The 57,671-nt window shown below is 53.9% G+C and carries 36 protein-coding genes, 3 tRNA genes and 1 pseudogene (1 of these 40 running past the window's edge); 17 read left to right on the top strand and 23 right to left on the bottom strand.

Annotated elements, in window-relative coordinates; all coding sequences use genetic code 11:
- On the bottom strand, positions 1-987 hold the 5' portion of the coding sequence (gene hemE, locus IEW09_RS18395) for a uroporphyrinogen decarboxylase (RefSeq protein ID WP_188555726.1). 123 nt of this gene lie to the left of the window's left edge; 987 of the gene's 1,110 nt are visible here — the first part of the coding sequence; the start codon lies at positions 985-987; the stop codon falls past the left edge of the window.
- 86 nt (positions 988-1,073) lie between these two features.
- Entirely contained in the window at positions 1,074-1,319 is a 246-nt protein-coding gene (gene purS, locus IEW09_RS18390; protein ID WP_188555725.1) for a phosphoribosylformylglycinamidine synthase subunit PurS, read from the bottom strand.
- Between the two features lie 122 nt (positions 1,320-1,441).
- Between purS and IEW09_RS18385 the strand changes: the two genes are divergently transcribed.
- Complete coding sequence (locus tag IEW09_RS18385) at positions 1,442-1,999, top strand: inorganic diphosphatase (protein WP_188555724.1); 558 nt, start codon at positions 1,442-1,444, stop codon at positions 1,997-1,999.
- A 193-nt stretch (positions 2,000-2,192) separates the two neighbouring features.
- On the opposite strand, the gene IEW09_RS18380 is transcribed toward IEW09_RS18385, so the two are convergent.
- From IEW09_RS18380 to IEW09_RS18360, 5 genes are all read right to left on the bottom strand, one after another.
- Positions 2,193-2,268, bottom strand: a tRNA-Arg gene (locus IEW09_RS18380).
- 51 nt (positions 2,269-2,319) lie between these two features.
- Positions 2,320-2,940, bottom strand: coding sequence for a hypothetical protein (locus tag IEW09_RS18375; RefSeq protein ID WP_188555723.1), 621 nt, complete (start codon positions 2,938-2,940; stop codon positions 2,320-2,322).
- A 42-nt stretch (positions 2,941-2,982) separates the two neighbouring features.
- Positions 2,983-4,020 (bottom strand): YheT family hydrolase, encoded by a 1,038-nt coding sequence (locus tag IEW09_RS18370; RefSeq protein ID WP_188555722.1) that lies wholly within the window; start codon positions 4,018-4,020, stop codon positions 2,983-2,985.
- A complete protein-coding gene (locus IEW09_RS18365; protein WP_188555721.1) occupies positions 4,020-4,784 on the bottom strand; it encodes a DUF72 domain-containing protein in 765 nt (254 codons plus the stop codon). Before IEW09_RS18365 ends, IEW09_RS18370 begins: the two co-directional genes overlap by 1 nt.
- Before the next feature lie 56 nt (positions 4,785-4,840).
- Positions 4,841-4,915 (bottom strand) — tRNA-His (locus IEW09_RS18360).
- A gap of 40 nt (positions 4,916-4,955) precedes the next feature.
- Here IEW09_RS18360 and IEW09_RS18355 point away from each other — a divergent pair.
- A complete protein-coding gene (locus IEW09_RS18355; RefSeq protein ID WP_188555720.1) occupies positions 4,956-5,492 on the top strand; it encodes a DUF4112 domain-containing protein in 537 nt (178 codons plus the stop codon).
- A gap of 39 nt (positions 5,493-5,531) precedes the next feature.
- A tRNA-Pro gene (locus IEW09_RS18350) sits at positions 5,532-5,608 on the top strand.
- 683 nt (positions 5,609-6,291) lie between these two features.
- Here IEW09_RS18350 and IEW09_RS18345 read toward each other — a convergent pair.
- Both IEW09_RS18345 and IEW09_RS18340 read right to left on the bottom strand, forming a co-directional pair.
- Entirely contained in the window at positions 6,292-8,913 is a 2,622-nt protein-coding gene (locus IEW09_RS18345) for an ABC transporter permease (protein ID WP_188555719.1), read from the bottom strand.
- A 29-nt stretch (positions 8,914-8,942) separates the two neighbouring features.
- Positions 8,943-9,287 carry a PadR family transcriptional regulator gene (locus IEW09_RS18340; protein WP_188555718.1) on the bottom strand — a complete coding sequence of 115 codons (345 nt, stop codon included), beginning with the start codon at positions 9,285-9,287 and terminating at the stop codon, positions 8,943-8,945.
- A 238-nt stretch (positions 9,288-9,525) separates the two neighbouring features.
- On the opposite strand from IEW09_RS18340, the gene IEW09_RS18335 reads away from it, so the two are divergent.
- Together IEW09_RS18335 and IEW09_RS18330 are read left to right on the top strand one after the other, a co-directional pair.
- Positions 9,526-9,861 carry a PadR family transcriptional regulator gene (locus tag IEW09_RS18335; RefSeq protein WP_188555717.1) on the top strand — a complete coding sequence of 112 codons (336 nt, stop codon included), beginning with the start codon at positions 9,526-9,528 and terminating at the stop codon, positions 9,859-9,861.
- Positions 9,862-9,867: 6 nt separating this feature from the next.
- Complete coding sequence (locus IEW09_RS18330) at positions 9,868-12,555, top strand: ABC transporter permease (RefSeq protein WP_188555716.1); 2,688 nt, start codon at positions 9,868-9,870, stop codon at positions 12,553-12,555.
- An 85-nt stretch (positions 12,556-12,640) separates the two neighbouring features.
- On the opposite strand, the gene IEW09_RS18945 is transcribed toward IEW09_RS18330, so the two are convergent.
- On the bottom strand, positions 12,641-12,943 hold the full coding sequence (locus IEW09_RS18945; protein ID WP_505661221.1) for a hypothetical protein: 303 nt from the start codon (positions 12,941-12,943) through the stop codon (positions 12,641-12,643).
- 290 nt (positions 12,944-13,233) lie between these two features.
- Between IEW09_RS18945 and IEW09_RS18315 the strand changes: the two genes are divergently transcribed.
- From IEW09_RS18315 to IEW09_RS18835, 10 genes and pseudogenes are all read left to right on the top strand, one after another.
- Positions 13,234-13,578, top strand: a complete 345-nt coding sequence (locus IEW09_RS18315) for a PadR family transcriptional regulator (protein ID WP_188555714.1) — start codon at positions 13,234-13,236, stop codon at positions 13,576-13,578.
- 8 nt (positions 13,579-13,586) lie between these two features.
- Positions 13,587-16,223 carry an ABC transporter permease gene (locus tag IEW09_RS18310; RefSeq protein ID WP_188555713.1) on the top strand — a complete coding sequence of 879 codons (2,637 nt, stop codon included), beginning with the start codon at positions 13,587-13,589 and terminating at the stop codon, positions 16,221-16,223.
- A 47-nt stretch (positions 16,224-16,270) separates the two neighbouring features.
- Positions 16,271-18,952: an ABC transporter permease gene (locus IEW09_RS18305; protein WP_229739438.1), complete on the top strand. Its 2,682-nt coding sequence runs from the start codon at positions 16,271-16,273 to the stop codon at positions 18,950-18,952.
- A 9-nt stretch (positions 18,953-18,961) separates the two neighbouring features.
- The gene (locus tag IEW09_RS18300; protein WP_188555712.1) at positions 18,962-21,637 is read left to right on the top strand and encodes an ABC transporter permease; all 2,676 of its coding nucleotides are present in this window, start codon (positions 18,962-18,964) and stop codon (positions 21,635-21,637) included.
- 10 nt (positions 21,638-21,647) lie between these two features.
- Positions 21,648-24,290, top strand: coding sequence for an ABC transporter permease (locus tag IEW09_RS18295; protein WP_188555711.1), 2,643 nt, complete (start codon positions 21,648-21,650; stop codon positions 24,288-24,290).
- Between the two features lie 10 nt (positions 24,291-24,300).
- Positions 24,301-26,880, top strand: coding sequence for an ABC transporter permease (locus tag IEW09_RS18290; protein WP_188555710.1), 2,580 nt, complete (start codon positions 24,301-24,303; stop codon positions 26,878-26,880).
- A 45-nt stretch (positions 26,881-26,925) separates the two neighbouring features.
- Positions 26,926-27,108, top strand: coding sequence for a permease prefix domain 1-containing protein (locus tag IEW09_RS18285; protein WP_188555709.1), 183 nt, complete (start codon positions 26,926-26,928; stop codon positions 27,106-27,108).
- A 54-nt stretch (positions 27,109-27,162) separates the two neighbouring features.
- The gene (locus IEW09_RS18280) at positions 27,163-27,978 is read left to right on the top strand and encodes an ABC transporter permease (protein ID WP_188555708.1); all 816 of its coding nucleotides are present in this window, start codon (positions 27,163-27,165) and stop codon (positions 27,976-27,978) included.
- A gap of 60 nt (positions 27,979-28,038) precedes the next feature.
- A pseudogene (locus IEW09_RS18840) lies at positions 28,039-29,073 on the top strand (FtsX-like permease family protein); the annotation flags it as partial.
- 18 nt (positions 29,074-29,091) lie between these two features.
- The gene (locus IEW09_RS18835; protein ID WP_308420570.1) at positions 29,092-29,622 is read left to right on the top strand and encodes an FtsX-like permease family protein; all 531 of its coding nucleotides are present in this window, start codon (positions 29,092-29,094) and stop codon (positions 29,620-29,622) included.
- A gap of 206 nt (positions 29,623-29,828) precedes the next feature.
- Here the strand turns inward: IEW09_RS18835 and IEW09_RS18270 are convergent, their stop codons facing one another.
- The 4 genes from IEW09_RS18270 to IEW09_RS18255 all read right to left on the bottom strand — a co-directional run bounded on the left by IEW09_RS18270 (position 29,829) and on the right by IEW09_RS18255 (position 32,819).
- Positions 29,829-30,116 (bottom strand): HU family DNA-binding protein, encoded by a 288-nt coding sequence (locus IEW09_RS18270; protein ID WP_263369212.1) that lies wholly within the window; start codon positions 30,114-30,116, stop codon positions 29,829-29,831.
- A 264-nt stretch (positions 30,117-30,380) separates the two neighbouring features.
- On the bottom strand, positions 30,381-30,725 hold the full coding sequence (locus IEW09_RS18265; RefSeq protein WP_188555706.1) for a hypothetical protein: 345 nt from the start codon (positions 30,723-30,725) through the stop codon (positions 30,381-30,383).
- A gap of 284 nt (positions 30,726-31,009) precedes the next feature.
- Entirely contained in the window at positions 31,010-31,732 is a 723-nt protein-coding gene (locus IEW09_RS18260; RefSeq protein ID WP_188555705.1) for a siderophore-interacting protein, read from the bottom strand.
- A 34-nt stretch (positions 31,733-31,766) separates the two neighbouring features.
- Complete coding sequence (locus IEW09_RS18255; RefSeq protein ID WP_229739437.1) at positions 31,767-32,819, bottom strand: FTR1 family iron permease; 1,053 nt, start codon at positions 32,817-32,819, stop codon at positions 31,767-31,769.
- A gap of 532 nt (positions 32,820-33,351) precedes the next feature.
- On the opposite strand from IEW09_RS18255, the gene IEW09_RS18250 reads away from it, so the two are divergent.
- Positions 33,352-33,540 carry a hypothetical protein gene (locus tag IEW09_RS18250; protein WP_188555704.1) on the top strand — a complete coding sequence of 63 codons (189 nt, stop codon included), beginning with the start codon at positions 33,352-33,354 and terminating at the stop codon, positions 33,538-33,540.
- Between the two features lie 436 nt (positions 33,541-33,976).
- Entirely contained in the window at positions 33,977-34,303 is a 327-nt protein-coding gene (locus IEW09_RS18245) for a hypothetical protein (RefSeq protein WP_188555703.1), read from the top strand.
- A gap of 219 nt (positions 34,304-34,522) precedes the next feature.
- On the opposite strand, the gene IEW09_RS18240 is transcribed toward IEW09_RS18245, so the two are convergent.
- The 9 genes from IEW09_RS18240 to IEW09_RS18200 form a co-directional block, all read right to left on the bottom strand.
- Positions 34,523-35,245, bottom strand: coding sequence for a glycosyltransferase family protein (locus IEW09_RS18240; RefSeq protein WP_188555702.1), 723 nt, complete (start codon positions 35,243-35,245; stop codon positions 34,523-34,525).
- Positions 35,246-35,759: 514 nt separating this feature from the next.
- Entirely contained in the window at positions 35,760-36,794 is a 1,035-nt protein-coding gene (locus tag IEW09_RS18235; protein ID WP_188555701.1) for a glycosyltransferase, read from the bottom strand.
- Between the two features lie 471 nt (positions 36,795-37,265).
- Complete coding sequence (locus IEW09_RS18230) at positions 37,266-38,078, bottom strand: class I SAM-dependent methyltransferase (protein ID WP_188555700.1); 813 nt, start codon at positions 38,076-38,078, stop codon at positions 37,266-37,268.
- Positions 38,079-38,685: 607 nt separating this feature from the next.
- Entirely contained in the window at positions 38,686-39,624 is a 939-nt protein-coding gene (locus tag IEW09_RS18225) for a TauD/TfdA family dioxygenase (protein ID WP_188555699.1), read from the bottom strand.
- A 273-nt stretch (positions 39,625-39,897) separates the two neighbouring features.
- Positions 39,898-41,361, bottom strand: a complete 1,464-nt coding sequence (locus tag IEW09_RS18220) for a glycosyltransferase family 4 protein (protein ID WP_188555698.1) — start codon at positions 41,359-41,361, stop codon at positions 39,898-39,900.
- A 543-nt stretch (positions 41,362-41,904) separates the two neighbouring features.
- Positions 41,905-42,855, bottom strand: coding sequence for a TauD/TfdA family dioxygenase (locus tag IEW09_RS18215; RefSeq protein WP_188555697.1), 951 nt, complete (start codon positions 42,853-42,855; stop codon positions 41,905-41,907).
- Positions 42,856-43,057: 202 nt separating this feature from the next.
- Positions 43,058-44,683: a cyclic peptide export ABC transporter gene (locus IEW09_RS18210; protein WP_188555696.1), complete on the bottom strand. Its 1,626-nt coding sequence runs from the start codon at positions 44,681-44,683 to the stop codon at positions 43,058-43,060.
- A gap of 194 nt (positions 44,684-44,877) precedes the next feature.
- The gene (locus IEW09_RS18915) at positions 44,878-45,693 is read right to left on the bottom strand and encodes a thioesterase domain-containing protein (RefSeq protein ID WP_188555695.1); all 816 of its coding nucleotides are present in this window, start codon (positions 45,691-45,693) and stop codon (positions 44,878-44,880) included.
- 156 nt (positions 45,694-45,849) lie between these two features.
- Positions 45,850-57,663: a non-ribosomal peptide synthetase gene (locus tag IEW09_RS18200; RefSeq protein WP_268235741.1), complete on the bottom strand. Its 11,814-nt coding sequence runs from the start codon at positions 57,661-57,663 to the stop codon at positions 45,850-45,852.
- Between the last annotated feature and the right edge of the window lie 8 nt (positions 57,664-57,671).

Below are 57,671 nucleotides of genomic sequence, written 5' to 3'. Positions count from 1 at the left end.
CACCTCGCGGACGCGATCTTTCAGTACATCTTTAGGAGCAAACAGAGTGATGGGATCTAGGTTTCCCTGCACACCATGGCTGTTGCCAACGGCCTTCCAGCCCTGGTCGAGCGGAATGCGCCAGTCGAGCCCGATGACGTCGGCTCCGGTCTCGGCCATGGACGGCAGCAGAGAAGCTGTGTCTACGCCGAAGTAGATGACGGGAACGCCGAGAGACTGGATTCGCCGAACAAGTTCTGTAGCGGCGGGGAGACAGTAGCGCCGATAATCGGTTACGCTCAGTGCGCCAACCCAGCTATCGAAGATCTGGATGACGTCGGCTCCGGCTTCTATTTGTTGCTGCGCAAAACCGACCAGCACCGTTACCAGCTTTTCCATCAACATGGGCCATGCGACGTTATCGCTGTACATCAATTTTTTGGTCTCGATGTAGTTTCGCGACGATCCGCCTTCGATCATGTAGCTTGCGAGAGTGAAGGGCGCGCCGCAGAATCCGATGATGCCAAGCTGGTCGCCATCCGCTCGCGGTGCGGAGAAGTGAGCGGCAACCTTTTCAATGGCTTGCGCTACGTAGCTTAGTTCGTCGATGCGATCGGTGCGGAGAGCACGTACCTGCTCGACTGTGCGCACAGGCACATGTACCACTGGGCCTTCGCCGGCGAGAAACTCGAAGTCGAGTCCCATCGGCGTAAACGGCAGCAGGAGATCGGCAAAGATAATTGCCGCATCCACGCCGAGCCGTTCAGCGGCGGTGATAGTCACCTCAGAGGCAATCTCAGGGGTTCGGCAGATATCGAGCAGCGAGTGGTGCTTGCGGACGGCCATGTATTCGGGCATGTATCGCCCTGCCTGACGCAGAAGCCAGATGGGGGTGCGGTCTACGGGCTGGCGAAGGCAGGCACGGACAAATCTGCTTCCGGTAGACTGAAGCGCTGTGGCGGATTCCAGGGACGCAGGACTCGACGCGGGACTCAAAGGGTTCTCCATTGCTACGCTCTTGAGCCTAGCACCAGCCGCTTGCCGCTTCCAGCGACGGCGATTAATTTTGACCGAAAACTGTGAGAACGCAGTGTTTAGGGTTCCAGCCGGAAGGTAAACTCTTCGATTACCGGATTGGTGAGCACCTCGCGAGCGATCCGTTCTACCTCGGCCTTCGCCGCGTTCTGGTCCAATCCATCTTCCAAGGTCAGCAGGAAATACTTACCCTGCCGCACGTCGGCAATGCCGCGATATTCCATTCGCCGCAGTGCATCCGCGACTGTCTGCCCCTGGGCATCCAGCACCGTTCGTTTCAGCGTGACATAGACATGAGCCTTCATTCTGCTTGATTATAGACAAGGTGACGCTTTCCTTCCTAAAACAGAGAGGAAACCGTTTCCTTGGCAGCTATCGCACGTTAGACGCTGCAAAATTTCGCACATGAGAAGAGATCCCAGACTTTATGCCGAACTATCTTGAGCTACCCATCGGAGAAAAAGCCCCCGAGGTAATCAACGCCGTCATCGAGATCCCCTTCGAAGGCATCAACAAATACGAGTACGACAAAAAGCTGCACGTCTTCCGGCTGGATCGCAACCTCTACTCCCCCGTTCACTATCCTGGTGATTACGGTTTTATTCCGAGCACGCTTGCGGCCGATGGCGATCCGCTGGACGTTCTGGTGCTCGTCGATACGCCCAGCTTTTCCGGCTGTATCCAGGAGGTCCGCCCCATTGGGGTGCTGGAGATGCTCGACCAGGGGGTGGCCGACGAGAAGGTCCTTTGCGTGGGTAAGAATAATCCGCGTTATCAGGACGTGTGGAACTACTCGGAGATCTACCCGCACATGCTCAAGGAGATCACGCACTTCTTTGCCATCTACAAAGATCTTGAAGGCAAGCGTGTCGAGGTGAAGGGCTGGCGCGATGCTTCGTTTGCACGCGACAAGGTGATCGAAGCGCAGCAGGCCTTTATCGATAACAAGACGAAGGGGCAGGCAGAGGTTGCTGCTAAGAAGTAGTTGAGATGCTGGAGCTTTTTTCGGCCAGCCAAAGATAAATACAGGGGTCTCTCCACTTCGCTACGCTTCGGTCGAGATGACGTGTTTCTGTGTTTTTTACAAAGACAAAATGTGATGGGCCGCGGAACTTCCAACTTCCGCGGCCCATCACATTTTGTCGGCATTGGGCCGGCACAAGGACGAACATGGAGGGTGGTGAGCGAGGCAGGGCTCGAACCTGCAACCGTCAGCTTAGAAGGCTGATGCTCTATCCATTGAGCTACTCGCCCCGATGCATCCTGATTCGATTGTAGCGGGTAGGACGATCAACAGGAAAAAACTTAGGCGAAGGAGAGATCTTTGCTACGGACCAGGCCCACGACCGCATCGAGCGCGCTGGCCCAGTTCTCTTCGGCGGATTGCGGATCGTGGCCAAGCGACTTGATGTAGAGGCTGAGGGCGAAACCTTCCTGCGGGCCGGTGAGGTCGACGAGTGCGGGGCGCAGAACGCAGTCGAGCATGGCATAGGGGTGGCTGAGCGGTGCTGCGTGTCGGGTGAGGCGGTGCAGAAGCTGCTCGTGCTGGTGAAACGAGGTGAAGATGGAGCGCTCGCGCCATAGGATGTCGATATAGCTGACGAAGCCGTGGGAGGCGTCGTTGGCCGCGTCCTCGAAGATGTCGAGGTTGAGGCGAAGGGTCTCAAGCTCGTCTGCGTCCTGCTTTGGGCGGAGCGGCCATGCATCGCATTTGGCCGTGAATACTGGAGAACGAAGAGCGTTGAGGGAGCGAAGAGCGTGCATGAGTGGGGGATACAACTCGGCTTCGGGGATATGGTCGAGGTCGTAGGGATTTTCGCGCAAGTCGATGAAACGACGGTCGCCGGTGGGGTCTGAGGGGTCAGACCAGGGAATGACGAGGACGGGATCGTCTGCGGAGGCTTCTACGGACCATTCGGCGAGCATCAATAACTATCTTAGCGGGAGTCTTAGGCTGGCAGAGAATGGTTATGCGTTGGCAAGGATGAAGCGCAGCAGCGTGTGCTCTGCCCAGTAGCCATCGTAGCCGGTGGTTGGATCGGGCTGGGCGAGGAAGGCGCAGTGGCCACCCTGAGCTGTCTCGAGGAAGGTGATGTTCGGATTCGCCACAATCTTGTCGCGGGTATCGGGCGCGATCCGAATGAAGGGATCATCGAGAGAGTTGAGGATGAGCGTGGGTACGGTGATTTGATCGATGACGCGAGCGGCGGCTACGCGATGGTAATAGTCGTCGGCGTTGGCGAAACCGGCGTAGAGAGAGATGATGTGTTCGTCAAAGTCGCGAAGTGAGCTAACGCCGGTGGCGCGATTGGGATCGAATGCGCGAGGGAAGAGCGACGCCTTGCGGCGAAAGCGGCGCAGCATGGCGCGTACGAACTTCTTTTCGTAGACGCGATTTTGCCAGAGGTGAAGAGCCGCCGAAGAGGGCGCGAGGTCGATGACCGGCGAGACGCCGATGACTGCATGAAGCTCGGGCGGCGGGTTTTTACCGAGCTCTCCTGCAAGCTTGAGCACAAGGTTGCCACCCATGGAGTACCCGATGAGCGTGATGGATTGAAGATGGTGCAGCTCGACGAAGAAGCGCATGACCGCGTCGACATCGCCCGAGAGCCCGGAGTGGTAGAGCGTCGGCGCCAGCGCTTCGGTGCCGCCGCAATTACGCATGTTCATACGGACGACGTTGCAGCCGGCATGCCAGAGCTTATTGGCGTTGCCGATCACATACTGCGAATTGGATGAGCCTTCGAGGCCATGCACGATGATGGCGGTTGGCCGCGTGGCACGGACATCTTCAGGCTGCCAGTGGCAGTGGCAGAGCACCTGGCTCGAGATCTGGTAGTCCGTGGCGGGAGAGACCTCGACGAGCTGAGCCTCGGGTGCAGGAAGGCTGTTGGCGCGAGGAAGATAGTTGCCGAAGATGGTCTGCAGGTGGCCGTTGCGCAGGTAGCGTCGTGGCTGAAAATCGGCTGTTAGAACGGTATCGGTTGCGAACGTTGTTGTTGACATCAATGCTTGTCCTCGAGGGCCATGGTGCGATCGAGGAAAGCTTTGGCGTTGAGCGCGCCGGTGGGTTCGTCCTCGTGCTTGAAGTAGGCGTAGACATCGCGCTGTTCTGCGAGTGCGGTGAAACGTTTGGCGAAGGAATCGAGTTCCGCAGAAGAATAAGCTCCGCTGCGGCGCAGACGGAAGCAGGTGAATGCGGCCGCGGTATGCACCTCGGGGGTAATAAGATCGTCGCTTTCGGCGATGCAGAGCGCGGCCTCATGCTGCCGTAAAACCCTGTAAATCTCTTCGCTGAACCAGGATTCGTGGCGAAACTCAAACGCAATGCGGGGTGCGTTCCTGGCTGCTTGCAGGGTAGGGGTTGAGAGAAATGTTGTGAGCAGGCCGGCATCGGCTTTAAAGTTAGGAGGAAGTTGAAAGAGCAGAAGACCCAGCTTGCCGACTTGGCGGACCGGTTCGAGCGCGGCAAGAAATTGAACTACGTCGGCATCGCAATCGCGAAGTCTCCTGAAATGGGTGATGCGCTGCGGCGCTTTGAAGCTGAAGCGGAAGTGCGATGGCGTGGAGGCAAGCCAGCCTTCCAGAATTTTTTCAGTGGGCAGAGCGCGGAAGGTGTAATTGACCTCGACAGAGGTAAGTTGCGAGGCGTAGAACTCGAGAAACTTCTTTGTGGGAGTTTTAGGAGGGTAGAACTCGGGTTTCCAGGTCGGATAAGCCCAGCCGGAGGTCCCGGCGTAGATTCGAGTTGAGGCTTGTGCGGAGACCACGTCGGACCGAGAGCTCGAAGGTATCTATAACTGGACTTCGATGAGGGGAAAGATTTTGGGGCGGCTAGTGGGGTTCGAACCCACGACATCCGCTGCCACAGAGCGGCGTTCTGCCACTGAACTATAGCCGCCGTATACTGAGAATTATAGCACCGCGACCGTGGGAGTGCGATGGAATTTACAGCAAAGCCCGAGGTTCTGCCGCCACGCCTGAAACGCGGTGGAAAATTATTCGATGACGAAAATCTGGATATGCTGTCGCATATTCTGGATGATTTCCTGAAGATTCCCGGCACCTCAATCCGTTTCGGTCTCGATGGCATCGTTGGCGTGATCCCGGGAATCGGCGATGTGATTGGCGGAATTGCTTCGTGCATCATCATCGTTGCCGCCTGGATGCGCGGTGTTTCGTATGTGACGCTGGCGCGCATGGTGGCCAATGTAGGGATCGAAGTTGTGGTGGGATCGGTGCCGGTTGTGGGCGATATGTTCGACATTGCCTGGCGCGCGAACCGGCGCAACTATGCTCTGCTGGCCGGCAGCCTGGCGCAGCCGAGAAAACATACGATCCAGAGCTGGGTATTTCTGATTGTGCTATGTGTTGTGTTGGCAGGGTTGGTTCTGTTGCCGATGCTGCTGGTTGCATGGATGGCAGAACACGTTTTGCGAACGATTGGCATGGATATGCATCGACTCTTTGCTATGTAGCGTTGAGCCGACGCATGGATGCGATAGACTAAAGGCAGTCGGGGCGTAGCGCAGTCTGGTAGCGCATCTGCTTTGGGAGCAGAGGGTCGGGGGTTCGAATCCCTCCGCCCCGACCAAAATCAACTGATTGAATCGATGCAGCTTAAGCCATATCCGTTTTAGAATCAGCAGGTTCCGAATTTCCATAACTTCCATGAATTCTCTGGAATCTCTGCCGTGGAACCAATTCTACCCAAAAACTGCACCACCTGCACCACCCGAATTTCTCCCAAAACCGGCGATTCAGGGCCTCCACCTGACGCCGTTTTTGAAGAGCGATGATCCGCCAATCCACGTGGTACTCGCTTCCATCGGCTCACCTCGATTCATCGATTTCTATGCATCTGGAGGGATGACCGCTCATGCCCTCACGAGCACCTGGCAACCATAGTGAAATCGCTGCTCTGATCGCGAATCGACTACACGGCAACCTGCGCCAATATCGAGGCCCTGCTCGCCTTGATTCGTCTGGTGAACGGCTCGCGATCTTCATCATCGAGACCCCATGGCATCCCTCCCATGCATCGATCAGTCGAGCCCGGTTTTTCCGTTGGCCCAATAGGCTTTACGCTCAGCCTAGAGAAGAGCATCCTGTGTGCACGCAGGAGCTTCCGGAGAGTCTGAATAGACTGTGCTCCTCCGGTCAGAATCCACTGAGGCAGGCCAAGACTTGTTGCTGTGCTCGCGAGGAGTTTCTCGACCTCATGACAATAGGAGGCTCGGCTCCGCGACTGGGAGCGCGAGGAATTCTCGGATCGAATCATGATTCTGATCGCAGAATCGTATTCGGCTCGACATACGCGGCCTGTCGTGCAGGGAAGGAATTCGCCAATGCACAAACAAGCAGCATCCCGAGGCATGCGGGAATCAAGAACCAGAGCTGAATGGGGGCCAACCCCACTACACTGAGGAGGACTCTCTGTATAAAGAGGGTCAATAAGACGCCGATGCCGACTCCGGTAGTCACCGCTCGAACCTCTGAAAAGAGAACAAGGCGAAAGATTTCCCAGCGGGCAGCACCCAGGGCGACGCGAAGCCCGAACTCGCGCATGCGCAGGCCGGCGGCAAACAACGTGGTGCTGTAAAGGCCCATTGCCGCCAGAAACAAGGCGCTTGCCGAGAACGCGCCAGCCAGGATCGCGAGCCAGCGGTCGCGACTGCGTAGGTCTTCACTCAGGATCTCGTCAAGTTTGCGCGGATCCGAGACAGGTTGCGCGCGGTTGACGCCAGCTATGACGTGGCGAGCCGTTTCGAGAATCGCGTCGGAGTCCTCTGTGGTGCGTAGTTGAGCAGCCAGACGGTATGGGCTGGCGAAGAGCGATTCTGGCAGGTAGATCGTCTCCCGGGCGGGCGCGCCAGGCATCCACGCATCACGTACATCCCCCGCGATCCCGATAATGCGGACCATCTGCGATGCATGCGGGGGCCGCACGAAATTCTCGTATCCAGCTGCGAGAGGCGGTAATCGCAGTGTCCTTCTCAGGGGATTTTGTTCACCGAACAAACGGCGTGCGAATGTCTTGTTGACGATGGCGACAGGTTCGGCAGAGTCCAGGTCCGTTTGGAGGAAAGGTCTCCCTGAAAGAACAGGAATATGCAGCAGTGACAGGTAGTGGGCATCGACAAATTCGAAGTCTGCGCGCGGCATTTTGACATCCATGTCACCGCCATACTGCTCCTCCGGCATGCCATACTCCATCCGCATTCCACCGCCCGTGGGCATCGCTTCACTGACACTGGCATCCAGCACTCCGGGAATACGTCGAAGTGCTTCTCCGAGCTGGGCCTGGTATTGGACCCGCGACGCCCAGCTTTCATTCTTGGCAAAGGACAGCGGCAGGCGAAGCGAATACACATGGTGGGGATCGTAGCCCATGTTCATTCGGTAAAGAGACACAAAGGACCGAATCGATGTTTCTGCGACCGCAAGCAAAACCAAGGTAAGCGCTACCTGGAACGCGATGAGGATGCGTTGGGAGTGCCGATGACCGGACGCCCCGGAGATCGGCTGTGGAGCCAGCAGCGGTGTGTCACTATTTCTCGACGCATAAAGACCCGGTATTAGGCCGAAGAGTATCCCCGTTGCTACTGAAATCACCGTGCTGAATGAAACTACCCACACATTGATCGTAAGCACCGCTTCCGCAGGGAAGAAGCTTTTGGCAATCGCGGTTTGCAACACGGCAACACCCGCACAGGCAAGGCCGACGCCGAGAGCTCCTCCGCTGCACGCAATCAAGACTGATTCGACAAGTACCTGTCCCAAAATGCGGCGCTGGGATGCTCCCAGTGCATGGCGCATTTGGAACTCGTGACCCCGCGCGCTTGTCCGGCTGAGCAGCAATATCGAGACGTTGGCGCATGCGATCAAAAGGAGGACGCACACCAGAGCAAAAAGCAAGACCATTCGCCTTTGTGTGCCGTCTCCACTCCGTTGACCGTAGGGTATTGCAACCAGGCGGGTTTCCGAAGGAAGTGCCACCCCTTCATTCGCGAGAACAAAATGGCGCACCAGGCTCAGCATTTGGGACGCCATCGCACTTGAGGAGACGCCAGACCTGGCCCGCAAGTAGAGCGGATGTCCCTCGTCCGGATTGTTATCCGCAGGGAGTGGAATGAAAGCCGCCGACTCTTCCCATGCGAACCTCGGCGGCATGACGCCAACAACCACAAATTGCCGGTGGTCGAAATCGATGGTTCGGCCCAGTATTCTCGCATCGCATTGAAAATGCGATCGGCATAAACGATAGCCAAGCACGACGAAAGGCTGGTTTCGATCTGCCGGAGTCAGCGTCCGGCCAAACAGAGGAGCCACTCCAAGAAAATCGAACGCGTTGCCCGACATCCGCGCAACATGAATATCTTCCGGGTAACCGGAGATCGTGGTAATCGGATCGGCAAAGTCCGTCAGCATGGCGTCGGCGACGGTGCTCGCGTGTCGAACCGCGTGGAAGTCAGTCCCATTGACGGCCATAAATCCGCGGATTCCTTGTTTCCCGGCGAACCCCATCTGCACGATGTGATTCGCATCCCTGTAGGGATAGGGCGCCACAACCGCTGCATAGAAAACACTAAAGACAAGCGATGTAGCGCTGATACCAAGCGCCATCGTCAGGATCGTAGCGATGGCAAAAGACGGAGATTTGATCAGCTTCCGAACTGCGAAGCGAAGGTCCCTGACAAAATTCTCCAAAACCGGAAATGTCTTCTGCGCATGGTACTGTTCCCGAACTACCTGCATGGGTCCTATCGCCAGCGTCGCCTGACGGCGAGCTTCCGTTTTATCCATGCCTGCACGGATGTATTCTTCTGTCAGCAATGTGTGATGCTCTTCTAATTCCTCCCACAGCCTTGCCTGGTCGTTGCCTTTGGCGAGATTCATCAGGCGGATGAGAAATGGTCGCAGGACTCTCATTGCAAATCCTCGGCTTTCACGCGGAAGAATCGTTCGACGATGGCTGCGGCCTGTTCCCACTCCCGCGTCTCGGCATGCAACAATTTTTGGCCGCTCCGGGTAAGGCGGTAAAAGCGGGCGCGACGGTTGTTCTCCGATGGCCCCCATTGCGAGGCAATGGCCCCCTCTTGTTCCAGGCGGATCAGAACCGGATACAACGTTCCCTGGTTCAACGAGAGCAACTCTCCGCTGATCTGCGCGATGCGCCGCGCAATGCCATAGCCATGCAGCGGGCCTAGAACATCGAGGGTTTTCAGAACCATGAGTGCAAGCGTACCGGGAAGCACGTCCTTCTTTTTCATCGGCGCTCCTTCATTGCTTTACCCACAGGAAGAATGCCACACTTCCATTGGGAAGACAACAGGAGCAGCCGGTTTTGTGTTCGAAGCGAATGGATCCAATGAGAGGAAGACACGGCGGCAACCGCCCCAAGAGACAGAATGTGCCGGTTAATGCCTTCGTGCACTGCATGCCTGAATGGAACCTTGAAGAGGTGTTACGTCGAATGGTAGGCTCGTATTATCGGTATCCGATAATACTATGACCAAGCCTAATGATCTACTGCAAGGAACGCTCAATCTGTTGATCCTTAAGATCCTGGAACTTGAGCCGATGCATGGCTGGGCGCTCGCGCAAAGGCTCAAGCAGATGTCGAACGAGATTCTCCAAGTCGGCCCCGGCTCTCTATATCCGGCTCTTCACAAGCTGGAGCAGGAGGGCTGGATCACCGCGGATTGGTCCATGAGCGAAACACAGCGGCGTGTGAAGTTCTACACGCTGACGAAAGAAGGCCGCAAGCAATTGAACCGGCAGACAGCGAACTGGAAGCGCCTCTCGCTGGCTGTTAATTCCATTGTTCTTCCCGCAGAGGGGTAGGTGCCTATGAGAGCTCTCCGAAAATTGCAGCTGCGATTCCGTTCTCTGCTCCATCGAGCCAAAGTGGAAGAGGATCTTGAAGACGAGTTACGAGATTATTTCGATCGTGAGGCGGAGAGACAGATCGAGTTGGGAATCCCGCCGGAACAAGCTAGGCAGCAAGCTGCTCAGGAGTTGCGAACAAAGGAACTCATAAGAGAGCAATGTCGCGACGCTCGCGGAATCGTATTGGTCGAGAATTTCGTTCGCGACCTGCGTTATGGCCTGCGGGTCTTGATCAAAAGCCCGTCATTCTTTGTGACTGCAGTCCTGACGATTGCACTCGGCATCGCAACATCGACAACACTCTTCAGTGTGGTGGAGTCACAGCTCTGGCGGCCGCTGCCCTTCCCCGAACCGCAGAAGCTCGTGGTTGTCTGGGAGAGAAATCTCAAGCAGGAATGGCAACAGACATCGGTATCCACCGCGAATTTCGCCGACTGGAGACAGAGAGCGCAGACGTTCCAAAGGATGGCTGCGATGCAGTGGCCTTCCAGGCGCCGCTTCCTGGCAGATCACCAGACGGAACGGGTGCTCGTGTCTGCCGTCTCATCCGGCTTCTTCGAGACCCTGGGCGTCCTGCCGGAAGCGGGCACGACATTCCAGCCCAGGAATGAAGAACCCGGCAACCAGGCAGAAGCCATACTGACTTTCGCGTTCGCCCGGCGTGTCTTTGGATCGGAACAAAACGCGCTCGGCAAGAGTCTCCGGCTGGATGACCGGGAATACACGGTTACGGGCATTCTGCCGTCGACCTTCCGCCTCGACATCCTGCGCACGCCTGATGTGTTTGTTCCTTTGATAGTCAGCGGTGAGCTGCCACGCGACAAACGCGATCTGGCCGTGTTTGGGCGCTTACGTTCCGGGACCACCCGGGCTGCGGCCTTGGCCGATCTGGAATCCATCGCTCACGTTCTCGCTCGCGAATATCCGGATTCCGATGCCAATTTTGGTGTCCTCGTAGAAGATCCAATCCACGCATTTACCGCGGACGCCACTCGCACATGGCTTCTCCTGTCGCTGGTCTTTGCCTTTTTCGTGCTGCTCATCGCGTGCTTCAATGTTGCAACGCTGCAACTGATGCGCTCGGCCGTCCGCAGCCGGGAATTCGCGGTGCGGGAGGCGCTTGGGGCGAATCGCGCTGCGATGCTTCGACAGGCGATCGCTGAGAGCGCGTGGTTAGTGACGATCGGCAGCGTCGTCGGCATGATTCTGGCACTGTCGGCCCTGCAGGGGCTGAAAGCCCTCGGCTTCATGCATATGGTCCAGCGCGAGACCGACTTGTCGATGAGCCTGTGGTCGATTGGTTTTGTGATGCTGACTGCGGCACTTGCGGCGCTCTTCTTCGGGCTGGCACCCGTACTCTTTGGACCTCGATCGGACCTCGAGGCGCTGCTGCGTGGCTCCGGACGGTCGGCATCGAGCAGTCCGAAACTGAGACGCCGCCTCGCGGCCCTCTCCGTAACGCAAATAGCCCTCGCGTTTCTCTCGCTTTTCGGCACCGGGCTGTTTGCCGGCAGTTATAGGCACCTCGAACAGGTCACACTGGGGTTCGATCCCAAGGGCATTGCCGCAATGCAGATCTCGCTCAGCGGACCCCACTATACGAATGCCCCACCAGTCACAGCCTTCTACCATCGAGCGCTTGATCAGGTCTCCGGGGTGCCAGGGGTCCAACAGGCTGCACTGGCCAGCGGCCTTCCTCTGTCGGGTGGGATTGAAGTGAACTACGCCCGCGCAGATCACCCGCGGCCACCGCATGGCCAGGAACCCTTTGCTTTCACCCGCAACGTAACTCCTGGCTATTTTCAACTCCTTGGCATCCCGATCCTGAAAGGTCGCGCATTGAATGAAGGCGATCTGGCCTCCGGCCTGCGGGTCGCTATGATCAATCAAAATTTGGCCAGACATTTATTTGCGGGTGAAAATCCGATTGGGAAACAATTGTTGCTGCTGGCCGGAGATGAGCCGTCGATACCCGAGGGACGAGTGGAGATTGTCGGGATTGCAGGCAACGTTAGAGATATTGGCCTGAACGAGGTCCCATTTGACGATCTCTACTTGCCTGTCTCGCAGGGAGTTCCGCGCGCGATGTATCTCGTTGTCAAAACGCACGCTTTCAACGCAGTTGCTCCGGTCATGAGGCAGAAAATGCAGGCCCTCGATCCGGAACAATTTGTCGCTGAACTGCGCCCACTTGCTTCCGTTGTGCGGGAGCAGTTGCGTGGATCGCGATTGAATCTGTCGATGGTTTCGGTGTTCGCCGGATTGAGCCTGCTCCTCACAGCCGTTGCTTTGTTTGGGACGCTCTCTTTTGCCGTAGTTCAGCAGACGCGTGATATCGGCGTGCGAATCGCGGTAGGAGCGCAGCGAATGGATGTTGTGAAACTCGTGTCCCGGCAAACATCTAGTCTCGTTGCCCTTGGTTCCATTATCGGATTCGCAATCGCTTTCATTGCGGGCGGACTCCTGGGAGACAAGCTATTTATGGTGCCGCATCAGCATGATGGGGTTCTCTACGGCGTGAGCACCCGTGACCCGCTCAGCTTTGCCTTCGCCGCAGCGACGCTGGTGCTGTGTGCGGGCGCCGCTACTCTTTTGCCGGCAATACGGGCGATGCGGATCGACCCCAACCTCGCATTGAGAGGCGAATAGCATCCTAGCCTGCAATAGATTGCTTCTCGCCTAATGTCACTGTCATCTTCGACACCGGTACACAGGGTGAGGCCAATGCACTATGTCAGCCATAGCGCAAAGCTTTTACAGGACCGACGGCTGTGGCCCTGCGGGCGGGAATCAGGCAGGCTAACGACCAACAACATTGCGGCTTCAGCCAGGCAGGCTGAATGATGCCGCGAAGACGGCGGTTCCATGCACGCAGGCGCTTCACACGAGCTCCTTGTCCGGCGACAGAAACCGCGCCAGAATCTTTGTCGCCTGTTCCCAGCTTTGCGTCTCTTTCTGGAGTTTTCGTTCCACTCGCGATCAATCTGTAGAACTTCGCCCTGCGGTTGTTTTCCGAGAATCCCCACTCGGATTCGATCGAACCTTCCTGCTCGAGCTTGAGCAGGACTGGATAGACGTGCCGTAATTGAGGGGAAATGCGTCTCCGCTGATCTGCTCGATCCGGCGCGCAAGCCCGTATCCGTGCTGCAGCCCCATCAGATCAAGCGTCTTCAATACCATCAGGGCCATCGTTCCCAGCCTGACTGACGGCTTTTCTCCCATCGCTCACTCCTGCATAGCACAAGAGGGCACTTGCCTATTGGAGTGCAATAAGAGCTTAACTACTATATTTGACATACTTGTTTCAATAAAGTATTGTTCCGCTCCATGAAGAAGAAAACCGAATATCGCGATCTTTTCCCTGGAGCTATCGAACTGATGATTCTCAAAAGCCTGAGTTGGAGGCCGATGCACGGCTATGCATTAGCGCAACGGCTGAAGGATATTTCCGAGGATTATCTGCAGATAGAAGAGGGCTCTTTGTACCCGGCGCTGCAGCGGATGCTGAAGACCGGTTGGCTCGAAACAGAGATGGGCCTTTCGGCGAGGAACCGGCCGGTCCGGATCTTCAAAGTGACTGAAGCAGGACAGAAACATCTCGAGCAGGAGCTTGCGAGCGTCGAGAAGATGTTTGCCGGAGTCACTCGGGTGCTCGCGCTGGCGGGACAGTAGGAGGCTTTATGGGCTGGCTTCGACAGTTGTTCTCTCGTCGCCGTCGCTACGACGAGCTTTCCGAGACGATCCGCGAACACCTCGATGAAAAGATTGAGGATCTCATGGACCGTGGCCTGACACGGGATGAAGCGGAACGAGCCGCGCGTCTTGAGTTCGGGAATGTGGCGGTGATCGAGCAGCGCAGCCGCGAGGTGTGGCTGTGGGCGAGGGTTGACGCGCTCTGGGGTGACCTGAAATATGCGATGCGCCAATTAATCAAGCATCCCGGATTCTCGACAACAGCGGTCATCACATTAGCCCTTGGGATCGGGGCGAATGTTGTCGTCTTCGGCGTCCTGAATGCGCTTATCCTCAGGCCTCTGAATGTTTCAGATCCGCAGGAACTGGTGAACGTTGTGCATCAGCAGCACAATTCCCACTACCAGTCTTATCCCGACTATGTGGACTATCGCGACCGCAACAACACATTCAGCGGCATGGCGGCATACGACACGACCAGTGCGGCAATCACTGCGGGCAATACGACGACGAAAAACTTCGGCTACTTTGTCTCCGGCAACTATTTCGATCTGCTCGGCGTGCAGCCCGAGCTTGGAAGATTCCTACACGCGAGTGACGAGCATGGCATCAACTCCGCTCCCTACGTGGTTCTCAGTCATGAATTCTGGCAGCGGCGTTTTAACGGTGATCCCGGCATCGTCGGCAAGACGATCGATGTCAATAAGCATCCCTTGACCGTGATCGGCATCGCTCAGCCCGATTTTCATGGCACGGAGCTGCTCTACTGGCCCGACTTCTGGATCCCCATTACGAGTGCGCCCGGGATCGGAATGAATACCAACTACCTCGTGAACCGGGCATCCCATAATCCCTGGATTCTCGGGCGGTTGAAGCCAGGAGTCACGCGTCAACAGGCAACGGATGATTTAACCGTCATCTCGCGTCGTCTGGCCGAGCAATACCCCACCTCAGATTATGGAATAACAGCCAGACTGGTGAAACCCGGATTGATGGGCGATTCCTGGGGAGATCCCATCCGCGGATTTCTCAAAGGCATCATGCTGCTGGCAGGACTGGTACTTCTGGCGGCGTGCGCTAACCTGGGCAGCATTTTTACTGCGCGCGCGACGGACCGCGGACGCGAACTGGCGATCCGTTTGGCCGTTGGTTCCAGCCACTGGAGCATTTTGCGGGGTCTTCTGCTGGAAGCGGTGCTCATCTCGCTTTTCGGAGGTCTGGCAGGAGCAATCTTTGCCAGTCAGTTGTTGCGTGGGCTGAGTCGATGGCAGCCCTTTCAGGACATGCCGTTCCATGTGTTGGTTCATCCCGATACAACGGTCTACATGGCCGCGTTTCTGCTTTCTCTCGCGAGCGGCGTTTTGTTTGGATTGTTACCAGCGCGGATGATCTGGCGAACCGATGCCGCCCAGGCCATGAAGGGCGGCATGACGGCGACACCCATATTTCGCCGGCTTGCCCTTCGCGACCTTCTGCTTGGCATTCAGATCGTTCTTTGTACTCTGCTGGTCACGGCTTCCTTTGTAGCGCTGCGCGGCATGGTGCGGTCTCTGCATGCTCCATTCGGCTTCCAGCCGCAAGGAGTGATGCTGGCCGAGACCGACCTGACGATGGCCGGGTACCCTCCGGATCAATTCCTGCCGATGCAAAAACGCATGTTGGAGACGGTGGCTCAATTGCCCGGTGTGTCAGCCGTAGGAATGATCGACCGGACGATCCTCGGAAAGAGTTGTTGCGGGGGTGAGGGGATTTTTCGAGCCGGCACAACAGATTTTCGCAAGGAGGCCTTCGACGCTCACAACTTCGCCATCTCCCCGGGTTATCTCGACGCCGCTGGAACTCGCTTGCTTGCCGGCCGAGCTATCAACTGGAGCGACAACGCCAATTCTCCTCAGGTAGCAGTGGTCAACGCAACCTTCGCCCATATGCTGTTTGGAAACGCGCCCGCCGTGGGACAGCACTTTCTTCTCTTTCGAGGAACTCAGCCGAAGGAAGTCATCGGTGTCGTCGAAGACGGCAAATATCAGTCGCTGACCGAAGACCCGCAGCCAGCGGTCTTTTTTCCCTTCACACAGGAAATCAACAATAACGGCACCGTGCTCGTGGTGCGTTCACCACTTGCCTCGAGCGAAATCAGCAATGCTCTCTATCACGCGCTCGACGCTATTGATCCGAACCTTCCACTCACATTGCATAGCTGGCCGGATGCACTCGATCTCGCTTTGTTTCCAGCGAAGGCAGCCACCGGTGCACTCGGGATCATGGGATTGTTGGCTGCCATGCTCGCACTTACTGGCATCTTTGGCATGGCTTCATACAGTGTCTCAAAACGTATGAAAGAGCTTGGCATCCGGGTCGCCCTGGGCGCAAATCATGTAGATTTGCTCGGGCCGGCGCTCGGGCGCCCCTTCATCCTTCTCCTTTCAGGGTCCGTCTCGGGCCTGCTCATCGGAATTCTTGCGAGCCATCTTCTCGCCCAGGTCGTGTACGAGGCGACTCCGCACGATCCATGGGTGCTTGGAGGCGTGTTCGTGACCATGGCTCTGCTCGGCGTGCTGGCAACAGGACTACCTGCCAGGCGAGCGCTCAGAATCGACCCGGCACGCCTGCTCAGAGAGGAATAACAGAGAAGACATGCCCATACCTTCGTTTTAGGAACTGGAGTATCAGGATGAAATGGATATGGCCGCAGTACTCTCGCCATCGCCGCTATAGCGAGTTGTCCGATTCAATCCGCGAACACCTCGACGAAAAGATTGCTGACCTGATGGATCGGGGGATGACTCGGGAACAAGCCGAAAGCGCAGCCCGCCGCGAGTTTGGGAATGTGGCATTGATTGAGCAGCGTAGCCGCGAAGTATGGCAGTGGCCAAAGCTGGAATCTCTGTTGGCGAATACGAAATATGCGTTGCGGCGACTGAGGCGAGCACCTCTATTCACGACAATCGCCCTGATCACTCTCGCGGTTGCAGTCGGCGCAAATACCGTGATCTTCAGCGTCGTGAACGGCGTATTGCTCAAGCCCTTGTCCTATCCCGATCCCGACCGACTGATTGCTGTGGATCACTCATCGCAGCAAGCGGGCTTTAAGAAGATGGGCATCGATCCCTCGATCTACTTTGTCTATCGCGAGCAAAATACGACACTCGTGGACATCGGTGCCTATAACAATGATGAGCTTGACGTAACTGGTGCCGGAGCACCGGAACACGTGCGTGTTTTGGATGTCACAGATGGCACCTTGCCACTCCTGGGAGTTAGTCCGGTACGGGGACGGTTGTTTACTCGACACGATGACTCGCCGGGAGCTGCAAGGACTGTGATACTCACATATCCATATTGGCAGCAACGATTCGGCGGAGCATCATCGGTCATCGGCAACTCGATTACGGTGGGCGGCACACCCATGGAAATAATCGGCGTTCTTCCCCAACGCTTCCATTTCCTAGATCAGAAAGATCCCTCGTTGATACTCCCGATGCGGTGGGATCGTGCCACTACAGCCCTCGGAAGTTTTAACGCGCACGCTATAGCAAGGCTGAAACCAGGGGTCAGTGTGCAACAAGCCGGTACTGATCTCGAGCGCCTGCTTCCTGTGGTAATACGGACATTCCCGCCGCCAGAGGGCGTGAGTGCCAGCTTCTTTCAGTCAATGCACCTTGCGCCGAGCCTGATGCCCTTAAAGGGGGAACTGGTCGGCAATGTCCAGAATGCTCTCTGGATTCTGCTGGCCTCGACCATTCTGGTGCTTTTGGTGGCCTGCGCAAATGTTGCGAATCTCCTGCTTGTTCGCGTCGAAGGCAGGCATCATGAATTTACCATTCGCTATGCCATCGGAGCAGCGAGGAAAGGGGTTTCCGCCGACATTCTCCTCGAGAGTATGCTGCTCGGGCTTACGGGAAGCCTGATTGGACTGCTACTAGCATTGGGATCGATGCGCGTTATTGTGAGACTTGGAGCCGCGAACATCCCGCGCATCCGAGATATTAGCGTCACGCCATCTGTGTTGTTGTTTACCGTAACCGTTGCAGTGACTACCAGCATTCTGATTGCCTGTGTTCCGATTCTTAAAAACACAAGCCCACACCTCATAAGCAATCTTCGAGAGGGAGGCCGCGGGGTAGGCGAGGGCAGAAAAGGGCAACGCACACGCAAAGCACTCGTCATGCTTCAGGTTGCCCTTTCGGTAATCCTGCTGGTTTGTTCGGGACTTATGATTCGTACATTTCAGGCGATGATGCATGTATTGCCCGGATTCACTTCCCCTGAAACTGTCCAGACATTCGGCTTCTATATCCCGGAGACTCAGATCCCGGATAGCTCTCCGGAGCTTGTGATCCGCATGGACGAGGCGACTAGACAAAAGATTAGCTCGATTCCGAGCGTTGCTTCGGTGAGCAGTGGCTCTGCCGTGCCGATGGACAGCAACAGCTTCAACAATCCTGTCTTTGTACAGAATCACACTTATGAAGGCAATGAGATACCTCCTTCAAGACGGTTCAACTTCATAGCGCCAGGATTCTTTTCGACACTCGGCACACAGTTGCTCGCTGGTCGGGATTTCACATGGACCGACATCTACGAGAAGAGGCCGGTTGTCGTCGTCTCGAAGAGTTTCGCCAGCGAATACTGGCATCGGCCTCAAGACGCATTAGGTCAAAGAATACGCGTAACGAGCACCGACACATGGCGAGAAATCATCGGCGTTTCTGAAGATGTTCATTATGACGGCGTCGAGAAACCTGCTCCGTCAATGGTGTACTGGCCCCTCATGATGGACAATTTCGATGGTCAAAAGCAATGGCTACGTCGCGCCACAGTTTTTGTGGTGCGAAGTCAGCTTGCGGGGACGCAATCTTTGATGAAAGCTATCGAGCAACAAGTAGCAATGGTCGATCCAAATGTGCCGCTGGCGAACAGTGAAACACTGGGCGACCTCTACGCGCAATCGATGGCCCGAACAACTTTTACGCTTCTGATGCTCTGCGTCTCTGGAGGAATAGCTCTCGTCCTCGGAACCATTGGAATATATGGGGTGATTGCATATTCCGTGTCTCAACGAACTCGCGAAATTGGAATTCGGATGGCTCTCGGCGCACAGCGTAGTGCGGTGGTAGGGGCGTTTGTACGACAAGGCATGTGGCTCACTGTTGCTGGGATCACGATTGGCTTGGTGATCTCGTTGGCAACGATGCGTTTCATGTCCGCACTTCTCTACGGCGTTAGTGCTCACGATCCGATGACGTACATCGCAATCACTTGTGCCGTGATGATAGCCGCTCTGCTTGCATGCTATTTGCCATCACGCCGTGCAGCGGAAGTTGATCCCGCTCTAGCCCTGCGGTCTGAATAGGAGTTCAGAATGAACTGGATCAAACAATTGTTCTTTCGCGGCCGTCGTTACGATGAGCTGTCTGAATCGATTCGCGAACATCTCAACGAAAAAATTGCCGACCTAATGGATCGCGGCATGACGCGAGAAGAAGCTGAACGAACCTCCCGACGCGAGTTCGGCAATGTGACGCGGATCGAAGAGCGTAGCCGCGAAGTCTGGCAGTGGCCAACGCTCGAATCATTTTGGGCAGACGTGAAATATGGCATCCGTCAGCTTTGCAAGTCGCCAGCATTCACGATAACGGCACTTCTCACTCTCGCACTCGGCATTGGAATCAACACCGCCTTGTTCTCAATCGTGGACACCGTGCTTCTGCACCCGATTGCTTTGCCACAACCAGACGAACTGGTTGCCGTGGACGCCAGCAAGCCGAATTTCAAGGATGGCTCCATCTCATACCCCAACTTCCGTGACTGGCAAAAGGACAACCACTGTTTTTCGGCCTTGGCTATCTTTCGTCATACGGGTTTTCTATTGACCGGATTAGGTCAGGCGGAGCGCATTCACGGTGACTATGTATCTTCGGACTTCTTTTCTCTGCTTGGAGTAAAGCCCACTACGGGTAGGTTGTTCACAACAGGCGAGGATGAGCCTAACCGAGGTGCGATAGCCCTGATCAGTGAGGGATTATGGGCTCGCAAATTTGGGTCAGCACCCAACGCAATCGGTAAAACTATTGCCCTCGGGGGGAAAGACTTTACCATCGTCGGCGTAGTTCCGGCGAATTTCGATCTCGCGTTCTCCACATTTAAGCCAGGGGATGTCTATTTGCCGATTGGACAATGGAAAGCACCATTAAATGCTCGCAGTGCAGGGCTAGGCATTCATGGGGTTGCACGTCTCCTCCATGGCATAACGATTGCGCAGGCGCAGGAAAACATGAATGCTGTTTCAACACAGCTTTCTGCCGCATACCCGAATGAGGACCATGATATTTCTGCCAGCCTCACTTCTTTACGCCGCAAAATTGTAGGCGACGTACAGCCTGTTCTGCTGGCTCTGCTTGGCGCAGTTGGATTTGTTCTTCTCATCGCCTGCATCAATGTGGCCAACTTGCTACTTGCCCGCGCAAATATACGAGCGCACGAATTTGCTGTTCGCCTCTCACTGGGAGCTAACCGTACTCGAATCATTCGACAGTTACTCACTGAAAGCACCCTGTTGTCTATTGCCGGCGGGACCATTGGCCTCCTGTTTGCAGCATGGGGGACACGCATCACGGTGAAACTTGTTCCTGCTGCGCTCCCTCGGACTTCGGAAATTCATCTCAGTCTGCTCGCACTTGGCATGACAGTCGTTGTTTCTGTCGCTACAGGAATTATTTTCGGATTGCTACCCGCATGGAAGCTTGCAACACAGCAACCGCAAGCTGCGATGAAAGAACATGGCAGGGGTACCAGCGGGGCGCGCCATAGGACGCAGGATGCGCTGGTGATTTTTGAAATTTCCGCCGCTCTTATATTGCTGGTAGCTACCGGCCTCATGATCCGCAGTTTGGTTACGCTATCGCGCAGTAAGCCCGGCTTCGATTCGAATGGAGTTCTTACTTTCAGCTTGTCCGTACCCTATTCTCCAACTGCTGCTACCAGAGAAGTACAAACCTACCTTCGTGAAGTTGATCGCCACATTAAACAAGTACATGGCGTTCAGGCGGTTTCATCTTCCTGGGGTTCACTCCCCATGACCGGCAATGATGATGAACAGCTGTTTTGGTTGGATAATGAATCCCGGCCGACATACGCAAATGACATGCACTGGGCTCTTCGCTACATCGTTGAGCCTGATTATCTCCGAGTGATGCACATTTCGCTCTTGCACGGCCGCTTCTTTAACGATGCAGACCGGGCTAACTCCCCTTTGGTAGCAGTCATTGATGAATCGCTTGCAAAGCAATACTTCGGCAACAGCGATCCCGTCGGGAAACAACTCAATTTCGACGGGTCCGACAAAAAAATTCTGATCGTAGGGGTCGTGGGACACGTCATGCAGTGGGGACTGGATAATGACGCAAGCTATTCGCTGCGCTCCCAAATCTATTTGCCGACCGCCCAGATGGTTGGGGACGATCTGATTTCCCCGACAGGTATTGTTACCGATCTCGTCGTTCGCGCCGATAAAGCCGATCTGATTTTTCCAGAGATTCAGCGCGCATTACGTCAAATGAATCACGAACAGGTCGCATACTCACCTGAAACCATGACGCAGTTCATTGAAACAACACTTGCGGCACGGCAGTTCTTCCTGGCTCTCCTGGGTGTTTTTTCCGGCCTTGCACTACTGCTTGCCAGTATCGGGCTGTACGGAGTGATCTCGTATCTCGTCAGCCAACGCACCCAGGAAATGGCTATTCGCATGGTGCTGGGCGCCAAACGCGGAACAGTCCTCCTGCATGTCCTAAAACGTGGCGCACAACTTGCTCTTATTGGAGTCAGCATCGGAATATCCGCCGCCCTCGCCCTGACTCATTTATTGCAAAGCGTCTACCTTGCAAAAACCCCGGTGCTGTACGGCGTTCGGTCTTACGACCCCCTAACGCTGTTGGCAGTGAGCACATTGCTCATGGTAGTCACCCTTGCCGCCTGCTATTTTCCAGCGTACCGTGCTTCTTCCATTGACCCAATGCGAGCGCTCCGGTCTGAATAGGAGATTTTTCATGAACTCGATCAAGCAACTGTTGTCTCGCCGTCGCCGTTATGACGAGCTCTCCGAGTCAATAAGAGAGCACTTCGAAGAGAAGATTACCGATCTGATGAATCGCGGCATGACGCGCGAGCAGGCGGAACGCGTTGCCCACCGCGAATTCGGCAACGCAACACTGATCGAGCAGCGTAGCCGCGAAGTCTGGCAATGGCCGACGCTCGAAAGCATCTGGGCCGACACAAGATTTGCCTTTCGACAGCTATGGAAATCACCGGGGTTCACGGTCGCGGCGGTATTGACTCTAGCGCTCGGAATTGGGGCGACGGCCGCAATATTCAGCGTGATCGACGCTGTTGTTCTGCGCCCATTGCCTTACAGCGATGTGAATCGCATTGTGAGTGTTCCAACGTATTCTCCTTCCGGCGACTGGCAAATGTCCTCTTGGCCAGGATATCTCGAGATGCGCAAGTTGAACTCGAGCTTTGAAGCTTTTGCGGCCTACGAGGATTTCTGGGGCATGACCTTGAAAGCCGGGGACCAGACTCGTTATTTGAATGTCGATCAGGGGACGGATAACTTTTTCGATGTCTTCGGAGTACGCCCACTCCTGGGCAGAACATTTGCTCCCGGCGAGGATCAACCAGGGAAAAACAATGTCGTCGTCCTGAGCTATGAAGTGTGGCGTCAGTCTTTCAATGCTGATCACGATGTCATCGGTAAAGTTGTGAATCTCGACGGCGAACCATATCAGGTGATCGGAGTGATGCCCGCAGGCTTTCGTTTTCCATATGGAAAACCAAACCTGATTTACATTCCGATGCACGTCCGATCGAACTTCGTCGGGGAATGGCGGACTCACTGGCTAATAACTTTTGGCCGCATGAAGCCAGGAGTCTCTCTGCAGCAGGCCAGTGCCGATATGACGCATGTGATGCAGGAGATTGGGAAAGAAAAGCCTGATTCGGACACGGGACGTACCGCAAAACTGGTTCCTATCTCTACGACCCTGCGTGGCCGTGATGAATTGTCCGAGATATGGCTGATGCTGGGCGCAGTTTTGTCAGTGCTACTGATTGCATGCGCGAACGTAGCCGGACTTTTGCTCGCGCGTGGAGTCGCACGCGAACGAGAAATGGCCTTGCGGGTCGCAATAGGCGCGGCTCGAAGCAGGCTGATTCGTCAACTGCTGGTGGAGAATACCCTGCTCGGAGCGATGGGCGCATGTGCTGGAATTCTACTCGCCGCAAGTTTACTCGCAGCCATGAAGGCATTCCTGATCCATGCCTTTATGCGCGGTGCAAATATCACGTTGAATCTCGAAGTGATTGCCGTCACTCTAGGCGTCAGCGTCCTCTCCAGCATTGGGGCCGGACTTGCTCCGGCCTGGCACGCCGCCCAATCCAATCCCAACAAGGCCCTTAAGTCTGGCATCACGTCTGGCACTACAGGGCAGCAGCACAGGATGCGTGCAGGATTTGTGGTTGCACAAGTCTCGTTATCGCTGGTTTTGCTGGTTTTCTCCGGCATGCTTCTGCTTGCCTTGCATCGCATGTTGAGCGCTGACGTTGGATTCAATTCGAACAATTTGCTGGCGCTGGAAATCAATATTCCCTCCGGCGATTATGCCGCGAAGGGGCGAGATTCGGTGCGCCAGTTGCTCATGCCCTTGGAAGAGCGGGTGCGGGAAATTCCAGGCGTGACTGCGGCAGGTTTCAGCGACCAGGGGGCATTGCTTGGTTATGGAGGAGCCGTTTATCTGCCTCTTGTGGGCCAGCCACCGGATCCACCGAATATCCAAAGGACAGCTGAGAGCAGAGCTGTTTCATCCGGATACTATGCTGCGATCGGGCTTCCAATTCTCAGAGGCCGGAACTTCAATGCGCAGGACACGCCGGATTCGCAGGCAGTGGCGATTGTGAATCAGGCCTGGGTTAAAGAGTTTTTGCCGAAAGGGTTGGATCCCATAACACAAGCATTTCGAGAGGGAGACGGAAGCAAAGTTCAGATTGTCGGGGTTGTCGCCGATGCGCGACAGAACGCGCTGGAGCCTGCCCGGCCAGAAATCGACTTTCCAATTTCGCGGGAGTCTTTAGAGGAACAGAAAAATACGGGGTCGTGGAGCCCTTATCTGTATGTACGCACGGCAGTTTCTCCTTTGAGTATCATCCCTCAACTGAAGAAAGCCTTGAGTGATGTCGGGCCGGCAATCGCATTTCAACAGCCGGAAACGATGGACGAGTTGCTTAGCGATGCTCTGGTCAGCAACCGGATGGAGAGTTGGGTATTTGGAATCTTCGCCTGCATCGCAGTTCTCCTCGTGGCTGTCGGCATCTACGGCTTGCTAACCCAGGAAGTGATCAGTCATACGAGAGATATCGGTGTGCGTATGGCCCTTGGAGCAACGCGTATCGGAATCACGAAGATGATGTTTGCTCGCATCTCTATATTGCTTGCGAGCGGCTTGGGAACTGGGCTGTTCATGACTCTCGTGATCCATCGCGTCGTGGGCAACATCATTTCGATTCAGTTTGAACGCGATGGCATTGTCATCGTAGCGCTGGTAGCTCTGCTTGCCACAATTGGGTTACTGGCTGCGCTGACACCAATACGACGTGCGGCTTCCATTGATCCAATGCAAGCCCTTCGCACCGAATAGGGAGAATCGAATGAACTGGCTCAAGCAACTGTTCTCTCGTCGCCGTCGCTACGACGAACTTTCAGAGACGATCCGCGAACATCTCGACGAAAAGATCGCAGACCTGATGGAACACGGCATGACACAGGATAAAGCAGAACGCGCAGCCCGGCGCGAGTTCGGCAACGTCACGCGGATCGAAGAACGCAGCAGAGAAGTGTGGCAGTGGCCAACGCTGGAAGGCGCATGGGCAGACGTTAAGTTTGCACTAAGGCAATTACGCAAATCCCCTGGATTCACTATTGTCGCCCTATTAACTCTTGCCCTTGGCATCGGAGCCAACACCGCAATTTTTAGCGTGGTAAATAGCGTGCTTCTACGCCCTCTGCCTTTCCATGATCCTTCACGGCTCATGATGCTCGACGAGAAATGGTTGCCGCGCTTCTCGCATTTTGAGGCACCGCCTCAGGATTTTATGGCCTGGAGAGAACAGAGTAAGTCCTTTAACCAACTCGGCGCTTTTGTGAGCATGGCATTCAACCTTTCCGAGGGGGACAGGTCTGAGCGCATTTCGGGCGAGCGCGTTACAGCCAATTTGCCTGACCTTTTGGGAATAAAGCCCATCTTAGGCCGGACATTCACACCGCAAGAAGACACGGCAGGCAACGATCACGTTATCCTGCTCGGTTACAACCTGTGGAAACGGCAATTCTCCGGCAGCGCCAATGTGCTCGGATCTACCGTCAAGCTCAATGACGTTGACTTCACTGTTATTGGAGTAATGCCTGCAAGCTTCAGCTTTCCTCATGATGCTGAGATTTGGAAGCCTATGGGCCTCACCGCAGAAGATCTCGATGGAGGTCACTTTCTCTGGGGTATTGGCCGCCTCAAGCAAAATGTCACCCCCGAACAGGCTCAAGCAGAAATGGACGCCATCATGCCACGCCTGCGAACGCCGCAGTTCTGGAGTGTGAACGTATTCCCGCTCACCACGTATTACACCGGTGAACTCAAAACCCCACTGTATGTGTTGCTAGGTGCCACGGGGTTGGTGCTTCTCATTGCCTGTGTAAATGTCGCTGGTTTACTACTGGCGCGTGGTTCAGCCAGAGAACCAGAGATTGCGCTGCGAACATCCCTGGGCGCAAGTCAAAGGCGCATCGTTCAACAACTTCTGACAGAAGGTTTCGTGCTTGCACTGGCAGGAGGCATATTGGGGACTTCCTTTGCATTTATCGGCGTCACGGCTATCAGTAAGTCCCCCCTCGTTAACGTTCCAGAATTCGATAAGATCAGCGTAGACCATACGGTGTTGTTGTTCACAATCCTGCTGACAACAATAACCGGGCTGCTATTTGGATCACTGCCTGCCATACGGCTATCCAGCACAAATCTCTTTGATCCCCTCAAGTCTGGAAGCAAAGCTTCAGCGGGAGGCAAGCGGACCACTCTTCGCAGTATTTTAGTCGTGTCAGAAGTAGCTTTTTCCCTAGTACTTCTTACTGGTTCCAGCCTCGTGCTGAAGAGCTTCTGGCACCTGCTTCAAGTCGATACCGGGTTTAATCCAGAAAACATAGTGACGGCCAACGTCAATCTTCCATCTATCAAGTATCAAAAGCCGTATCAACAAGCTCAGTTTGCCGAAGCTCTTGTTGAGCACCTCATAAGGCTTCCGGATGTTCGACAAGCTGCTATATCGTCCGGTCTCCCTTTCAAGGATGCTCCGGATGCCGGTATCCGTATTGATGGCCGTCCGATTGGAGCAAGCGACTCAGGAACCACGGCAAACTACTACCGCGTCACACCGCAATACTTCCGTTCGATGGAAATTCCCTTGCTACAGGGACGCTTCTTCGATCAGCAGGACGCAGCAAATCACATTCCAGTCGCAATCATTAACGAAACGATGGCCAAGCGCTTTTTCCCATCGGAAAACCCTATCGGGAAAAGCATAGACATCTCAGGACCGACCTACCTTCGCCAGATTGTCGGAGTCGTAGGGGATGTTAAACAGACTGGCCTGAAAGCAGCCGTAAGCCCACAGATCTATGAACCTTTCGCTCAAAAACCATCGTCCTCCTTCAGCGTCATTGTTCGTGGACCTAATAGCGAAACGCTTGCCACGGCGATACGTCAACAGGTTTCAGCATTGGACGCAGAGCTTCCAGTATCGAAGGTTACGACGATGAAGGAAACAGTTGCGAGTTCTATGACCGGAGACAAATTTGCGGCAATCCTGCTCGGCATCTTTTCTTCACTTGCTCTGATGCTTGCAGCGGTCGGGATTTATGGGGTGATTGCATATTCAGTTCTTCAGCGGATGCAGGAGTTTGGAATTCGCATGGCTATAGGCGCGGGACGCGGGGATATTTTACGGATTGTCTTTCGTCATGGTTTGCTCTTGACCGCTACGGGAATGTTCGCTGGTATCGGTGGCGCACTCCTTCTCACCCGATTGCTTACCCGTTTGCTATTTCAGGTCAGCCCATTCGATGTGACAAGCTTTGCGTCATCAGTTGTTCTACTTGGAGCAATCTCGGTCGCCGCATTTCTCATCCCCGCTGTTCGTGCAGCACGTCTCAACCCTATGAATGTACTTCGTGGGGAATAGGGGAGGTACTTCCCACGCAAAGTCTTCACCGCAGGAGTTATCCGTATGCGCTGGCTCAGATCGTCATTCTCTCGCCATCGTCGCTATGACGAACTCTCAGAGTCTATCCGTGAACACCTTGACGAGAAGATCGCTGATCTCACGGACCGGGGCATGACGCAAGAAGAAGCAGAGCGAACCGCGCGCCGCGAGTTCGGCAACGTAACGCGGATAGAAGAGCATAGCTGAGAAGTGTGGCAGTGGCCAACGCTGGAAAGTATCTGGGCCGACATACGATATGCCATGCGACAACTATCAAGATCTCCGGCTTTTGCAGCAACTGCAATTTTTGTCCTTGCTATCGGGATCGGGGCCAATACCGGCATATTCACCCTGATGCACGCATTGCTACTCAAGAGCCTGCCGATCCCCGATCCGGACAGCCTCGTCCGCATCTCTGTCAATGGAGACTCCCCTGATCCCGGTGCGAATGGGATGCCATTAAATCTTTTCCTCATGCAGTCTCTGCAGCGCCAAGCGAAGTCCTTCTCCGGGATATTCGGCTGGAGTTCCAGCGACGTGGTGCTGACCGAAAATGGTGTCTCCCGCATTTACCCGGGGGCTATCGTGAGTGGAAATACATTTCAGGTATTGGGGCTGGCGCCTGCGGAAGGCAGGTTCTTGATGCCTGCGGACGATCAGACGGGCGGCGGCACTGATGGCTGGGCTATCGTCCTCAGCCATCGATTCTGGGTGCAGCATTATCACGAGGACTCGTCAGTCATTGGAAAGCAGATCACACTGTCTGGACAAAGCGTTACGGTTGTCGGGATTGCTCCATCGGGTTTTGACGGCGTGCTTGTTGGGACAAATCCTGATTTCTATATGCCGCTGGCATTCGAACCCCTCGTACATGGGAAGGAATCACTTTTGCATAGTACCGGCAGTCTCTGGCTTACTGCCTGGGGCCGCCTTAAGCCAGGTATCAGCCAGGCAAATGCTCTCGCAGAAATGTCCCATCTCTTCGAAGCCGTTATGAGGGAAACGGCTCCATCCATGCGAAGCAGGCTTGTCCAAAATCATGCCCGATTCGTGGTTGTCCTGGGCCGGACAGGCTAGAGCTTTTTACGCAACCAATACTCCAAGCCACTCTTTCTTCTTCAGACGCTCGTAGGTGTCGTACTTTTCGCATGCTGCCTCAACCTTGCCGGATTGTTTCTGACGCGCGTTGCTCAGCGTGAGCATGAATTTGCGGTTCGCGGAGCACTGGGGGCAACCCGAGTCCGGTTAATGCGGCAACTTCTGGTGGAAGCCCTGACCGTGTCAGTCGCCGGTGCAACGTTGGCAATCGCATTCGCATGGATAACGGACCGCTATTTATTGCAATTCATCAGTAACCGCGAAGCTGCGGTGGCTCTGTCTGTTGAACCCGATATATTCACTCTGGCTATTACTGCGGGATGCGCCATCTTCTGCGCATTACTCTTCGGTTTCATTCCAGCATGGCTGGCAGGCCACACCTCCATCGAGCCAACGTTAAGGCAGTCGAACAAAAACATTCTGGCGGGCAAAGGTACCTTCCTACGAAGGCTTTTTATACCTGCGCAGATTGCATTCGGTCTAGCCATGGTTGTCATAGCCACGATGCTCGGAGCCTCCGTAATGAACCTGAGAAATAGCAATCTTGGATTTCACATGGAGAATGTGCTCCTTGTCACCGCAGATTTTGGTGATCTTCCTCAAAAGGATCGAGATCTAGTCCATCTTGATCGGGAAATGGTTTTACGCATCGGTCAGATGCCAGGAGTGATAGATGCAAGCGTGGCTGAGAACACGCCGCTCAACGGCTGGAGTCATACAGAAGCATTCAGTCATGATGCGCATTTCAGTTCTGCGGAGGAACTGAGAGAAGACTATTCAGTGAATGATGTAGGAGCTCATTACTTCGCGACTCTCGGCACACAGATTCTCGCTGGCCGCGACTTTGCCGGCCAGGATTCGGACAGAGACACCTGCATTGTCAATCGTGCTGGGGCAAGTCGTCTTTTTCCCAATACTTCCGCCCTGGGGCAAGCTCTTTATCAGCATGTTGGTACGACCGCCTCCGGAGCGAACACGAAGGAATGTCGAGTGATAGGGGTTGTTGAAGATGCCAAATACAGCAGCTTGCGGCAGGCCACGACACCGACCGTGTATCTTTCATTCGGAAGCAGCACTCGGCGCTTGCAAGGCATGACCTTTATCATCCATGCCCATACACTCACGGAAGCCGACTCAGCCTATAGGAACGTGCTTCACGAACTCGCTCCCACCAGCCCCGAAGCTGAGCCGAAAGCGTTCGCCGTGCAATTCAACGATGCCATCTCGGTAGAGAGGTTGTTATCTGTACTATCGAACTTCTTTGCCGCGCTGGTGCTGCTTCTGAGCTGCGTCGGCATTTACGGCTTGACGGCCTCGTATGTAGATCAGCGGACCACAGAAATCGGCGTTTGTATGGCGTTCGGCGCTACTCGTATGGCTGTTTTCAATATGGTCATGAAGCAGACAGTCGCGCTGTTGGCACTTGGCACCGTGGCAGGCGGATGCTTGGCGATTCTCGCTGTTCACTCGGTGAAAGCATTTCTGTTTCAGGTGAATGCCGCCAGCCCCGTTCTGTTTGGAATGGCTGTTTTGACTTTGTTTCTAAGCAGCTTTATGGCGGCTGCACTGCCTGCGCGAAGGGCAGTTTCCATCGATCCCGCGCAAGCCTTGCGCGCTGAATAAGAGGTTAACCGTGAACTGGATCCAACAATTGCTCTTTCGTCGTCGCTGCTATAACAAGCTTTCAGAGTCAATACGGAAGCACCTCGATGAAAAAGATTGCCGATCCAATGTTCGGTGCTTTGGCTGCGGCCGCCAGGTTTGCCAGCACGCCGCAGCGATAGCATTGAGAGGCCCGCGCTAGCTCGGTGCCGTCTGCACGGTCGGAACTAGACAATCGCGTCTATGGCATCCGACGCCGCTTTCGCAACGCGGAACTTGATCGTTGTCTTCGCGGGGATCTGAATCGATTCGCCTGTAGCCGGGTTGCGGCCCACGCGGGCGGCCCGCTCTGACTTTACGAGTTTGCCTAGACCGGGAACGGTGAACTCACCGCTTTGCTTCGTTTCACTGATAGCGATTTCGGCCAGCAGGGCCAGGACTTCTGAAACTTGTTTGCCTTGAACGCCGGTCTTTTCAGAGATCATGCGCACCAATTCTGTCTTCGATAATGCCAATACGTGCTCCCCAGGTCAGTAGACCTCATTCCTATTATCGACTACAGCAGCCCCGACCTCTCGAAGCCAACCCAAAATGCCAGGATCCTTGCGCCTCGAAATGAAGAGGTCCGCCTCCACTTTGACGCCCGTTTCACGCTTCGTAATCGTAAGCAATTGCGCTGCGCGCATAGAAACACAGGGCTTAATCTTCTTAAACCAGTGCCAGGAATGGTATTCGAAAGCAGAAGGACTTTGCACTACGGCCAAATCCAAAGAAGAGCCTCATGACAAGTATTTTGAGACTTTGTAGGCAACTGATTCGATTGCTTCCTTCCACTTCCAATCAATCTTGCCATCGACTTTGAGTCGACGGATTCCGCTCTCCTTCCAGGCCTCTTCAATCGTAGGAGAGTATATAGAAAGTTCGAAGATCGTCATCGATCTTTGGATCCGCTCCGGCTGCGTGCGAATATATTCCGACTCAATCCCTTGTCTTAGATCCGCGGTAAGGCTCCGGATCGCTGCCTCCGATGCGGGATCTGAAGGCAGCGGTGCAAGCAGATGCAGGATCTCGGCACACTGCACACCCATCTGTCTAAGCTTTCGGGTCGCTTCTTCCTTTGTCATCGAGCGGCCATTCCCTGTGAGAATTCCTGTTCAGGCTCACGAAACAAAAGAGTGAAACATCTTGCTCCGATTCCTCTCTCCATCTTCTGTCATTGTGCACTTTTGCCACAACAGCATTCGAATTGAAATAATGCGGTTCCGATGTTTACTCGCTGCTCCGATCGCGAATCGATTGCACAGCAGCAAGCGCAACATCGAAATCCTGCTCGCCTCGAATGTCCAGGTAAACGATTCGCGATCCTACTGATCGAAGACATTCACTGCTGCTTCCTTACATGCACCGATCAATCGAGGCCGGTTTTCCCATTGGCCCAATAGGCTTTTACGTTCAGCTTGGAGAAGAGCATCCTCCGTGCGCGAAGCAGCTTGCGGAGAGTCTGAATAGACTGTGCTCTCCCGGTCAGAATCCACTGGGGCAGACCAAGACTTGTTGCTGTGCTCGCGAGGAGTTTATCGACCTCATGAAGATGGGTCTCATCCGCTGTCCGTTGAACGAGCTTTGTGTTCGTCAGGCCTGCTCGGCGCAGGACCTCCTCGGACTCGATGGACGACGAGACTTCGAACACATAATGCGCCTGGCGATTTCCAGTGTTGCTACTGGCGAGAGCCTGGGCAGCTCCGATTGAGGTCTCATCTCCAAAAAATAAGGATGGCCCCTTGATGTCTGCGAAGTTAAGAGAACTTCGCGGGCCTATAAATTGACAGGGGTCTCCCTTCTGCAGCGAGGCCGCCCAATCCGAGCCCGGTCCATTGCCATGAAGAAACATCAGGAATTGCGCAATACCTTTGTCCGGATTCCATGCGGTGGGAGTATAGGTACGAGTGACGAGATTCCCGAGATGAAACTGCACCTTCTGTCCGGGAATCCAGGTTTCGCCGATCAGGGCTGGCCCCGCCACCGTTACCAGGCGGAAATGACCAGTCAAGGCTTCGACATCCGTCACGATTGCGCACCGAAAGAAAATCTTCTGAACTGCATTGCTTAAAAACTCGGGGATCGGTGACATATTCCTTCTCCCTGCTTATGCGAAACCGTGTGCGTCAAATCCTAATGGTCGAGCGGAGCTGTCTTTGCGCAAGAAAATACGAGCCAAGCACCACAGCCAGCGCGAGAGTCTGCCCGGTGAGTGTTTCTACCGTCGGAAAGATTGAAAACCACAATCCGGCCCAAGACGGAATTCTATCCACCAGCCCAGGTATGGATGTCGTTGGAAGCCAATGAGCCAGTTGCATCTCCTGCGCCTGCTCTCCAACCATCACAAAGAGCACGACGGCAAGCAAGGCGCCCGTCAACACGAGCATCCTCTTATAGGGCAGTCTTCGGTGAGCGACAAAGGTAAGGGCCGCAACCGCCGCCGACAGTATCGAGCCAAGCAGTACACCGTAAAGCACCGGCTCGTTTCCCAATCTCAGCCGATAGCTTTGCAGGAAGAGAACAACCTCCACACCCTCCCGGTAGAAAGAGGAGAATCCGAGCAAAGCAAATCCTAACAAAACATTTCTTCTTCCTGACTGCTTTGTCGTCTCCTCGAGGAGGCTTCGTTTGCGCCTGTTATGGAGCGATATCCATCCCGTCCAGTAGAGCTTATGGAAAAACCAGTTCATGACGATCAGGAGAACGACGATAGCCAGCAAGCCGGTGGCGGCCTGCAGTGCAAGAGCGGAAACCTTCTTAGCAAGATCCGCGAGGATACGGACAGCCACCGACCACGTGATCAATGTCGCCCCAAAGCCGATCCCGGCTCCTATAGCCACAGGGCGGCGGTATCGTTCCTGGTCGCCGGTCAGTCCGGCGGTGATTGCGGCCAGCACCAGGACGCACTCCAGCCCTTCCCGGAATACGAGCACTCCAATGTCGAGGATGACGGAAGACTTTGTTGCTCCCCGCACGGTCGGATCAGGGCTGCCAGAAGGACGAGATATTTCCCAGACCATGGCGGCGAAAACCAGTCCTAATGCAGCCAGGCCAATCCAAATAGCGTATTTGGCTCTGTGGTGAGAACCGTTTGACCCGGCATGAGGTGGTACCCGAGCGTTCATAATCAATATAAGACTAAATCGGTCGTATTTGTGAGCGCACAAAATTTCATCCAAAGTGGTTGATTCCGCACCAGATGGCAGAAAAAGGCAGATCGGCGGAAAATGAGATTGGTGACACCGGAATTGGATGAGAGGCGAGTTTCGGTCATAGTTGCGTATGCATTGGTACGGAAAAATCAACGTTCGCCGTTATTGCATCGCCACAGGCACCGGTCGTATTCCTTTACCGCCAATGGCAGAAAACTGATTTTCGCCCTGACTGCCATAGGAAAATCCTTGTATTCCACCCATCCAAATGAAAGGCAAGACATCAGCGATGGCTTATGAAGAAATCATTGCGTACATAGACTCCGAGATTCTGTTACTCCAACAGGTCCGCGCACTACTCGCGCAAGAGCCTGGCCCTCCATCTGTCAGACGCCGTCGGCTTAAGCTGACGATTAAAAGGAGTCCCGCCGTTATTTCTGCTGAGCCAGTCACTCCTGCAGCAAAGGAACTCCCATCTCGCGACGAATCAGTTCTGAACACTCCGCCTCTCGCACCTCTACCCCAGCCAAGAAAGCGTCGCTCTCGCAAGGAGGTTTCCTTGTCCCCTTCTGCCCTCACTCATACAGCGCCAGCAAACCCGATCGCGGTATCTCAGGACAATGCAAGAAAGACCCGCGAGAAGTTCAGCGAGCTGATCGACACAAAGAAGGAGTCGGAACAAGTTGAATCAACTCCAGAATTAACCGAGAAGCTCCTCAAAGAAAGATGGATATCGGGCGCCAGTTAGTCGTGGCCCGCGGAATACAATCTGCTTCATCGTGCTAGCACTCCAGAGTGTCTTAAGCGTTTCTACTCTGATTGGTGCGTGACGAAGATGCAGTGAAAGTCGCCGGGCTAGTTCGGTCTTCCGTACGTATCAGAATCGCTTTGAGCTAGAGATGGCTCGCCGCAGGTCAACGATTGGCGTGTGGGCCAGAGATCTCAACCTAATTTCGGGATGAGTTGCATGAGAGCCGCCGATCCGGAAAAAAGCAAAATTGATTGTATGCGCAACAGTAGTGCTAGGAACATGAAAGGCGCGAGTGGCCCTGCTCGCGAGGTGGCATAGTTCGAAGCGATTCGGAACTTCTACGAGAGCTGACTGAGCTAGAGACGCGCGAGCCATATGTTCGCTGTCCTCCCATTTCATTTTAACGGCTACCAGCCGAGATAATTTAGTCCGTGTGGGAACAAAACGTGGAACGCCGGTGTCTTTTATGGTTAGGCATCTCGGTAATGAGCCTCTCTGTCTCGGTGTTCTGCTCGGCTCTTTATTCTCCTGCCTTGTCGCCGTGCTCACGTTCATCGAATATCGCGGACTGCCGTATCCAAAGATGCTGGTACTCACCGGCATCTTGCTCGGTCTCGCTCTGATCGTGATCGTGGGAGACCAAGCTCAGAAGATGCAGTTTGCACATCAGTTCCAACAGCTCTGGTTCATTGGCTTATCGGACGGAGCACTCGCATGGATAGACTCTGGTTCTGCGTTTTCCCAACAGTCGAGACACTAACTAGGCAGGTGATTGCATTCACCCTCGGATTCGTCTTCTACTTCGTAGCCCAACGCTCAAGGCAAGCAGCCGCTAAAACAACAGCAGCTCGCGGAGCCAGTCGTCGAGACAATAGTTCCTGGTGAATGGGCACTTCATCTTCCAACGCACGCAGCGTGGAGCGAGGTGGGCCAGTCGTGTGAAGGCCTTGAGAGTAGGGGACTCCCATCATCCGATCGATCAGTCCTCACGGAGAATCTCTTGCCACGCCCGCAATATGTGCTCGCGTGAGCGCTGATATGTGAAGGAGGTTGCGTACCTGCAATTTTCTAAAGAAAGTGCGGCCAACTGATCGGGCTGATGCAGGAACATCCGCATGATGTCTTCGATTTTTGTCACCATGTCCATCAAGTTCTCCACTTCCACGTGGGCATGCTGTGGGAGATCTTCCATGGCGGCTCCTGCAGCAGGAACTAGCACGAGGCAACCACACGCCATCGCCTCTCGAATCGTTCTGCTGAGCCCCTCTTTTGTGGATAGAGAAATGACGAGGACGGCGTCACGTAATGTGCTCGCCATCCGTCCTTCATCATAGCCCTTTAATAATAGCCACTCGTACATTCCGAAATCGTTAAGTCCTGCACAATTCCTAGCCGAGATGATTTTCCGAAGCATATCCAGTTGTGGGAGGTCTTTTGCGACACAAGCAATAATAGGCTTTTTATTCGGCATTGGATTGTAACTGAACACTTCACAGTCAATACTATAAACAACTCTAAAGATTTGACTTTCCGGAAACGTGAAGGCCAAGTGAGATCTATTATGCTCGGAAACAGCGAATACCGCAGCTACCGATGGATCTGAATAAGTTTTGAATAGCTGCTCATCACTCTGAAATGCCTGAAACCCGTAGTAAACGTTTTTATTAAAAATAACCTTACGGCCAGGGAAACTTTCGATCATTGGTCCGAGAACTTCTGGCAACACGAAATAGTCCCGCTGTCTGTCGTGAAGGTTCCACATGTCTCGGAAACAAATGGTGCGCGTTTCATTTCTGAACCATGTGTGCCGATAACCCTCCTTCAGGTGAAGAGCATATGCGTCGCTTCCGCTCTGGTTCAAAATGTCAACATGCTCGTATGTATCCTTCTCTCCTCCGGACGGTAAGCCACTATCGAACGCGTAATAGAATATCCTTGGGTCTCGCATTAGCCTTTCTCCCCCCTCGCCTTCTCAATTTTGGTTTTTCAATACAGTTGATGATCCGCTCACTTCGTGAGCACGCCGTATGGTTAGTACCCGAAGAACATAAGAACAACGTCAACAGCGGTTCATCTGTTTCCCGTCTGTCGGCAACCGCTTATCCTATCGGCGAGCCAAATGTCAGTAGTTACGGATTGTAGTGAAAAGGGATATGCTCCCTAACATTACATTAGGGATCGGGTTATGCCTGTCATACTTTAGTCGGTCAATTAGGTTATTGTCTTTCTGCAAGCAAGTCGCTTAGCCGACCATGGATCAACTCCCGTATTTGCTGCCTATTGAAGCGCAGCACGTCGCGCTTTGCTTGGAGAGCTCTCTGAATCACTATGTCATTGTCATAGTGTTCCGCCACAAAGACCATATTTGATGCAATGTCGTCGAGACGTGGATATGCCCACTTCATATTTCCCGAGAATAATCCGAAGCAATCATCCGTCTCGATATTCCTCTCCTCCGAAGGAATTAAAAATGCATTGTCTTCTGTCATGTAGTGAAGGTTCCCCGAGTAGCCGGTAGCTATTGCAGGTATGCCGAGAAGCATTGCGTCGGATAGAGTTAGTCCCCATCCTTCGCCATGATGAGTGCTTACGTATACGTTAGATATCGCGTATAGCGCATTCACTTCTCCGTCTGATAGGAAGTTGGTAATCGTTGTGATGCGTTGATCGGAAGTGGTCGAATCCGACAGCGGAGCCTTCAGTATTAGCCGGGCTTGCGGAATTTGATCCGCGCAGCTGCGGAATGAGTTGATTAAAGCCTTGATATTCTTCCGCTTGTCACCGGTGGCACCCATATTCAAGAAGAAAAAATCGTCGTCACGAGGGCGAATAATCTCTCTTACACGATCGAACTCGATTTGCGAATAACCTCCGTCTCGCTCTATGCAATGGGGAATGCAATAGACGCGATCATGATACTGTTCAATGACCGATTTGCAATATTCCGAAGGGGTCCACACTTCCTGGACTAGAGAAAGTGACGCTCGATACGGCTCGGGTAGCTTGTCGGCTTCCCATACGCAATAACTAATTACATATTTCCGGCTTAATCCAGGATATTCCTTATAGATTGCAGCATAATCATGAGGTTCTATATGCAAGATTACGAGATCGAGCGATGCGAGCTCATCGGCTGTTTTTACCGCTGACACAACGTCCCAGCGCTCTCTGATAATTGACTGGTATAAGGCGCTGACTCGGCTATGACTTGCGTAATTCTGGCTTGCGTAACCAATTGTACGTCGTTTCATATGGATATACGTTGAGACATTCAAGTGTGATGAGAGAACCGCGAAAAGCCAGGCACAATAGTTTCTTGATGACTCTCGCAAGCAACCCAGAGAGATAAACTTCGGCGCAAACGTAAGTTGTCGTGGACCGAGATGTTCTCAGCGCCCAACTGGTCACTGTCGACGCCTGACTGCATCTCGTAGATTCACTCTCTTGGCGCTCGCTGCCGCTACATCAAGACTTACGAGCTCTTTATCAGAGAGTTCGATCTGCACCCCGCATGTTTTTTATTTGCGTCCTTGAGCACTCCGATCGGTTGTCACTTATGTGCGGGATGTGGTGTAAAAACTATCACGCGCTTGGCTAGTGATCGGTTGGCAATATTGTGAGCACGTCCAGGTATCCTGGACAAGAGCAGGCTATCTCACAGAATCCTGAGGGATAGGACTGGCTAGTAAGCAAAGAGTTCTCTCAGGAACGCATTGAGTAGGTCAGGCGCGACTTTTGGTCGCAATTAATAGTACAGACGTGCAGATGTTACGGCCAATCAATAAGCGGAGATGAGAGAGATTTTTCGTTGTGTCTTCCCATGGTTGATGCGCTATAAACCAATCCTCCATGCTATTTCCTATATCCATGTTCATAGGCTCGAGGCTGTGACCTTGCTTCTCAAGGCGGTACTGCAATTCGCTTAGGTCTCTCTGTCGATAAACTACCGTTGGTCCTTCGGTGAGCGTGGCGTCGTTCGACAAGAGATTATATTCTGTCGTGTGGACTGCAACACCGCCGGGTCTCAAGCACCGCATTTGGGAATGCAGAAACTCAAGACCTTTTTGTAGACTTCCCAAGTGCTCGAGTGCACAACACGACCACGAGAAGTCATAGCCGTTAAGGTCTGCGGGCAGATTATTCATATCAATACGTCGTAGCGTCACATTTTTGTGGAATATGGAGGGTTCGCAGATATCGGGGTTGTTGAGAGCTCCAAGATCGGACGCCCATTGACCGTCCCACGCGCCGTCGGAGTCGGTCTCGTGGTCCGTGGCGGTTATCGTGCAGCCCCTGTTTGCGAATATTGATGGCAATGGCTCCAGGCCAACAGCAAAACCGAGACCACGTTTGCCCGGTCCCAACATTCCTCTCTCTTCGAGAGCTTGGCAAACTGTAACGAATTCCCACTCTTTGCGATGTAGAAAACGTCCGCCAAGTTGGATGCCGTTGGCATCATGCTTCATGCTTTCGCGCCAAGGAATAAACCAAGGCTCAGAAAAATCGTTCTTTACGCAGAGTTTACTTGTTAGCATAATCTTCCCTTTGGGTACTGATTCCACGTAATGTAGTCCGGTTTCCTACGCGGCCCCACCTGGTCGCATGCTTCCTGAGTTGCTAATCTTCAATCGCGGTGTGTACTAGCCGAATACGCACGAACCTATTCAGCACTACCGTCACTCACAAATACTCTTATGCGGATTGTCCCTCCTCGCAACGTACTTTGCCCTCATGAAGTCCATTCCAGAGCTGCTAGTAGTCTAGCCACGTAATCGTGTGCCTACGCAAAGACTTTCTGAGCGAGGGATATCGGCGAAGAACGGCTTCCTGACGAAGTAGCATCGAGGCAAGGTGCACTGGGCAATGGGGAGCGGGAGCAGATTGGCAGAATGCTGAACCGCGGCCGTAAGTCGGCGCGAGCGCGCGGCGAGCGCGAGTTTTGCGGCAATTGGACGAGGGGCTAATAGCCCCTCGGGGCGGCCAGAACGTAAACATGGATTCCAAAGCGGTGCGGGCCATAGTACGGCGCCACGAACAAGAAGAGTTGGGATCGGGCAGATCACAGGAATTCTACAGACCACGTTGGTCTTGCTCTGACATACATACTTAACATCGTACCTGACGACACGGCTTGGATATATCTTATTTGATGTATGCTGAATAGGGCCGACCCATAGCCGTGAGGATTCGCCTTTTGCCTTTAAATGGTGTTCTCCCATGCGAAACGCGCATGTTATCTAGAACTAAGACATCACCCTTTCGCCATTCGAACAAAACTTTCTCTGCTTCAAATGCAGTTCTTATTTCGGCGAGCATTTCTTCATCTATTCGAGAACCATCCCCAAAAGTAGCGTTTCTTGGAAAACGATCCTCGGTGAACATTTCACCAAGAGCTGCCCGCGTCCGGCCGTCCAGTGCGGAAGGATGAAAGAGGTGTGCTTGATTAAACCAAATACACGATTCAGATACTGGGTGGTTAGCAAACGCTTGGCAGATTTGTCGCGTTTGCAATGCTCCATCCGGAAACCACACGGTTTCGATTTCATGTTCTTCGCAATACTTATCAACCATATCGCGTGACTGGGTTTGGAATACGACCTGCCAGGGTAAATCAACGCTCTGATGATAGTTCCTGATATACATAATCTCCTTCTCGCGAAAGACATCCTGTATCATCTTGGGTATTCTGTTCGTCACGCGAATGGTGTCGGCGATTGGCGTTTGTCCTGCCTTATCGGCCGCAGGCTCTATGCAGCAAAACATAATTAGCAGAGGCCAGTCCCTCTGGTATGCGTTCTCATTGTGGAGCGGTATTGATAAACCAGCAGGGTACTCCGTTGCTGTGTAGATACCGTGACCTAAATCTGTCCTCGGCGTTGATCGGTACATGTAATTAAGCGGCTGGCCACACAAAAGCGTGACGATCTCTTGGAATTGGGGCTCCGTTGATATATTAAAGCCCCGAAGAAGTACGGCACCGAGTTCCCTTATCGTGTTGTCAATCGTCTGTCGATTGCTAGCAATCTGTTGTGACAGGGTCTCCTGCGAACTAGATGCGATGACGAAAGGTATCATGATCATCTCTCCATTGTTGGCATAGGTGATACGCTTTTTAAGCTGAAGGTTGCTGGAAGGAGAACGGCCACGATTCCGAATTCTGATGAATGTCAGATAACTCTCAAAATGACCGCGACCGGCTGCCGGGGACTGACTGTAGAGATACTATGCTGGTGATTCCTAGCTGATTCTGTCCTTCTTCATACTGAAAAGCAGTCGGAGCCGCTCCAGGTTATGCGCAATCAACACTCACATCAACCCAAGATCACAAGCGTGCAGGGCAGACTTACAGGCTGTTTAATCGCCGAACTTGAGTAAACCGTATTTGATCATTCGGCTCAGGTGTGCGATGTGAGAGATTTCCTCCAGTTCGCCGCCTTTGCCAAGATCACGAAGGATTTCTCCTATTGTTGTCGTGCCTGTCTTCTTAATGATTGCGTCAATTGCAAGGAACACATCTTCCTGAAACCACGGAAGGGTGTCTCTTAACATGCTAAAGGGCAGTTCAGGAGAGCCTGTCACACTCGTTGTAGAAACAACCCGATCATCTGAAAGCTCGTCCGTTGAGTAGTGAGAGAAGATTTCTCGATACCCAAAGCTGTCTAGGTCGAGAGTTTTATTTTCATTCACCCCATTGCGGCGCGCCGCTTCATCGATGAGTTCGTCCCACAGCGCTTCATGGTCCTTGATAACAACAGACCAGTCATATCGCAACTTAGCTTTGTTCCGTGCGGCTATGCCCATTCTTTTGCGCAGATCTACGTCGGAGAGAAGGGTACAGACTCGGTTGATAAACGTTGGCCAGTCTACGATAGTAGTTGCAGCGAGGAGATCTACATTTACCATCGCTCCAGATCCGCGCAAGTCATCAAAACTTGAGGGATATATCGGAATAGTCGTGGGAATGAGGAAGCCTGTCTCGCCATCACTCACGATATCCTTGTACCCGTTCCAGTCTGAGACCACGCAGGGCAGACCTGCTGCCATCGCTTCGATCAGTGTAATCCCAAAGGTCTCCTGCAAGCTGTCACTAGGCGAGACAAAGATGTCTGCTTCGCCAAAGAGACGACGCTTCATGCTTAGATCCGGATTCGCAATCACGCGTACGTTGTCAGTGATATCTAGGAAAGTAGCTAGCTTTTGGAGTTGGCCGCTCATATGGTGGTGAGTATCATCGCCCGCAAGCAACAAGGTCGCATCCGGAGTCTTGCGGACTACCTGCTGGAATGCTGCAATAAGAGGTAGGAGGTCAGCCTTGCTCGTGGGAGAGAACCTTCCAAAATACAAAAGTATCGGCCCGGATGACAACGAGAGTTGTTTGCGAATCTCACCTTGCCCAAACTTCTCAAATCGGTCAGTATCGACCCCTAGCGGAATAATCGGCATCTTAAACTCCGCAGGCAGAGCGGGCAAATCACATATTTTCAGTCTCTTTGTCAGAAGATCAATAAACCGGAGCATGGCCGTATGCCCAGCGGAACTCGAACACACGAGAGCATCAAAGCTATTTAACCGCGCTACGAGCAGCATCATAACCGCTCTTAGCTGCCATGAGTAATTGATCGAATGTATCGCACCGACGATAGGCGCCCGCGAGCAACCGCCAATACGGCGTAGCCTTGCCATCGCAGCCAGATCCGTTCCTCGCGTCATAAATACCGATGGGCCACAATCGCCGGCTACCTTCATGTTCGCAATCTGCTGTTCAGTGACCACGTCTATGCGTCCACGATTATTCTCGTAAACCGCGGAGTCTCGCATGTCGCCTCCCGAAGGCTTCGGGCTAGACGGAACAAATATCCGATCGTAGCGAGAATGTCTTAGCACCGCCCTGAAAAATTCAGATGAGAAGACGTTATACCCCAGAATTGTGTAGCCCGTAGGATCCGTTTCCTTCCGGCTTTCCGCGTCCTGTGGCACTATGTCGAGATAGATAGATTTCACGAGGTGTACCTCCGCAGTGTTTTGCAACGCTGAGTCTAGATGCAATAGTTGGTTGTCCACGAACACGCTATGCTCCGTGTCTTGACAGCTACGTGGTCGTGCCAAGTAATGATGTTGTGCTTGGTAGTGAGCGGTGCCTGGCTCCGAACCGCGTTGGCCCACTTTGTGCTACAAGCCTGCCGAGTATCTTGCCTGAATGATTCCGATGCAAGCTACAGCTTGGGTCTGTTGAACATTGTGAATGGGTAGTTGCGGAACGCCGAGCAACTCATAAGCTGTCTGGAATTCCAGCTTGGCGATTGAGAGTCAAGCGCGATCGATCACATCTGTTGCGCGGGCACATGGAAACCATGGTCCTCATCATCCCATGGAGACTAGAACTCTTCGATCACCCGTGTAAGCCTGACGCCCGTGCATCACCAAGAAGTTGTCGCAAAGGAGGATATCCCCACTACGCCATTGAAATATTCGTTCCTCCGCTAGCATAGCCCTTCTAATGTCTTCAAGGTCCTGCTCTTCGATCTCTGACCCGTTTCCAAGTACGGCGTAGTGAGGCAGTTCATCTACGGGTAAAATCGATAGAAGTTGCTCGCGTATGGCAGGATCGAGACTTGAGGGATGCCATTGCTCGGCTTGATTGATCCATACTCTTGCACCGGTTTCAGGGTGAACTATGACGGAGGGTGCGCGCATCATCGTTCGGAGCCCACCGTTCTTGGTCCATTCGTAATCATATCCATCTGCCTTAAGTCGCTTTTGTACCTCATGTTTGTCCCGAGTATCGAAAACATCTATCCATGACCGTCCAAATCCCCTGCCTCCATGTAAATTATTTACATAGATGACCCCATGCTTGACAAAGCGCTCGGTCACAGCAGGAGATATTCGGGTCAAAATGCGCCGACAATCCGCAAGCGGTGTTTGGCCTCCGGTTGCTGCGGGTTTTGCACAGTAAAAGAGAATTCGTCGCGGCATATGTGGCAGATAAGATGCTTCGTTATGCATCGAAATAACAGCAGTTCTCGGGTACTCAGTCGAAGTAAAGACGTGGCTAGCTACACGGGTCCGCGGTGAATTTCCTCCTACATAGTCGGCGAACTTACCGCAAACGACTGCCGCGATCTCCTGAAATTCCTCGGGTGTAGTGACGGCAAAGTTTCGAAAGAGAACTGCACCGGAACTCATTAGTCTGGAGTCGAGTTCCGATGGATTCGAAAGCAGCCAATCGCGCAGTTCTCCGACTGAAGAGCCTGGCCGTTCTGCATGCGCTTCGAGTGGAAGAGTGCTTGTTGTTACGTGCCATTGAATCATGGAGTTTCTCCGGTAGCGACATACAGGAAGATAGCCAACGCTGGACTTTTAATGCGAACGCGAGATCGCTATTCGGTCGCATCGCAACGGCTCCGCACAACGGTAGACCACCGCGGCGCAAGTTGTTTGATATTTCTCAAAATCACAGGTGCAAGGCCTTTCCACGAGAGCGAGAAGGCAGCGATATGGCGGTGCGCAATCGCTATGCTGCAGTTGCATCCTGAATAATTGATCCATTTTCCAGCTTTATTACACGATCGGCTATCGAGTAGTACCGATCATCGTGACTAATTACAAAGACAGTCTTACCCCGGGCTCGGAGTGCGGGTAGTAACTCTCTATAAAATATTTCTTTGAAATACGGATCCTGGTCCGCAGCCCATTCGTCAAATAAGTAGATTGGCCGGTCTTCAAGAAACGCAGTGAGCAATGCAAGACGCTTTCTTTGCCCCTGCGACAGATCGAGAGTTGACAGCGTACGGTTATGAATACTCACGCTATTCGCAAGATGCAGTTTGTCAAGATAATCATTGGCAACGCGGTTCAGTTCGTCATCATTTGTAATCCCGATCAATTCCTCAAAAAGAAAAAAGTCGCCAAATATCGCGCTGAAGTATTGACGATATCTACTCCTCGCTTCCTCATTATCTATAGCATCTTCATCGAGAAAAATTGTGCCCTCTTCGGGTGTATACAGTCCTGTTATCAGTTTGGCGAATGTGGTTTTCCCTGTTCCATTACCGCCTATGATGAACACGATCTCGCCGGGCTTAAAAGATATGTCGAGTGGCCCTAAAGTAAATGGCCTACTATCCTTCTCCTGGAAGTAAGTATGAACGACAGACTGAAGTGTTAGAGACTGCCACGAGGTGGAATTACCAACTACTTTTGTTTCGCAGCAGTCATACTTCACTAGAGAAAGGCCAAGGTCGGTGACGGTCCTAAGCGCTATATTGGCTCGTGTGACAGTAGGTGAGATATTCATGATCCCCTGCAACGGTGACATTAGATAAAGTAGCGTAAACGCATATCCGGTGAGGGTCACGGGAGGGAGATAATGGAAGCGAGGTGCCCCAAATATTATGACGCCAATAAATCCAAACAACAACATCTGGCCGCCGCTGGTAGCGATGCTGTAGATATTCTGGCCGGCGATGTTATTAGATTCTATGGAACTAGCTGTAGACTGCAACACGCGATCGATAAACTCAAACCTGCGGGACTCGTGCAGCTTGAGTTCCTTGATTCCATACAAGAGCCCCCGAAAATTATCGTGCAGGTGGTTTGCGTCCTCGCGGGCAAGCGTGAATAGGCGACGCGCCTTTGACACAAGCAATTGATAAACCAAGACACCAATCAAAAGGAACGCAAGCAAGGCTATTAAGAGAGATGCCGAAAGAAGGCCAAGATAGATTAGGCACGCAATCATCATTGCAACGTTAATGCATACCGTAGGTAGCATAAAAACAGTTCCGGTAATGGTTGGAATATCTTCCGTGAGAATTGCGAGCAAGCGAGCCGGCCCAAGCTGCTCAATAACGCGTAATGGAGCCGCCAATATTTGACGACATAGCCCCATGCGTAACGTATACATCGAATGCTGGCCGATTCGGTTTAGTACCCTTTCAGACAAATGGCGCGAGAGAGGCAACAGAATACACAGAGCAATAAATATGAGGGAGCGATGTGTGTCTATGGCTCCGTGCCTTATTGCTGCATTTATTGTTGCAATCAATCCAGCATTGCAGGCGCCGCTTATGATCCCCGCAAAGATACTGAGGAGCAGCTCTCGTCGCGAATGCTTTAACAGAAAGTTGATCAAATCCATGAATAGCTCTTCCCTATTGAGAACGATCTAGAGTTTCGGGTGAAATACATCGGTAATGGTTGGTGTCAAGCAACAGTAGGGAAATGTGGAATACGGACCACTGCCGCCCGCCACGCGCACGTCTGGGTTTTCAGTCAATACGCGAATTAGATTTGGTTCACCATCAGCTCGGAGGGAGCGTTAAACGGAGGCATTTACGAGTGTGCTGCTCTCCACCATTGGGCTAGAGACGAGACGTGAGGAGGACGAAGGATTGAAAAGTGATCGCCCGGACCCGACCAAATAGTAAGATTTGGCGAAAACAATCGCCATTGTTTTGTATTAACGATTAGTCGTTCGTAATTGTCCATCTCGTTGAGCCGTTTGGATCGGACATATGCAAGATGGGTAGCCGACCTGCGGATATCCTGTGGTATGTATCGATTCGTGAGAGCAGATGCGAAGTGCAGGAACGACCCCCTGATCATATCAATAGTGCTATGCGCTGGAAGGCATCGTCTTGAAAGCAAGGTCCTATGGAGGCTTAGGAGGAAATTGATTTGATCGCCCGAAGCCATCAGATCGTTATTTAGGGCCAGTTCAATCTCGTAGTTGTCCTCAAATACTTCCGTGAATGCTTGGAAGAGCTCTGAAGTCGTTGGCAGGTTCGAGTGATTGGGCCGTTCATCGGGAGGATCACTATCGATAAGGGTGAGGGATTCGACGGGTGCACCGCTTTGCTCCAGTTGAAGTGCCATCTCGAATGCTACGAGTCCCCCATATGAATGCCCTATGAGGTGGATGGGCCGAACGGAATGTAAGGTTGCGACGGCTGCAACGTTGAAGTGCGCGGTCTCTACAACGCTTGCGTGGGGTAGATGAACTAGATCGAGGCCGCGCGGCTGTAGACCGAAGATCGGGTGACTATCTCCCAGAGCTCCGGCAAATGCGATAAAGGTAGTTACGCTTGCTCCTGCCCCAGGTATGCAAACGATAGGGTGATTCTGTGCATGCGTCGCATGTAGAGGCATTAGCGGATGAAATGTTAAGTTTCTCAACGTAGGGTAGCGCATGATGAGGCTCGTCGCGAGCTACGATTCAAGGAAATACTTTAAAGCGGTCACAACTGCTATCTTGGCCAGGCCGATTTGCAATGAGTATCTTATCGGAGCAGGCAAAAAGCTCGTTTAATTTGATTCGACGCAAGTTGACTCGAGAAGGCTTGTGAGATGGGATCCTAGATAGCGCGCATACTCAGGATTCTCCATCATACTTATATGGGTTCCTCGGACAGGAATAACCTGCAATTGTTTCTTCAGAATCGCAGCCCAGCCTGTTGAGCAAGGAGCGTTTGTTTCTATTGCCTCAAAGAGGTAAATGGGCAAGGTTATAGGGCTGACTGCATATTTCGTTATAGCAGCGTTGATGGTGTGGCGTGTATACAAAACCGACCGCACAGTTGCGGCGTCGAGGTTGGGTAGGTTGACTAGTTCCTTTGTTAATAAGCGCATCTTATGGAGATAATCGATGAGGTCATCGAAGGTTAGACGTTTTGCTGCCTCGCATACAGCGGTCATGTTGTTGTGGTCTAGCAGGGTCGAGAGGCTTTCTAGGAGAGCGCTTTTTTCTTCGAAGTGAACTCCAGAATGAATCAGCGTCGTAGGGCAGTACGTATCGACCATTCCTAGAAAGGCTATTGTGTCCCCTTGCGAAAGAAATTGTCTTGCCATCTCGTAGCAGATGACTCCACCAGCCGACCAGCCAGCAATTCTGTATGGTCCGCGGGCCTGCACCGTGCGGATCCACTTTATATACGTCTGTGCCATTTCTTCAACGTTAGTAAGTGGTTCTTCTCCAGGCAATAGTCCGCTTGCCTCAAGCGCATATAACGGTATAACCGAGGAGATAAAAGGTGCCAACCGTCTGGCGTAGTCGATACCTCCTCCGCCGGCATGAACAAGAAATAAAGGAATAGCCGTGCCGTTTGGTCGAATCGAGATGAGGTGTGAATGGTGCACCGCGGCCGCTTGCGTTATTGGCAGGAGTATAGATAGTTGAGCCAAATGGAGGTGATCGTACAGATCTGGAAGACTAATAGATACCTTGAAATGCTGTTTTAAACGAACCAGTAGTTGAATAGCGAGCAGTGAGTTTCCGCCGAGTTCGAAGAAGTTGTCGTTGCGTCCGACGCGGTCGATATGCAGCAACTCCCGCCAGATTTCTGCCAGGGCGATTTCTGTCTCTCCCTGAGGCGGCTCATAGGTTTGGACACCGTAGGCATCGCCCTCCGGAACCGGCAACGCCTTGCGATCCAGCTTTCCGTTTGGCGTCAGCGGCAGGGCTTCCAGATGCACGAACGCAGATGGCACCATATACTCCGGCAACAGCGTTGCCAGGTGCGTGCGCAACTGCTCGGCTGTTATGTCTTGCGAAGAGGATGTGGTGTAATAAGCGACCAGCCGCTTGTCCCCGGAAACATCTTCTCTTGCGATGACGACGGGGTGTTCAACCAGCGGATGCTCCGCAAGACGTGCTTCGATCTCACCCAGCTCGATGCGGAAGCCGCGGATCTTCACCTGCTGGTCGTTCCGCCCCAGGAACTCCAGGTTGCCGTCCGGCAGATAACGCGCGAGGTCCCCGGTGCGGTACATGCGCGCTCCCGGCTCACCACAGAACAGATCGGGCAGAAAGCGCTCTTCCGTCAGCTCCGGTCGGCTCAGATAACCACGCGCTACCCCCGCGCCGCCGATGTACATCTCTCCTACTGCGCCGAGAGGCACAGGCTGCCCGTGACTGTCCAGAAGATAGATCCGCGTGTTGATGATCGGGCGACCGATCGGTATGACTGATCTTTTCGAGGGCGAGTTAACAACATAACTTAGGCAGCCTATCGTTGCTTCCGTCGGTCCGTACTCGTTAATCAACTCGACATCTGGATATCTTTGAAGCCAGAAATGGACATCGCTGGCGCTCAGTGCTTCGCCGCCGAGCACCAGGCAGCGGCAGGGAGCAGGCACATCCGATGCCGCAAGCGACTGACTGAAGATCTTCAGGTGACCGGGAGTCAGCTTAATGACGTCGTACGGCGATACCGCCTGCTCCAGGGCTATGAGCTCGGTTTGCGCTTCGAGCATCGTAACCGGCTCTCCGACAAGCAGCGGTCCGAAGAGAACTGTGATGCTTGCATCAAAAGCGAACGACAAGGTTACAGGTGAGCCTCCGCGATTTCGGCCATAATAGGCGTTGCTCGCCCAAGTGAAGTAATTGAGCAGGTTTCTATGCTCGATCATGACGCCTTTTGGCGTGCCGGTGGAGCCCGAGGTATAGATCACGTAGGCAAGATGTTGTGAGGTGAGCTCCTGCACCTGCGGATCTTCAGCCGACAGATCAGACCATGCGGAGGGATCGTCGAGACCGCGTACAGTGAATCCATCTACGGTGTGGCTTTCGAGAACTTCATGACCGCGCGCGTCGCAGAGCAATACCCGAGGCGCAGCATCGTTCAGCACCTGGGTAAGGCGCTCGGAAGGATAGGCAGGATCGAGCGGCACGTAGGCTCCGCCGGCCTTAAGAATGGCGAGCAGGCCGACGATCATGGCCGGGGCGCGGTCCACGCAGATGGCCACACGGTCGTCCGGCAGGACGCCCAGCCCGATCAGATAGTGAGCGAGACGGTTAGCCTGACGGTTCAATTCCGCATAGGTGAGAGATCCATCATTGAAGATCAGCGCTGACGCCTCAGGGTTCTTGCGTACCTGTTCTTCGAACAGCTGGTGGATGCACAGATTCTCCGGGTACGGAGCTTCGGTCGCGTTCCATGTCTCCAGCAAAAGCTTCCGCTCAGCGAGAGGAACAACCTCGAGCTTGCGAACGGGCGTTTTGGGATCTGTCTCCAAAGCATCTGCCAGGCTTTCGAGGGCCTGCTGCATGTAATCGCAGATACGTTCCGGAAACAGCGATTGCGTGACCAGCACATCTAGGCCCAGAGAACTCCCAAAATCATCTACGGAGAGGCTGATCGGATAGTTATTACGGATCTCGCCCCCAAGCACTTCGATACCTGATAACAGGCGTTGTTGCTCGAGGGCATTCGTAGATGTAGAGTCCAGCGGCGGAGAACTATGGCGGTAATTGAAAACAGTGTTGAAAAGAGGCAACGGTGCCTCGACACGGCTACAGCGTTGGGCCAGAACCAGCGAAGCATGCTCATGCATGAGTAACTCGGACAAACGGGACTGCACTTGTCGAACTGCAGTTTCCGTCGCGATGTTATCGAGATCGAGACGGATCGGTAGTGTATTGATGAATAGGCCCACCGCATCGGCAGCTCCCGTCTGCATTCTGCCCAAAAGGACGGTTCCCCAAACGACGCTGTCACAATCGGTGATGCACGCAAGCACCTGACCCCAGGCGAGGTGGCACAAAGTCGTGAGGCTCACACCGAGCCGCCGAGCCTGCCTGCGTAAGCGGTCATTCAGCATCTGTGGAAGCATTCGCCGCGTTGCCGTGCTGCTGCTGCCATCCTGATAAACATCCGTGATGCCGAAGGCTAATGTGGGTTCGGTGATATCCCCGAGCATCTGCCGGAAGAAGCGCTCGTGCTCTTCCACCGTCACGCCTAGCCGCGCCTGCGCCACCAGATTACGGAACGGCACGGAGGGGGATAGAGATTGCGCTCCCCCGGCGAGAAACGCAGCGACTTCCTGGCGCAGCATGTGCAGCGTGGACTGGTCTCCAACAAGATGGTGCAGCAGCTGCATCATCAGCCAGCGGTCTTGTGCGGGATCATGGGCGACAACGAAGCGCAGGAGCGGAGCCGTCGCGAGATCAATGCGATCCTGTCTTGGGTCGAAATGACTTGCAAGCTGATCTGCAATCGGCCCGGCGGCTGGATCGAGTTCCAGTTCGACAACAGGTATCTTGGCCTGCCGCCACACCACCTGCGCCGGGATAGAGAGCCCTTCCCAGATAAATGAAGTGCGGAGGATGTCATGACGATCGACTATCTGTTGAACCGCAAACAGGAAGCGATCGAGCAAGGCTCGGCTGGCAAACGATAAGAAGGTGCGGCTCAGGTACGGATCGCCGGCATGGGCCATGAGGTGGTGGAAGAGAATGCCTTCCTGCAATGGCGATAGCGCATAGATATCCTGGACGTTGGCGGTGCCTCCCGGGACCTGCTGTACGATGCGATCGATCTCCTGCTGCGTCAGATCGATTAGTGGCAGCATCTCGGGTGTGATGATCTCGGAATTGGGTTGTATCAGGTTCGGCAGGATGGACAAACCGAGAGTCTGGTGAAGAGATGCGGCAAGGTCGGCCAGTTTCGGCGTAGCGAACAGGGCGCGGATTTCGAGGTCGAATCCGAGTTGACGCACGTACTGAACTACCTGAACCGCCAGTAGCGAGTGGCCGCCGAGCTCGAAGAAGTTGTCATTGCGTCCGACGCGGTCGACGTGCAGAAGCTCCTGCCATATCTGGGCCAGTGCGCTCTCAATCTCTCCCTGTGGCGGTTCGTAGGCACGAGTGGCGTAGGCATCACCCTCGGGAGCAGGCAGCGCCTTGCGGTCGAGTTTCCCGTTTGGCGTCAGCGGCATGGCTTCCAGATGCACNTAAGCAACTAGCCGCTTGTCGCCCAGTGTGTCCTCCCGGGCGCCAACCACGGCCGATTCCACTAGTGGATGCTCGGCCAGACGTGCTTCGATCTCGCCCAACTCGATACGGAAGCCGCGGATCTTCACCTGATGGTCGTTCCGCCCGAGGAACTCCAGGTTGCCGTCCGGCAGATAACGCGCCATGTCTCCGGTGCGGTACATGCGCGCTCCCCGCTCGCCACAGAAGGGATCGGGGAGGAAGCGCTCCGCGGTCAGTTCTGGCTGGTTCAGATAACCGCGCGCCACACCCGCTCCACCGATGTACATCTCGCCCACCGCGCCGAATGGCACAGGCTGCTCGTGACTGTCCAGAAGATAGATCCGCGTATTCATGATCGGACGGCCAATGCTTTCGCGGTTCGGTTTACCTTTAAGACTGATCCATGTGGAATAGGTTGTTGTTTCGGTAGGACCATACAGGTTGCAGATACGATAAACCTGAGATTGGTCAAAAAGAAGTTTAATGAGAGAAAGCCTTAATGGCTCGCCAGCCAGGTTTACGGTGAGGACGGAATGAGGCAGAGCTTGCGCATCCAGCAAAGATTTAATTGCTGATGGAACAGTGTTGATTAGTGAAATCGAAAGCGACCGATCAGAAAGCAATGAAAAGGCATTGGCGGTGAGATGCACTGCTGAGCCGTGCATTAGAGGTAGGAAGCACTCGAAAACGGAGAGATCGAATTGGATGGAAGTCGAGAAGAGAGTCTCTCCGGTCTCGATTCTGGTGAATGCTTTAGCTGCCCATGAAAGCAGATTCACAGTATTTCTATGCTCGATCATGACGCCTTTGGGTGTGCCGGTGGAACCCGAGGTGTAGATCACGTAGGCAAGATGGCGTGAGGTTAGATCCTGCACGTGCGGATCTGTCTCCAACCGAGCAGACCACGCCGAGGGATTGTCGAGATCGAGCACGATGAGATCCTGTATGGCTTCTGTTCGGAGAACCTCACGACCGCGTGTATCGCAGAACAATACCCGGGGCGCAGCATCGTGCAGCACCTGGGTAAGACGTCCTGAAGGATAAGCGGGGTCTAGCGGCACGTATGCGCCGCCGGCTTTCAGGATAGCCAGCAGGCCGACTACCATTGCCGGGCCGCGGTCCACGCAGATGGCCACACGGTCATCCGGCCAGATGCCCAGCCCGATCAGATAGTGAGCCAGACGGTTAGCCTGACGGTTCAATTCCGCATAGCTCAGAGACTCATCCTTAAAGATCAGCGCTTTCGCCTCAGGGTTCTTGCGTACTTGTTCTTCGAACAGCTGATGGATGCACAGATTCTCCGGGTACGGAGCTTCGGTCGCATTCCATGTCTCCAGCAGAAGCTTCCGCTCGTCCTGAGCAAGTAGATTGACTGCTCCTATTAGCCGTTTACTATCCTTTGAAATCCCAGCGAGAATTCTCGCTAGGTATCCGGCATATCGTGTTGCGGTAGCTTCATCAAAGAGCGCTGTTGAATATGTGAGGCTGCCTACGACCTCCCCATGGTTTTCAGAGAGGGCCAACTCCAGATCGAATCTGGCGTTCGTGTGGGATATGCCGAATGATTCCACCTGAAGCTCGGCCAAGGCGGGAGGGTTATGCTGCTCATTCTGCCAGACAAACATCACCTGGAAGAGCGGTGTGGAGTCGAGCCTGCGCGGGGGATTGACGATCTCGACGACCTGTTCGAAAGGCAGATCCTGATGATCCTGAGCATCAAGTGTCGTGGTCCGGATCCTGCGCAACAGTTCTTCGACAGTAGGCTCTCCGCCAAGATCGATGCGCAGCGCCAGCGTGTTTACGAAGAAGCCGATCAGACTCTCCACCTGAACATGCCTGCGGTTTGCCACCGGCGTGCCGATTACCACATCGTCCTGGCCGGAGAGGCGCGAGAGCACCGCAGCCCATGCTGCCAGCAGCGTCATAAACAAAGTCACGTTATGCTTCTCACTGAACGCCTTCAGTTCTCGTGTCAGCTCGGCATCGATCCGCACCGGTACAAGAGCACCGGCGAAGCTCTGTTGTGCGGGACGGGGACGATCGGTTGGTAGGTCCAGCAGCGGCGGTGCATCCGCGAGAGTCCTCTTCCAGTAATCTGCCTGTGCCTCCAGCCGCTCTCCTGCCAGCCACTTCCGCTGCCAGGCCGCGTAATCGGGATACTGAATCTCCAGTGGCGGCAGCGGGTTCGGCTCGCCGCGCAGATACGCGCTGTAGAGGATACTGAGTTCGTTGACGAGAAGACCCATGGACCAGCCGTCAGAGACGATATGATGCTGCACCAAAATCAACACATGCTCTTCGTCACCGAGACGAACGAGGCATGCCCGGAGCAGCGGTCCGACTGATAAGTCGAATGGTGTGCCAGTTTGCTCGCGGAATAGCCCTTCTAGTTGCTGCTTCCCATCAGGCACGTTCCGGAGGTCAAAATCAAGAAATGGAAAGCCCATTCCTTCTGGCAAAAAGCCGACATCTGGCCGACCACCGACGGTGAGGAAGATGGAGCGCAGCGAAGCGTGGCGGGTGAAGATGGTGTCAAGGCTTGAGCGAAGCGCGTTGGTGTCCAGATGGCCGCGCAGACGAAATGCCGCGGGAATATGATAGATCGCACTTACTCCCTCCAGTTGACTGAGGAACCATAGACGCTGCTGTGCATACGATAATGGTGGATGTTTATCCGGAGAATGCGGCTCGATCGGAGGAAGCTGATCTGGAGTGCTATGAGAACATCTCTCAATGATCACATCACCCATTTGTGCAAGAGTGGGAGATGCAAACAAAGCTGAAAGTGGGAATTGCGCATGAAATCTCTGTCCCAGGCGGCTCAGCAGGCGAACTGCTAACAGCGAGTGCCCTCCGAGATGGAAGAAGTTGTCGTTGCGCCCAATGCGATCGATATGCAGCAGCTCGCTCCAAATCTTCGCCAACGCGATCTCCGTCTCTCCGTATGGTGACTCATAGGAGCGGCTGGCGTAGGCTTCACTATCCGGGGCCGGCAGAGCCGTCCGATCGAGCTTGCCGTTCGGCGTCAGCGGCAGGACTTCGAGATGCACGAATGCTGCTGGCACCATGTACTCCTGCAGCAGCGATGCCAGGTGCGTGCGCAGTTGTTCGGCCGTTATGCCATCTGATGAGGATGTAGTGTAGTAGGCGACCAGCCGCTTGTTCCCAGGGACATCTTCTCTTGCGATGACCACAGCCTGCTCCACTAGCGGATGCTCAGCCATGCATACTTCGATCTCGCCTAGTTCGATGCGGAAGCCGCGAATCTTCACCTGCTGGTCGTTCCGCCCCAGGAACTCCAGGTTGCCGTCGGGCAAATAACGCGCCAGATCTCCGGTGCGGTACATGCGCGCTTCCGGCTCAACGCGGAAGGGGTCAGCGAGGAACCGCTCCGCGGTCAGTTCTGGTCGATTCAGATAACCCCGCGCTACCCCAGCGCCACCGATATACATCTCCCCTGCCACTCCGATTGGAACAGGCTTCCGGTATTCGTCCAATATGTATATCCGTGTATTCGCGATCGGTCGACCGATCGCAATGGGATCTACATAATTGTCCTTGTATGGGATATTGTATGTAACACAACCTACAACGGTTTCTGTTGGACCATATTCATTAATCATTGTTATGTCAGGTCGAATTCGATGCCATAGCTGAACGGTGGAAGATAGTAGAGCTTCACCTCCTATGACAAATAGATGTGAAAATATACCCAAGCTTTCTGAGAGCATGCGGCGACCTAGCTCATCCAGATGACTCGGCGTGATCTTTATCAATTGTTGTTTCTTCGTTATATTTTCACGAATGCGGATATATAGACCGTCAATTTCTTCGCCTTCCGGCAGAAGCTCAACCTCTCCTCCCTGTAGGAGTGGGACCAGAAGGGTCGTTATCGTCGCATCAAATGAGAGAGAGGAGGAAACGATCGAATTTTTAAAAGGAATATAAGCATTGATAGCCCAGTTTAAATAATTATGCAGATTTACATGTTCCACCATGACGCCTTTTGGTTTGCCGGTGGATCCCGATGTGTAGATGATATAGGCGAGATGGTGAGGAGTAAGATTCACCGCTTCAGGCCCGGGGTTTGTATCGGAGTGACCGCTCCATTGTGGTGCTGTTTCCGTTAGATCGAGGATTGGTAAGTTTGACTGGAGCTCTTGGCACAGTTGCCGGAGATGGCCCTGTGTTAATAGGGCGAGAGGAGTGGAGTCTTTGAGCATGAAACGTAATCTCTCGATCGGATAAGCGGGATCGAGAGGGACATAGGCTCCTCCGGCCTTAAGCACGGCCATCAGTCCTATGATCATTTCGAAACCGCGCTCGGTGCAAATGGCAACTCGATCATCCGGCCTGACACCTATCTTCCTCAGATAATGAGCCAAGCGATTGGCTCTCCTATTAAGTTCTGTATAACTGATTGAATCATCTTCATAAACAAGCGCAACTGCATGAGGGGTTCGGACCACCTGCTCTTCAAACAGTTGATGGACGCACTTGTCGGAAGGAAACTTCACTTTGGTATCGTTCCATTCGTAGAGCACACAGTTACGTTCCGATGCAGGCAGCACGTCAAGTGTATGTAAGGGTCTGGAAGGTTCGGAATAAAGCGCCTCGATCAACTCTTCCAATGCCCTGTTCATAAGCTGGCAGAGATGTAACGGCTGGATGGACGCTGAAGTCTGTGCATGAAGCGAGAAACCATCACCTAGATCGTTGACTGATAGAGTCACAGGGTAATTTGTGCGTTCCTCTGCACGAATAACGTCGATACCTTCCCACGCACGTATACCCTCCGGAGAGGCATGTCGTTCCAACCATCCATAGCGATAATTCAACAGCGTTGAGAACAGCGGTGCGGGAGCAGACACAGCGCTGCACCGTTGAGCTAGTGCAAGCGAAGCATGTTCATGACGCATCAGGCTGACCAGCAAATAGTGAATGTGCTGTATAGCATCTTCTACACCTTTGCCGTCGATGTGCATTCTTATTGGCAGAGTGTTGAGGAACAGTCCTACGCCTCGGTTGGCCCATTCCGTTCCCCGCATACGTCCAAACAGTACCGTCCCGAAAACGACATCTTGCCGCCCGCAGACCTCGGCTAGCACGCGTGCCCAAGCCAGATGAAACAGGCTTGCCGCGCTTACTCCTAGTCGGCGTGCATTTGCACGGATGCGCGATGAGAGCTCTGTATCGAGAACGTAAAGTGATTCCTCTATTCCGCCGCCATCGCCCTGCACGTCCAGCAATCCGAAGGGGATTGTCGGCTCATTTACATCTCCAAGCATCTGTCGAAAAAAATCTTCGTGCTCCCGCTCGCTCACTCCTTGCCGAGCGTGGGCCACCAGGTTACGGAAAGGGATAGGATCAGGAAGCTGATCACCGCGATCGAGTAGATACGCCTGAATTTCCTCCAGTATTACTTCCAGAGTCGTATGGTCTATAACCAAGTGGTGGAATAGCAGCATCAACAGCCATCTATTCTGAACGGGATCGAAACTGAAATAAGCCCGCAGAAGAGGAGCGCAGTGCACGTCCATGTGAAAATGTCGCGGGTCGCAACGGGTGTACAACTGCTGGCTTATATCTCCATCGATAGCATCGAACTCAAATATCTCCGCTCTTAGAAAGGCTGTACGGCAGACTACCTGTACCGGTTCAGAAAGATCTTGCCACATTATTGCCGTGCGCAGAATGTCGTTTCGATCTACTACCGACTGCAGAGCACTCAAGAATTGTTCCAAACGTGCTCGTCCGTCCAAACGAAACAGTGCAGCTTCTACATATGGGTCTCCTTTGAGTCCCATCAGGTGGTGGAATAAAATACCTTCCTGCAAAGGTGCCAGCGGGTAGATGTCCTGTATATTTCGTGCCCCGCCCGGCACATGCTGAATAATGCTATCGATCTCTTCCTGTGTCAGACTCACCAGCGGAAGCAATTCCGGTACGATAACCTCACATCCAGGCGGAATAAGGTTAGGAGGAACTTCGATAGTAGGGCTATAAATGCCTACCTCCCTCCCCAAAGCGGCTACTGTCGGGGCGGCAAATAATGTCTGTATATCGATCTTGAATCCGCTGCGTCGGATGCGCTCAATCAGGCTCATAGCGAGCAGTGAGTTTCCGCCGAGTTCGAAGAAGTTGTCGTTGCGTCCGACGCGGTCGATATGCAGCAGTTCCTGCCATATCTGGGCCAGTGCGCTCTCAATCTCTCCCTGTGGCGGTTCGTAGGCATGAGTGGCGTAGGCATCGCCCTCCGGGACCGGCAGCGCCTTGCGATCCAGCTTTCCGTTTGGTGTCAGCGGCAGGGCTTCCAGATGCACGAACGCAGTTGGCACCATATACTCCGGCAACAGGGTTGCCAGGTGCGTCCGCAACTGCTCGGCTGTTATGTCTTGCGAAGAGGACGTGGTGTAATAAGCGACCAGCCGCTTGTCGCCCAGTGTGTCCTCCCGGGCGACAACCACGGCCGATTCCACTAGTGGATGCTCTGCCAGGCGCGCTTCGATCTCGCCCAACTCGATACGGAAGCCGCGGATCTTCACCTGATGGTCGTTCCGCCCGAGGAACTCCAGGTTGCCGTCGGGCAGATAACGCGCCAGGTCTCCGGTGCGGTACATGCGCGCTCCCCGCTCGCCACAGAAGGGATCGGGGAGGAAGCGCTCCGCGGTCAGTTCTGGCTGGTTCAGATAACCGCGCGCCACGCCCGCTCCACCGATGTACATCTCGCCCACCGCGCCGAGTGGCACAGGCTGCCCGTGACTGTCCAGAAGATAGATCTGCGTATTCATGATCGGACGGCCAATCGGTACGCCCAGTGTTACTGAAGGCTTGTCCACAACGTAATTTAGGCAGCCAATCGTTGCTTCCGTCGGTCCGTACTCATTAATCAACTCGACATCCGGATATCTTTGAAGCCAGAAATGGACATCGCTGGCGCTTAGTGCTTCGCCGCCGAGCACCATGCAGCGGCAGGGAGCAGGCACATCCGATGCCGCAAGCGACTGATTGAAGATCTTCAGGTGACCGGGAGTCAGCTTAATGACGTCGTACGGCGATACCGCCTGCTCCAGGGCTATGAGCTCGGTTTGCGCTCCGAGCATCGTAACCGGCTCTCCGGCAAGCAGCGGTCCGAAGAGAACTGTGATGCTTGCATCGAAAGCGAACGACAAGGTTACAGGTGAGCCTCCGTGATTTCGGCCATAATAGGCGTTGCTCGCCCAGGTGAAGTAATTCAGCAGGTTTCTATGCTCGATCATGACGCCTTTTGGCGTGCCGGTGGAGCCCGAGGTGTAGATCACGTAGGCAAGATGTCGCGAGTTGAGGCCTAACGCAGCTGGGTCGGGATCAGCTTCCGCATGTCGCAACCATGGCT

The sequence above is a fragment of the Edaphobacter dinghuensis genome (assembly GCF_014640335.1).
In the GTDB taxonomy this organism is placed as follows: Bacteria; Acidobacteriota; Terriglobia; order Terriglobales; family Acidobacteriaceae; genus Edaphobacter; species Edaphobacter dinghuensis.
Note: the sequence above shows the minus strand (reverse complement) of the source record. Positions and strands in the feature narration are given on the sequence as shown.

Excerpts from the sequence above, each read along its gene's own strand:
- purS (WP_188555725.1), bottom strand. The coding sequence starts at position 1,319 with ATGAAGGCTCATGTCTATGTCACGCTGAAACGAACGGTGCTGGATGCC.
- IEW09_RS18385 (WP_188555724.1), top strand. The coding sequence starts at position 1,442 with ATGCCGAACTATCTTGAGCTACCCATCGGAGAAAAAGCCCCCGAGGTA.
- IEW09_RS18375 (WP_188555723.1), bottom strand. The coding sequence starts at position 2,940 with ATGCTCGCCGAATGGTCCGTAGAAGCCTCCGCAGACGATCCCGTCCTC.
- IEW09_RS18370 (WP_188555722.1), bottom strand. The coding sequence starts at position 4,020 with ATGTCAACAACAACGTTCGCAACCGATACCGTTCTAACAGCCGATTTT.
- IEW09_RS18355 (WP_188555720.1), top strand. The coding sequence starts at position 4,956 with ATGGAATTTACAGCAAAGCCCGAGGTTCTGCCGCCACGCCTGAAACGC.
- IEW09_RS18345 (WP_188555719.1), bottom strand. The coding sequence starts at position 8,913 with ATGAATCTCGCCAAAGGCAACGACCAGGCAAGGCTGTGGGAGGAATTA.
- IEW09_RS18340 (WP_188555718.1), bottom strand. The coding sequence starts at position 9,287 with ATGAAAAAGAAGGACGTGCTTCCCGGTACGCTTGCACTCATGGTTCTG.
- IEW09_RS18335 (WP_188555717.1), top strand. The coding sequence starts at position 9,526 with ATGACCAAGCCTAATGATCTACTGCAAGGAACGCTCAATCTGTTGATC.
- IEW09_RS18330 (WP_188555716.1), top strand. The coding sequence starts at position 9,868 with ATGAGAGCTCTCCGAAAATTGCAGCTGCGATTCCGTTCTCTGCTCCAT.
- IEW09_RS18315 (WP_188555714.1), top strand. The coding sequence starts at position 13,234 with ATGAAGAAGAAAACCGAATATCGCGATCTTTTCCCTGGAGCTATCGAA.
- IEW09_RS18310 (WP_188555713.1), top strand. The coding sequence starts at position 13,587 with ATGGGCTGGCTTCGACAGTTGTTCTCTCGTCGCCGTCGCTACGACGAG.
- IEW09_RS18305 (WP_229739438.1), top strand. The coding sequence starts at position 16,271 with ATGAAATGGATATGGCCGCAGTACTCTCGCCATCGCCGCTATAGCGAG.
- IEW09_RS18300 (WP_188555712.1), top strand. The coding sequence starts at position 18,962 with ATGAACTGGATCAAACAATTGTTCTTTCGCGGCCGTCGTTACGATGAG.
- IEW09_RS18295 (WP_188555711.1), top strand. The coding sequence starts at position 21,648 with ATGAACTCGATCAAGCAACTGTTGTCTCGCCGTCGCCGTTATGACGAG.
- IEW09_RS18290 (WP_188555710.1), top strand. The coding sequence starts at position 24,301 with ATGAACTGGCTCAAGCAACTGTTCTCTCGTCGCCGTCGCTACGACGAA.
- IEW09_RS18285 (WP_188555709.1), top strand. The coding sequence starts at position 26,926 with ATGCGCTGGCTCAGATCGTCATTCTCTCGCCATCGTCGCTATGACGAA.
- IEW09_RS18280 (WP_188555708.1), top strand. The coding sequence starts at position 27,163 with ATGCGACAACTATCAAGATCTCCGGCTTTTGCAGCAACTGCAATTTTT.
- IEW09_RS18835 (WP_308420570.1), top strand. The coding sequence starts at position 29,092 with ATGACCTTTATCATCCATGCCCATACACTCACGGAAGCCGACTCAGCC.
- IEW09_RS18265 (WP_188555706.1), bottom strand. The coding sequence starts at position 30,725 with ATGACAAAGGAAGAAGCGACCCGAAAGCTTAGACAGATGGGTGTGCAG.
- IEW09_RS18260 (WP_188555705.1), bottom strand. The coding sequence starts at position 31,732 with ATGTCACCGATCCCCGAGTTTTTAAGCAATGCAGTTCAGAAGATTTTC.
- IEW09_RS18240 (WP_188555702.1), bottom strand. The coding sequence starts at position 35,245 with ATGATCGAAAGTTTCCCTGGCCGTAAGGTTATTTTTAATAAAAACGTT.
- IEW09_RS18235 (WP_188555701.1), bottom strand. The coding sequence starts at position 36,794 with ATGAAACGACGTACAATTGGTTACGCAAGCCAGAATTACGCAAGTCAT.
- IEW09_RS18230 (WP_188555700.1), bottom strand. The coding sequence starts at position 38,078 with ATGCTAACAAGTAAACTCTGCGTAAAGAACGATTTTTCTGAGCCTTGG.
- IEW09_RS18225 (WP_188555699.1), bottom strand. The coding sequence starts at position 39,624 with ATGATCATGATACCTTTCGTCATCGCATCTAGTTCGCAGGAGACCCTG.
- IEW09_RS18220 (WP_188555698.1), bottom strand. The coding sequence starts at position 41,361 with ATGCGAGACTCCGCGGTTTACGAGAATAATCGTGGACGCATAGACGTG.
- IEW09_RS18215 (WP_188555697.1), bottom strand. The coding sequence starts at position 42,855 with ATGATTCAATGGCACGTAACAACAAGCACTCTTCCACTCGAAGCGCAT.
- IEW09_RS18210 (WP_188555696.1), bottom strand. The coding sequence starts at position 44,683 with ATGGATTTGATCAACTTTCTGTTAAAGCATTCGCGACGAGAGCTGCTC.
- IEW09_RS18915 (WP_188555695.1), bottom strand. The coding sequence starts at position 45,693 with ATGCCTCTACATGCGACGCATGCACAGAATCACCCTATCGTTTGCATA.